The organism is Methylobacillus sp. DLP286 (assembly GCF_056636515.1).
Genome location: NZ_CM153145.1, coordinates 2729921 through 2786359, shown reverse-complemented (window position 1 = coordinate 2786359; position 56439 = coordinate 2729921). Strand labels below are relative to the sequence as shown.

The following is a 56439-nucleotide window of genomic DNA, read 5'->3' as shown; positions in this document are numbered from 1 at the left end:
CCGATGTCGGGCTGGCTGCTGGATGGCGTCAACAGGATTACCGCCATCCGGGATTTTGTGGACAACAAGATCAGCATCTTCAATGGCGTTTTCCATGACGACCTGGACGAACTGACGCGCGAGAGAAGGTTCTATCATCAGCCTTTCCCTTGCTTTGAACTGCAATACTCGAATGACCTGCAGCATTTGCGGGCCATATACGAGCATCTCAACTATGGAAAGCTGGAGCATGCTTCAAGGACATATAGCCATTCGCGGTTACAATGACTTGATCACCTCGGCATGAGAAGGCCGCCAAGCAACGGCGCTGGGGAACGCCTTGCATGTCCAAATTGAAGCCCGACTGAAAGCTGTGGCAGAATCTACTATAATCAACAAGAAAAAATTCATGCTATCCGACGAAACCATAGCGCTTGCCAAATCCAGGGCCAATTATGCAGGCTTTGTGCCCGTTCACCAGAGCAACGACTGCATCAGGATCGCCTACGCCTGGCTGGACGCACAGATCAAGACCTCCGCACCATCCGAGGTGCCTGTAAGCCAGCGCGGGCTGATCCGCTCCTGGGGAGGCGCCTTGGTGATGTACGGCGACATTATCGTGGCGGCTGAGTTACATCCAGACATTCATGGCATTTATCCCAGACTCAACCTTTCCAGGGAGCTGACATTGCCTGATCCCGCCCGGCTAGCCAACGTTGCGGGCGCCAACGAACACCCCGCCCTCAAACAATTCGACGTGGCACGTTTTTATACGCATATAGAAAAACAGCACGTGCAGATTTAAGTCCTGACCGCTTTCACTGTTGACGGACGCGAAAAAGAGGACTACATTTTCATCCAAGGACTATCCACGCCAACATCGGCGTACTGAACATTTTTCCATACCAGCAACAGCGCTGGTAATGGTCAGAGCAAAAAAGCTCGCCAACCGTTTCGAAACGGTTGGCGAGCTTTTTTTTCGCCTGTCGCAGGCGTGGGTATCCTGGATTTTTGCAGACAACTTAACCTAGGAGCAAGAAAATGATACATGGTGATATTTCCAGCAGTCACGATACCGTCGGCGTCGCAGTGGTCAATTACAAGATGCCGCGCCTGCATACGAAGGCCGAGATTATCGACAACTGCAAGAAGATCGCGGACATGGTGGTCAACATGAAAGCCGGCCTGCCGGGCATGGACCTGGTGATCTTTCCCGAATACAGCACGCACGGCATCATGTACGACGGCCAGGAGATGTACGACAACGCCACCACGGTACCCGGCCCGGAAACCGCGATCTTCGCCGAAGCCTGCCGCAAGGCCAAGGTCTGGGGAGTGTTCTCCATCACGGGAGAACAGCACGAGGAACACCCGAACAAGGCGCCCTACAACACGCTGATCCTCATGAACGACCAGGGAGAGATCGTGCAGAAATACCGCAAGATCATGCCGTGGGTGCCGATCGAGGGCTGGTATCCCGGCAAGGAAACCTTCGTCAGCGAAGGCCCCAAAGGCCTGAAGGTCAGCCTGATCATCTGCGACGACGGCAACTACCCGGAAATCTGGCGCGACTGCGCCATGAAGGGCGCGGAACTCATCATCCGCTGCCAAGGCTATATGTACCCGGCCAAGGAACAGCAAATCCTCATCAGCAAGGCCATGGCGTTCGCCAACAATACCTATGTCGCCGTCGCCAATGCCGCGGGTTTTGACGGCGTATATTCCTATTTCGGGCACTCCGCCATCGTCGGCTTCGACGGCCGTACGCTGGGCGAATGCGGCGAAGAGGAAAACGGCGTGCAATATGCGGCGCTGAGCAAGCACCTGATCCGCGATTTCCGCCAGCACGGCCAGTCCGAGAACCACTTGTTCAAGCTGCTGCACCGCGGCTACACCGGGGTATACAACTCCAAGGATGGGGAGCACGGCGTTGCCGAATGCCCTTACAGCTTCTACGGCAAATGGGTGCAAGACCCACAAGGCGCGCGGGAAATGGTAGAGTCATTCACGCGCACGACCCTGGGCACCAAGGAGGCCCCGATCGAGGGACTGCCTAACTAGGCAATGTCCAGCAACCTGCCCCGGCTGAGCCGGGGCACAACCTGAAAGCAAGCCATGGCAAATTCCGACCCTATTCATGTTGGCGTCCTGTTCTCGACCAGCGGCGCAACCGCCACCATCGAGCGCTCGCAAGCATTCGCCACATTTTTCGCCATTTCCGAGATCAATGCCGCAGGCGGCATCCATGGCCGCGAGCTGGTGCCAATCTATTACGATCCGCAAGGCATTCCCCGGCAATACCAGGCATTTGCCGAGCGCATGATCCGAGACGACAAGGTCAACGTCATCTTCGGCTGCTACATGTCGAGCTCGCGCAAGGCGGTAATTCCCGTGGTGGAGAAATGGCGCAAGCTGCTGTTCTACCCCACGCCCTATGAAGGCTTCGAGTTCTCTCCCCACGTGATCTACACCGGCGCGGCGCCCAACCAGAACAGCGCCCAACTTGCTGATTACATGACGCGGCATTTCGGCGCACGCATCTACCTGGTGGGCAGCGACTATATCTACCCTTATGAGTCCAACCGCATCATGAGCGACTTCATCCTCGAAGTGCCCGGCGGCAAGAAGCTCGCCGAGCGCTACCTGCCGCTCGATGCAACCGAGAAGGACTTCATCTCCATCGTGCGCGACATCAAGGCCAAGGCGCCGGATTTCGTGTTTTCCACCGTAGTGGGCAAGGCCACGCGCATGCTTTACCAGGCTTATGCCGATATCGGCATGGACGCCGCCAAGATACCGATTGCCAGCCTCACCACCTGCGAGGCGGAGGTCGCCGAAATGGGCCGCCGGATTGCGGCAGGGCACATCACCTCCGCGCCCTATTTCCAGTCGATCGGGAGCGAGCGCAACCAGGCCTGCCTGCGGAATTTCCGCCAGCAGTTCGGCGACGAGATCGAGCCGAACATGTGCTGGGAAGCTGCTTATTTCCAGGCGCAGCTATTCGCCGAAGCGATGCGGGAAGCCGGCGATGACAGTTATGAGGCGCTGCTGCCGCGCCTTCTGGGTCGCGAATACCAGGCGCTTCAAGGCCGGGTCGCCATCAACCCGGCCAACCACCACACCCGGCTCAACCCGCGCCTGGGAAGGGTCAACGAGCAAGGCATGTTCGACATCATCGCCGAATCCGTGGCGGGCGGCGTCACGCCGGACCCTTACCTGGTGACCCATACCGGCGAGGAATGGAATACCCTGCAATACCTGCCGGAGGCCATGCATGGCTAGCAACGGCAAAAGCAGCTCGCGCCAGCGCTCCACGCTGGACCTGTTCCGCAGCCTGCGCAATGCGCGCATCGCCATATTCCATCCCAAGGACGAAAACCGCGACATCCTGGTGCAGCAATTGCTGCGCATCGGCTGCCAGACCGTCACCCTGTGGCCGCCATTGGCAGAGCTGCCGGAAAATACCGACATCGTATTTTTCCTGCTCAACGCCGAGGCCAGCGCCAAGAAAAAACTGCCCTGGCTCAACCCAGCCTCTGCCATCCCCTTGATCGGCATTGTCGAATACGAAAATCCCACTATCCTCGATACCGCCACCAGCCTGGGCTGCCACGGCATCCTCGTGAGCCCGGTGCATGCCAACGGTATCCTCTCCACCTTGATCATGGCCATTCACCATTGCCAGGAAATCAAGGCGCTCAACAAGCGCAACCAACGCCTGGAACAAAAACTGCAAGCTGCCAACCAGATCAGTGCGGCGCAAACTATCCTGGCTCGCACCCGTAACATCAGTGCCATTGAGGCATACAAAGCCATGCGCGAGCAGGCCATGCTCAAGCGCGTGACCATCGAGGAAATAGCACGCGCCATCCTGCATGCGGACGGGATTCTCCACAGCTGAAAAAAAGGAGTCATGCACCTCGGTGATGACTCCCTCAAGAAGGCTCCATGATTGCAAAAGGAGCAGGCATCGCTCATAAAAAGCCGGTGTATTGTCGCAAACCTGCAAAAAGACGCCATTCTCCTGAAGCACTACTCCTTTATGGGTACTTCAAGCAACATGGGCAAAAAAACGCCAGGGAACTGCCGGATGGCAGTTGGCCTGGCTTAGGGCCTGTTAACGCTATTGAAGAAGATCGCGTTAACAGGCCCTAGGGGACTACGTCAGTACAACGCGGGGTGGGTTAAAACTGCGAAACGCCCGGAATCCAGTTTGTGCCGGCCAACGGCACTTTCGCCATCGCCGATGCTTCCAGCGTCAATGCGACCAGGTCCTCCGGCTCCAAGTTGTGCAGGTGCGACTTGCCGCAGGCGCGCGCGATCACCTGGGCTTCCATGGTCATCACCGAGAGATAGTTCGCCAGCCTGCGGCCTGCCTTCACCGGGTCGAGGCGCTTCATGAGCTCGGGGTCCTGCGTGGTGATGCCTGCGGGGTCCTTGCCCTCATGCCAGTCGTCATAAGCGCCGGCGGTGGTGCCAAGCTTGTTGTACTCTTCTTCCAGGTGCGGGTCGTTGTCGCCCAGCGCGATCAATGCGGCGGTGCCGATAGCCACCGCGTCCGCGCCCAGCGCCAATGCCTTGGCGACATCGGCGCCGTTACGGATGCCGCCGGAGACAATCAATTGCACCTTGCGGTGCATGCCCAAGTCCTGCAGGGCTTGCACGGCGGGACGGATCGCCGCGAGGATGGGGATGCCCACATGCTCGATGAACACTTCCTGCGTCGCGGCGGTGCCGCCCTGCATGCCGTCCAGCACCACGACATCGGCGCCCGCCTTCACGGCCAAAGCCACGTCGAAGTAAGGACGGGTCGCGCCGACCTTGACGTAGATGGGCTTTTCCCAGTCGGTGATCTCGCGGATTTCCGCGATCTTGATCTCGAGGTCGTCCGGGCCGGTCCAGTCAGGATGGCGGCAGGCGGAGCGCTGGTCCACGCCCTTGGGCAGGCAGCGCATCTTGGCGACGCGGTCGCTGATCTTCTGCCCGAGCAGCATGCCCCCGCCGCCCGGCTTGGCGCCCTGGCCGATCACGACTTCGATCGCATCGGCCTTGCGCAAGTCGTCCGGGTTCATGCCGTAGCGCGACGGCAGGTATTGGTAGACCAGGATGGAGGACTGGCCGCGCTCTTCCGGCGTCATGCCGCCGTCGCCGGTGGTGGTGCTGGTGCCCACGGCGCTCGCGCCGCGGCCCAGGGCTTCCTTGGCCGGGCCGGACAATGCGCCGAAGCTCATGCCGGCGATCGTGACCGGGGTCTTGAGGTGGATGGGCTTCTTGGCAAAGCGGTTGCCGAGGATGACATCGGTGCCGCATTTCTCACGGTAGCCTTCCAGCGGATAACGGCTGACGGAGGCGCCGAGGAACAGCAGATCGTCGAAGTGCGGCAGCTTGCGCTTGGCGCCCGCGCCTCGGATGTCGTAGATGCCGGTCGCCGCGGCGCGGCGGATTTCAGACATGGTGTGCTTGTCGAAGGTCGCAGAAAAACGCGGCTCGGTTTGCGGGATTTTTGGCGTATCGCTCATGATTAATAGGCTCCTGCGTTATCTACGTGGAAGTTGTACAGCGTGCGGGCAGAGCCCAGCAGCGTGAAGCTGTCGGGGTCGACATCGGCGTAGCCGGACTCTTTCAACAGCTTGACCAGTATCTGGCGCGCCTCGTCATCCATGGGCTTGACCTCGCAGTCGGCTCCCAGGCTCTGGATAGTGCCGCGCACGAAAATACGGGCCTCGTAGAGGGAATCGCCCAGCGCTTCGCCGGCATCGCCCAGGATCACCAGGTTGCCAGCCTGCGCCATGAAGGCGGAGAAGCTGCCGACCGAGCCGCCGACTACGATATCGACGCCCTTCATGGAGATACCGCAACGCAAACCTGCATCGCCGTCGATCACCAGCAAGCCGCCCTGTGCAGTGGCGCCTGCCGCATTGGAGGCGAAGCCCTTCACGTGCACGCGGCCGGACATCATGTTCTCGGCTACGCCGGTGCCGGCGCTGCCCTCGATCACCACGTTGGCAAACTGGTTCATTCCTGCAGCGTAATAGCCCGCATGCCCCTCGATCACAACATCGACGTCAGCCTTGAGGCCGACGGCGATGTTGTGCGCGCCGCCCGGGTTGGTGATGGTAACCTTCTTGCCATCAAGCTCCGTCGCATCGCTGTGCAGGTACTGGTTCACCTCGCGCAGCGCGGTTTTTTCCAGGTCGAATGTTACAGTTTCCATACGTACATCTCCTTTGGTGCAGGCTCGAACACCTTGGCGTTCTTGATATCGGGCAAGTGGGCCAGCGAGCGGAACTCGGACGCGATCGCGACATAATCGTCATGCTCGGCCACAATGGCGGGCTTGCAGGCGAACGGGTCGCGCACCAGCGCCAGTTGGTCCTTGGTGCCCATCAGCAGGGTATAGAAGCCGTCCAGCTCGTCGAAGCCGTGCTCGAGCGCGGTCTTGAGGTCGTCGCCCTCGCGCATGCGCCATTGCAGGAAGCGGCAAGCGGCTTCGGTATCGTTGTCGGTCTCGAAGGAGATGCCTTCGTGCTCCAGCTTGCGGCGGATGCTGTGCGCATTGGAGAGCGAACCGTTGTGCACCAGGCACCAGTCTTCGCCCGCGGTGAACGGGTGGGCGTGCGACGGGGTGATCGCGGACTCGGTCGCCATGCGGGTATGGCCCACGAGGTGGCTGCCGGACAGCTTGGAGAAGTCATAGCGGCTCGCTACTTGGGCCGGCGTACCGGTGTCCTTGTAGATGTCCATGAGCTGGCCGACGGACAGCAGGTGCACCTGCGGGTAATGTTCCTTGAGCCAGGCCTTGACGCTTTCCGGGCTGGTGATCGTCGTCACCACGGCATGGTTGACCTTCACTTCCACCTTGGCATCGGCCTTGAGGCCGTTGTTGAGGTCGACGCTGAGCTTGGCCCAGTCGAACTCGGGGGAGGCGCAATACAGGCTGAACTTGCGCTCAGTGTTATCCACGGGCGCGCCGAAAATCGCCAGGCCGGCAGAATCCGGGCCGCGCTCGGTCATGCCGATCAGCATGGGCAGCATGAGTTCTCCGATATTGGCGCGCAACTTCTGGTTCTTCACCAGCAATCCAACGATTCCACACATGATGTTCTCCTTACATAGAATCCAAAATAATTTAGAAAAACTCGATGTACCGGTTGATTTCCCAATCCGATACATGGCGTTGATAGTCGACCCACTCAGCGCGCTTGAGCTTGATGAACTCTTCCGTGAGCGAATTGCCCAGCGCATCGCGCAACACCTGGCTGGCCTCGAGCTGGGCCAGCGATTCGTTGAGGTTTTGCGGCAGGATGCCGATGCCCTGCTCCTTCATTTCCGCCAGATTCAGGTCGAACAGGTTGCTGGCATGGCCGGGGCCAGGGTGCAGCTCGCGCTTCACGCCGTCGAGGCCCGCGGCGATCACCGCCGCCGTGGTCAGATAGGGGTTGCAACTGCCGTCCGGCAAGCGCAGCTCCAGGCGGCCATAGGGTATGCGCACCATGGTCGAGCGGTTGTTGTTGCCGTAGGAAATATAGGCGGGCGCCCAGGTCGAGCCGGTGAGCGACTGGCTCACCACCAGGCGCTTGTAGGAGTTGACGGTAGGCGCAGCCAGCGCGGTCAATGCCGGGGCGTGGTGCAGGATGCCGCCGAGGAAGTGATAGGCCAGCGTCGAGAGGCCGTGGCCGGTCGTGTCGCCGTCGTCATGGAACAGGCTCTTGCTGCCGTCGCCGATCGACATATGCATGTGCATGCCGTTGCCGGGACGGTTGCCGAACGGCTTGGGCATGAAGGAACAGGTCATGCCGAGCTCGTTGGCGATATGGCTGGCCGCCATCTTGAACAAGATGTAGTCGTCCGCGCTCTTGAGGCAGTCGGCGTAGGTGTAGTTGATCTCGAACTGGCCGTTGGCGTCCTCGTGGTCGATCTGGTACACGTCCAGCCCGGCCGCGATCAGCGCTTCGGTCAGCCGTTCCAGGAACACGGCCTGCCGCGTCATGCCCTTGTAGTCGTAGCAAGGCTTTTGCAGCGTGTCGGTCTCGTCGCAGGGATGCAGCGCGCCCTTCTCGTCGCGTTTGAGCAGCGAGAATTCAGGCTCCAGCCCGGTATAGAGCGTCCAGCCTTGCGCGGCCAGGCGTTCGACCTGCTTCTTGAGCACCACGCGCGAATCGTATTCATATGGCTTCTGGTCGACATGGCCGTCGCAAATAATGCGCGCATAGCCGGGCTGCCAGGGAATCAGGCTCAGCGTGGACAAATCGCCCACCGCCATGTAGTCCGGGCCGTTGGGCAGGATGCCCATGCCCCAGATCGCCCCGCCGGCGAATCCCGCGCCATCCTTGAGGATGGATTCGAGATGGGCTGCAGGCACCGATTTCACCTTGGCGACGCCGTGGATGTCCACGAACTGCGCCAGCACGTATTTCACGCCGTTGTCGGCCAGGAACTTCTTCGCGGCCGCCAATTGCTCGGCCGGCGTGCCTGGCTGATACGTGAACTTTCCATCTACTATCTTCATAACATAACTCTCCGAGTCCAATTGAGTTTTATGAATAGGCCGCGAAGTAGCGCCCTATCCCGACGGGTCCGCCCTTGTGCTCGTGAGCGATGCCTGCGATCACTTCCCACAAATATGGACCGTACGAACTATCACACCACAGCCTGTAGAGGCTCTCCTCCTCCTGCAGGTCCTGGCGTATCAGGACTACGCTGACCCCGGCGAATTGCGTCATGACGACGTCTTGTGCGCCGAGCGAAGCGCGAGTTAAATCAATGGAACAAACCTCTGAAAACAACGCCTGCACCGCGTGGCCGCCGATCACGAACGACGCTTCCACATGCGGCACCGGATACACCCCTTTGGCCCCTGCGTAGGCTTGTGCCAGCCTTTCGCAGCTTGTGCCTCCCGGCGCATCCTCGATCAGGAATTCGCTGTTGCCCAGCCGCAAGACCAGGCTGCCGTCCGCGCTGCGCGCCCAGGTGTTGGCACGCGGCGGGATGGCGACGCCCTGCCGGGCCAGCCAATCGGCAGCCTGCGCGCCCTTGACGCCGAACTTGCGCAACAAGCTCGCATCAGCGATTCCCAGATTCTTTTTCCTCTCTTCTTCCAGTTCCTTGCCGCCAAAGCGAGCAGCCACTTTCATCTGCTCTATGACGCCCCAGTCAATCTGTTCGCCATGCTCGTGATTCAATGCATGGGCGATGGGAGTAATGAGTTTTTCTGTCTGCATGTCAGGTCTCAATGTTGGCTGGCAAGAAAATGGAAAGGCACTACGGTCGCGGGCGCCATTGCGCCGCCATCGGTGCGGATCTCGAAAGCGGAACCCACGGCGCTGTGCTGCGGCGCGACATAGGCGAAGCCGATCACGCGGCCCACGGTCCTCGAATAGGCGATGCTGGTGACGCGGCCCTCGATCTCGCCGTTGCGGATCACCAGGTTGCACTCGAACGGCATCTCTCCCGCATAGCCGGGGTTGAGCGCGAACGCCACCAGGGTCTTCTTGAGCGGCCGCTTGGCGATGATCTGCAGGCTGCGCTTGCCGATGAAATCCGGCTTGTTCATGTCGATGGCATGCTCCGCGCCGATTTCCAGCGGGTTTGTCAGGCCGTCGGTATCAATGCCGGGCATGGCATGGCCCATCTCCAGGCGCAGGATGCGCTGCGCATCGGTGCCGAACGGCTTGAGGCCCAGGCTGGAACCTGCGCGCATCACCTGTTCCCAGACGAAAGCGGCTTGCGGGGTGGGCACGTGCAACTCATAAGTGCTGTCGGCGACGAAAGCCACGCGCAGCAGCCGTACCGGCACCCCGGCAATTTCGGCCTCACGCGCGCTATGCGGCTGTTGCTCGCCGAGGTTGAAATTCACGAGGCCGGATAAGACCTGCCTTGCGAGTGGCCCGGCGACATTGATCGCGGCATAGGAGCCGGTGACGTTGACCAGGCCGATATCGAGCTGCCAGAGTTGCTGCCAGCGCTGCATCTCGCGGTAGACCGCGGCGGCATTCGAGGTGCCCGAGGTCAGGTAGAACAATTCCTCCTCCAGGCGGTGCGCCAGGCCGTCGTCCACCACCACGCCTGTTTCGTCCAGCAGCATGGTGTAGCGCGACTCGCCAACGCCTTGGTCGGCATAACGGCCGGTGAAGAAACGCTCGAGGAACAAGGCGGCCTCCGGCCCATGCACCTCGATCTTGCCGAAGGAACTGCTGTCGATGATACCGGCCTTGCCGCGCACGGCTTCCACTTCGGCGAGTATGGTGTCCTGCACGCTCTGACCAGGCACGGCATAGTAGGCGGCGCGCTTCCAGGGGCCGACATCGGTGAACACCGCGCCCAGCGCCGCATTGCCGTCATGCAGCGGCGTGGTGCGGTGCGGATGGAAGCCGCGCCCGCCCAGGTGCCCGATCGGCGTGGGGTGGAAGAACGGGCGCGAGGTCGTGGTGCCGATCTGCTCCACCGGCACGCCGCGCAGCCGGGCGAGGATGCGGATCGCGTTCATGTTCGAATGCTTGCCCTGGCTGGGGCCCATACCGACGGTGGTGAAGCGCTTCATCAGCTCGATGTTGTCGAAGCCTTCCTTGGCGGCGTTGATGAAATCCTTGACCTGGATGTCCTCGTCGAAATCGACGAAGTTCTTGCCCTTGGCATGCATGACGATGGGGTAAGGGTGGCTTTGCGCGCTTACGCTGACTGGCACACCGGCAGCCTCCGCCAGGTCTTTACCGATATGGCGCATCGCGGCAATCGCGGCACGCTGGCCATCGGCCAGCTTGTCGGCTAATGCATAGACGCCATTGACGCGTCCAGCGGCGAAGATGCCCGCAGGCAGCTTGTTGGGGACGAACTGGTGCACGCCATAGTCGTAGCGCATGGCGCCGCCAGCCTGGTACAACAGGTTGGCGGCGGGCGCCCAGCCCGCGCACATCGCCACGCCGTCGCATTCGATGCGGGTCTTGCTGCCGGTGTCCGCCTCGGCGCTGTCGGCGTTGTAGGGCGCGACCACCACGGCCTTGACGCTGAACTTGTCGGAAGCAGGTTCGACTTCATACACAGCACTACCCTGCAGGGTTTTCACGCCACGCCGCGCCAGCCCGGCAGGCAAGGCCGCGTCCACTTCGGTGCGCAGGTCGATCAATGCCGCCACCTTGACGCCTGCTTCCAGCAGGTCGTGGGCGACGCGGTAGCCGTAGTCGTTGGCAGTGAACACCACCCCATGCTCGAACGGCTTGACGCCGTAGCGGTGCAGCAGGCGCTGCGCCGCAGAGCCGAGCATGACGCCGGGAATATCGTTGTTGCGGAACACCGGCGGCTGCTCGAAAGCGCCGCTCGCCATCACCACCGCCCCGGCGCGCACCTTGACCATGCCGTCCTTGGTCACCACGGGAATCAGGTGGTCGGGATAGTAGCCGGCGGCATATGCGCTGGCAATTACCTGGATATTCGCCAATGCCTGCACTTCGGCGACCAGCTCGCCCAGCAGCTTGCCGGATTCCTGGCTGCCGCCCCAGTCGAAGCCCAGGCTGCCGCCGAGCTGGGCGTTCTCGTCCACCAGCACCACGCGCAGGCCCTGTTTGCCAGCCTCGATAGCGGCGGACAGGCCGGAAGCGCCCGCGCCGACCACCAGCACGTCGCAATGGATATGCTGCTTGGGCTTGATGATGCGCGGATAGTTGAAGTTGACCACGCCCAGGCCCGCCGCCTTGCGGATGACGTTTTCCCAGAACGGGAACATCTTCTTGGGCGTATGGAACGCCTTGTAGTAGAAGCCCACGGGCAGCAGCGGCGCGATGCTGTCGATGATGCGGCTCTTGTCCTTGCGCACGCCGCCGTCGGTATTCACCGCCTCCAACACAGCGCCGTTGCTCACGGGCGCCACGTCGCCGCGGATATTGGTGTCCAGCCCGTCGGTCAGCATCACGTTGACGTCATGGTTGGCCAGGCTGAGGATGCCGCGCGGACGGTGATACTTGAAACTGCGCCCCAACACTTTTTCGCCGTTGGCCCAGAGCGCGCTGGTGATGGTATCGCCCTCGAAGCCGCTGAACTCCCTGCCCTCGAAGCTGAACTTGACGACAGCGGCACGGTTGATCCACTCGCCTTGTTGCTTGGTCAAACGCGCGCTCATTTGCTGCCCTCCTGCCCTTTCAGATATGTACGAATCACTTGGTCGGTCAATGTGTTGCGCTCGGCGATGAACCAGGTGCCGCTTGGCGCGTGGTGCCACCACTCCTGCTTGAGGCCAGGTGCTCCGTGGCGGTTGTGCACGTAGTCGGCCCACTCCTTGTCGCTGCAACCGGCAGCGGGCGGGATGCGCAATTCGCCGCCATAGACGAATTCGCTCAGCGGTCTGGTTCCATTCACGGGACAGGTCAGTAATTTCATCGTGTATTCCTTATCTATGCCCTGGCTTAGTGGCCTACCGAGGCCGCGCCTTTTTCGCCGGTCAGCTCGTAATCCTCAAAGCGCGACAGGCGGAAGGAATGGATCAGATCGGGCGCCTGGTCGCGCGCGATGGTCTCGGCCATGGTCTTGCCGCTGATCGGTGTCGCCTTGAAGCCCCAGGTGCCCCAGCCCGCGTCGAGGTAGAAACCCTTGACCGGCGTCTTGCCCATCACCGGCGCGAAATCCGGCGTCATGTCGGCCATGCCCGCCCATTGACGCACCACTTTGATATTGGAAAGGAAGGGGAACATGTCCAGCATGTGCGAGGTCAGCCCCTCGACGAAATCCAGCGTCGAACGCGTGGAATGCACTTCGTAAGGATCGAGCGAGGACCCCATCACCAGCTCGCCGCGCGAGGATTGGCTCACATACACATGCAGGCTGCCGGAGACGAGGATGGTGTCGAGCCAAGGCTTCATCGGTTCGGTGACGCAGGCTTGCAGCGGATGGATCACGATAGGCGTTTCCACGCCCACCATTTCGCAGATTCTCGGCGTAAAGCCCGCCACCGCGGACAACACATTGTTGGTGGCGATATAACCCTTGTTGGTGTTCACGCCCACTACCTGGCCGCCCTGCACGTCGATGCCGGTGACTTCGGTATTCTGAAAAATCTCCACGCCCAGCCGGTCCGCGCCGCGGGCATAGCCCCAGGCCACGGCATCGTGGCGCGCCACCGAGCCCGGCGCATGGTAGAGCGCGCCGACGATGGGCGCCTTGCCGCTACAGCTCAAGTCAAGCTGCGGACAGGCCTTGGCAATTTCGTCCGGGCCGACGACATAGCTTTCCACGCCCACGTGCTTGTTGACCTCGGCGCGCCAGCGCATGGTGCGCATCGCGGATTCGGTATGCGCGAGCGTGAAGTGGCCGCGCGTGGAATAGAACAGGTTGAGGTCCAGCTCCTCGGAAAGGTCTTCGTAGATCTTGACGCTGGCATCGTAGAACTTCACGCCTTCGGGCGTGAGATAGTTGGAACGCACGATGGTGGTATTGCGGCCGGTATTGCCGCCGCCGATATAGCCTTTCTCCAGCACCGCGACATTGGTAATGCCATGGTGCTTGGCCAGGTAATACGCCGCTGCCAGGCCGTGGCCGCCGCCGCCGATGATCACCACGTCATAGGATTTCTTCGGCGTGGTATGCGCCTGGAAAAACCGCGTTCCCGGGTACTCCTTGCTCAACGCGTATTTAAGCAATCTCAACGGCATTTATCGTGGCTCCAAAAAACTTTAGTCATCAATACTGCATACACTTGAAGTAAACTTTTTTTCTCTAAAAGAAACTTTAGTGCATTTATACCGAGGTCAAAAAACAGCGTCAACACATTTATGAAACTTTTTTTCATAAAAAGAAACTTTGCACCAAGAACAAGCAAATTCAAGGTGATAGGCACCACATTTGTGCATGTTTTTGTTCATTTCACGACATAGCAAAGGTCATGCAACCTGGATGCCAGATATCACTTCCTAGCCTGGAAAAATGAAAAACCCGGGAAAAGAAAAGCGCCTTTCGAGCGAGGACGCATTCAAAAAAGGCCATCGAAGAAACCGAGAGTCAAGGGTCAGCGCACCATCCCGTATTAGAATCCTATCCAGACACATTCTTCAGCCCAGGAAAGGACCGAGCCTTGAGCATATTGGAAGCCCTCAAATACGTTTCTATCGTCGTGATCGGCCTGCTGCCCATCATGAACCCGCTCACCACGATCCCGCTGTATATGGCGCTGACGCGCCAAATGACAGTCGAGACCAGAAAGCGGCAAGCCAAGAAAGCCTGCATCTACGCGTTCTGCATCCTCACGACGTTCCTGTTGCTGGGCAACGGCATCATCAACCTGTTCGGCATTTCCATGCCGGGGATTCGCGTCGCGGGCGGCATCATCATCCTGATCCTGGCCCTGCGCATGATCTTCTCAGGACTGGATTCGTCCTCCAGCGTGGATTCGGAGCCTGACGAAATCAAGCATGCCAATCTGGATTATTCGTTCTCGCCATTGGCGATGCCCAGCATGGCCGGGCCGGGCTCGATCGCGGTCATCATGAGTTTCGGCTCGCAGATTCCCGAAGGCTCCCACCTCATCGGCGACCCCATCGTCATCACCGGGATTGCCATCACCACCGGCATCGCCTACCTGGCGCTGTCCTCGGCCACCTATATCGAGAAAATGCTGGGCGAGCACGGCATGCAGGCCGTCACCAAGATCATGGGCTTCCTGCTCACCTGCGTGGCGGTACAGTTCCTGGCGTCGGGCATACGCGACTTCTATATCGAGTTCGCCAAGATGTAGAGATGTAGAAACGATCAAGGCCTCTCGCGAGGCCTTGATGTCCTTGGCTAGCTGAAACTTATAGCTGCTGCATGTAGATCACGATCAGCACCGCCACGCCGATGGCGACGAACGGCATGACGCCCGCGCGTTTCTTCACGCCCGCCTCGTCGCCCATGTGCATGTCCTCGAGCATGGCCCTGGGGAACACGCCCTTGTCCTGCACGTAGTGGCGGTAGAGGAACACCGGCACGATCAGCGCAGCGCATACCACGCCGGACCACAAGGTGCCCTCGCCCCAGATATTGGCGCCCAAGCCCATCAGGGCGACATTGACAAAGCTCAAGATGGTGCCCAGGACGATCAGGATCAACGGCGCCTTGTAGGGGCGCTCCCATTTCGGCCGGTCCAGGCGATGGATCCAGCCTGCGTTGAGATTGAGGAAGTTGAACATGATGTAGCAGACGTTCGACACCGCCAGCACGAACACGTAATCGGACATCAGCAGCAACACCAGGTTGAAGCAGAGGTCGGTCCACATGGCGCGCGTCGGCGCACCATGCTCGTTGGCATGGGAAAGGTATTTGGGCAGCCAGCCATCCACCGCGCCCTGGAACAAGGTACGGGAAGAGCCCGCCATGGAGGTCATGATGGAAAGCAGCAGGGCCAGCACCAGCATGATGACGATGATGTTCCCCAGCTGCTGGCTGCCGCCCAGCATGGACGCCAGTGCGCTAGCGACGCCCATGCCGCTGTAAATGTCGGGGGCCAGCATGCCGTCGTAGACCGCGGCGCTGATTTCATTGCCCGCGGCATCCAGCACGGCGGGCGTCACCAGGTGGCCGAGGCCGAGATCGGCCTGGAACGCGATAGGCACCAGGGTGAAGACGGCGAGGCAGAGCAAGCCCGAGTAGAAGATCGCCTTGAAAGTGTCGGTCTTGGGATTGCGGAACTCGCGCGTATAGCAGACTGAGGTCTCGAACGCATAGGTGGACCAGGCCGCGATGAACATGCCGCCCGCCATGAGCTTCCAGCCCTCGATATCCCAGGCGCCGTTCACCACGTTGCCGGCCTCGTCGTAAGCCAGCGGGGCGACGGGAAGGAAATTGGCGGCGGAAATGTCGCCGGTGAGGATGGGCACGATGCCGATCAGCATGAGCGGGATCAAGGCCGCCAGGCCCAGGATCATGGTCACGCGCGAAGAGCGCAGGATGCCGCCGTGCTGGATGCCGAAAACGCCGAGCAGCACCGCCGCGCCGAGAATGAAGGTGGCGTCGATGCGCAGGCTGAGGCCGGACTTGATGAAGCCGAGGTCCATCAAGGTGATCTGCCAGGTATTGATCACCGCGTCCGCCGGGAACATCGCGAGCAGGATATAGCCCGCCGCCAGGCCGGAGCCGATCGCCAGCACCGGCGTCCACGCCAGCCAGTTGCACCACACCGAGATCGGCGCGATGAACTTGCTGTAGCGCACCCAGGCGATGGCGCCGTATACAGAGGCGCCGCCAGACTTGTGCGGGAACATGCCCGCGATCTCGGCATAGGTGAACGCCTGGATGAAGCCGAAAGTGATCGACAGCATCCATGCCAGCCAGGCGGGCTTGCCCACGGTCGAGGCAATCGCGCCAATCGAAAACAGCACCAATGCCGGCACGCCGCTGGCGACCCAGAACGCGCCCTGCCAGCCTATCTTGCGGTGCAGGCTGCCGGACCTGGGCGGCTGACCGATGGTCGACGCCGTGACATCTAAGGATGGGGTAGCACTCAATTTGCAGTCTCCTGAACATGAACATTAAGATGCGGGAATGCATCTTCTCCAGGATTGCATTGGATAACGGATGGGCTGGCTGCCACAATTCCCACTACGGATTACTCCTTAGGAGGTATAGGGGCCCAGAATAAAGTTACCACTTACTTCCTTTCTAGTTCAATCCGGGACCAGGGCGACGACGCAGACAATGCAGTTGCGCGGCAAGGAGGAGCAACAAGGTATCGGATTGAAGGGATTACTTCTGGCGGTGCGCCCAGACAGCGGCTTCGAGGCGGCTGGTCAAGCGCAGCTTGCTCAACAGATGTTTCACATGCACCTTCACCGTGGTATCGGAAATGCCGAGCTTGCGCGCAATCGCCTTGTTGCTCAGGCCGTCGGCAAGGCATTGCAGGATTTCCTGCTCGCGCTCGGTCAGGGAAACCTGGTCTGGCGTCGCAGGCGCCGGCTTGTTACCTAGCTCCTGCAACGCTTGCCTGAGCACCTCGGTCAAGCGGTCCTGGATCACGGTCACGCCGTCCGCAATTTTCTTCAGGCTGGCGCAAAGCTGCTCCGGCTCCATATCCTTGAGCAGGTAGCCGTCCGCGCCAGAGCGCAGGGCCTCCAGCAGATCGTCCTCGGCATCGGACACGGTCAGCACGACAAAACGTGCCCGGAGGCCGTCGGCCTTGAACCTGCGCAAGGTCTCCAGCCCGTCCACCCCTTTCATGTTGAGGTCGATCAGCACGATATCCGGCGCAAGCGCAGGCGCCTGCTCCAAGCCCTCCAGCCCCGACGAGGCCTCGCCGACCACCTCGAACAGCGGGTCGGCGCCTATCATCTGGCTCACGCCCTTACGGAACAGGGCATGGTCATCTATCAGGAATACCTTCAGCATAGTGTCCACTTACTTTCGTGCAATAGGTTGAAATAACTTCACTTGGATTACTGGTTGAGCTTGGGCGTAAAAATCAGCCTGACGCGCGTGCCGCCCTGGCGCCGCGCGCTGACCGTGATGTCCCCGCCCAGGCTGTATGCCCGGTCGCGCATGATGCTCTGCCCGTAATGGCCTGGCTCGTCCGTTGCATTGGCCGGCATGCCCATGCCGTCGTCATCGATAGTCACCACGACGGTGCTGCCCGGGGTGTATGCCAGCGCCACCACGACATTCTGCGCGCCCGCGTGGCGGATGATGTTGGAAAGCGCCTCGCGTATCACGTGCAGGATATGGAATTCCTCATTCACTGTCAGGCGGCAATTGACCAGGCGGTTATCCAGCGTGATCGACACCGCCGAGCGGTTGGAAAACTCGTCAATCGCCGCCTGGATGGCGAATCCCAGCCCGCGCACATCCATATGCATGCGGAAAGTGGAAAGCAGCTCGCGCAATTCGCGGTAAGCGGTATCCAGGCCTTCACGCAATTCGCCCGCAATCTCGTTAGTGATCCCGCTGTTTTCCCCCGACTCGCCGGTTGTCTGCGTTTGCAGCCGCGCGATCTGGATCTTCATGTAGGAAAGCGACTGCGCCAGGGAATCATGCAGTTCGCGCGCAATCGCGGCCCGCTCCTCAAACAGGGCCAGCCGCCGGGCCTGCTCCTCCCGGCTTTGCGCGCCCAGCACCAGTGAAAGCAGTTGCGCCGTGATTTCCGCCAGCGAAATATCGGACTCGTACAACTCCTGGCCCGGCTTGGCTTCCAGGATCAGCATGCCGAAATTGTCGCCCGGGCAGGCGAATGTCGCGGCAATACACTCGTTCGCCAGCATGAACTTGGCCGAGCGCCGCGTCGCCAGGTCGCGCAACACCTCTTCCGGCAAGGCTTCCGGGGCGTATTGCGAAAACAGCAGGCGCTCCCCCCGGCTCTCCCCGCCGTCCAGCACGAAGCGCAACGATACGTTGCGCAGGTCCAGGCTGCTTTCCATCGAGTAAATCATGGTCTTGAGCACGGATTCGTTCAGCACATTGTCGTTCAGCGACAGCACCAGGCCGTGCAGGAAGGTACGCGCACGCAGCAGCCGGCGCAGCAGTTCGCTCCGCGTGCGGTTGAACCATTCGGTTTCGGACTTGAAGCCCTGCATCTGCGCAGAGAACGCCTGCACCACGCCTTCCAGCTGGGAAAGTTCGTCCATGTCCCACCGGTCCTGTGCGGGCAGCTGCTCGCCCGGCAGCATGGCGACCAAGGCCGCGACCCGGTCGATTAATATCTGCTTGACCATCAACGCTACCGCGACCAGGCTGCACAACAGCAGCAACAGGCCCATGAACTGCAGCATCACCAGCACCGTCTGCTTTTCGTCGACGTCACGGCGCAATGCATCGAGCATGGCATCATGGCCTGCCAGTATCGACTGCATCGTTCTTGATGCGTCCCGTCCGTCCGCAAGGTAAGCGGCTTCGTCCTGCTGCAGCCGGGCAATCAGCGCGGCCAGCTTGCGGGACTGGCGCTCGGCATACCATTGGCGGGCGGTATCGCCGCCGGTCAACGTCGCCGCGCTCCAGGCAGGAGGAGGCTGCCGCACTCCGGCATTGCCGGGAAGCTGGCTCCATTCGAGCTTGCGTTGCGCCAACTGCTGGATTGCGGATTGGCTGGCGGGTATGTAATCTAGGAGGAACAGCGAGCCTGCCTGCATCATGACGGCCAGTATCGCCGCGCAGGACAGCAGCATGACGAGGCGCAGGTACAGCGCATGGCGCAGCAAGCGCTCGCGCAGGATGCCGAGCGGCTTGCCCAGCCTTGTCTTGATGGTCCCGGATTGCAAATTGTTCTAGCCTTTAGCCACTGCCATGAGCCTATATCTTTTCAGCACACTGATACTGAGCATTATCTTCCTGCTGGTGTTCAACAACTGGTGGACCGCCAGCGCGCCCTTTGCCACCCACCTCACCGGCCTCCTCATCGTCAGCAGCATATTGCTGACGCTGCTGCTGACGGCGGCGCTGGCTCCCGTGCTGGCGCGCCAGAACATAGGGCGCATGCAGGCGCGCATGCGCAGCCCGAACTGGGAGCACGAAGTCTCCTCGCGCCTTTCGTCGCCCGCAGCGGTGGTGGAGAACCATACGGTGGTGTTCGCCAACCAGGCCTTCCTCAACGAGCTGGGCATGGCCGGCATGTCGGACCAGATCGTCGGCATGCCGCTCACCAACGTCATCCATCCGGGAGACCACCAGCTGCTGGCTGCATTGCTTGCCAATATCGACACCCCCGCCAGGGAGGATAGCACTTTGCGCCTGCTTTGTTTGGACGGCACCGTGCTGCCGAGCAAGCTTTCCCTCTCCCCCATGGGGCACGGCGCCACCCACCAGCGCCTGCTGCTGCAATTCTCCCCGATTTCCAGCGGACCGGCCACCGGCGTGCGCTTCAACGAACAATTCAATTACCACCTCCTCATCAACCGCCTGGAGGAAGTGGTGTTCGAGCTGCAACGCGGCAACAGGCTGAGCTTCCTCAACCCGAGCTGGGAAGCCCTGCTCGAGTACTCGATCGAAGAATCGCTGGGCAAGCCGCTGATCGACTTCATCCACCCCGAGGACAAGCCGCTCGCGATTGCGCGCCTGGACTCCATCGCCCGCGGCAAGCGCCTGCGCTGCAACGAGCAGATCCGGCTGATCAAGCGCAACGGCGAGCCGTGCTGGGTGGAAATCCGCGCCCGCAGCTCCGCCATGGCGGAAAACGAGGGCGCCAGCGTGCTCGGCACCCTCACCGACATCACCGAGGCGCGCCAGGTGGAAGCCGGCCTCAGGAGCAACCGCCACTCCCTCAGCAGCCTGATCAACAACGTGCCGTGCATGATCTACCGGCGCAAGGCCGACCACGGCCTCAATTTCGAGTTCGTCAGCGACGGCAGCCTCAACCTCACCGGCTACGGCGCGCACGAGCTGATCGCCAACCCTGCCCTCAGCTTCAGGAAACTGCTGTACCCGGGCGATTACCAGGTGTGGGAAACCGCCCGCGAACAGCTCACGCAGCGGCAGGCGTTGCAGGCGATCTACCGCCTGTATTCACGCAACGGCTCCTATCAATGGGTCTGGGAGCAGGGCAACGGCATCTACGCCAGCACCGGCGAACTGCTTGCCGTGGAAGGCTTTATCGCCGCCCTGGGCGGAGAGAATGCCGAGGCGGCCCCGATCTTCATGCAACTACAGCGCCAGATTGGCCACTGAGCGCGGCCAAAATGCTCCTGGCGTTGTTGCCTTGCCGAAGAAGAGCCTGTTCAATGTCTTTTCATCGGGACACGCATGGATCCAAACCGTGTCCGGTCAAGGCGCAGTCCGCCGGTAATGCAGATGCCTTGCCAAGGACTGCAACGCAGAGCGGGCGCGGTTTGGGGCCGTGCCCTTCGGGTTGCCCCGGCAGCGGCTTCGCTGCCGGGGCAACGTGCCTGATGAAAAGACATTGAACAGGCTATAAGGCAAGACGGCACATTCACTGCGTTTTAAAACACAACCATATCATTCCGGCTGCGTGCCGGGCGGCAACGCCTCGCCATCGTCGCGTTGCGACAGCCACGCCACCACGGGTTCGTGATACGCCTTGATGCCCTTGTATTCCAACAGGTCGGGGTGCAGGTCGCGGATCACGCGATGGAAACGCTTCACCCAGCGCGGGTAGGTCGCCATCTCCTCCAGGCTCATGAGGTAGCAGCGGATGCTGAACAGGATGGCGTTGCTGCGCGGCAAGCGGAACAGGCTTTGCAGCTCCACCCGCAAGTGCGCTTTCTCGCCCGCGTTACCCGCATCCACTTTCAGCCGGTCAGGACCCCATTCCGGATAATGCTCCGGCGAGGTATCCAGGCGCGGGTTGATGGTCATGGTCCAGTTGAGGCGGCGCACCGGGCTGCCCTGCTGCAGGCTCATGAGGAACTTCAGCGCGCGGTCCATGATGCCCATTTTCTCCACCTGCGGCACAGGGCCGTGCCATTCGTGCCAAGACATGCCGACGTCGAACGCGAGCGACCAGTCCGCCTGGCTAGTGATGAAGCCCGCATCGGCGAACAATGTTCCTTCGCGCTGGTCAAGCAGCACGAAATCCCCCTGCACTTGCCGGCCCATGTACTCGAAAGGCTCCATCGGCAACGTGGAAGCATCGCCGAACACGAAGCTATCCTCTATGCCCAATACCAGGTTGTTCCAGGTCCAGCGCTCGCCATGCTTGCTCAGCTTGAATTGCGCCGGGTAATCGCGGGCCAGGCTTTCCATGGTGAGTTCCAGGAAATCCCATTGCGCGTCCATCATGTGCGGCAATGCCGCATAGCGCCCCCGGTCCTGGTCCAGGGTCGCCCATTTGTCCACGCACTCGTCGGCATAGTGCTCGTCGATGTCGAACGGGTGCTCATAGACGGAGCCTGGCGCGCCGGGCTTGTGCGGCTCGATGTTGACCGAGTACATGTAGTGGTCCTGGTCGAACGGGAAAGGAAAGCGCCGGATCGCCGCGGGAGAGTTGTGGAAAGTGTAGGCGCCACGGAAGGTTTCCGCGTCGAGTTTGTAGGCAAGGTTGTTCATGGTGCACCTCAGAGGTTGAGTTCAATAAACGAGCATTTGGCGCGCGAAACGCAAGGCATGATCTTGCCGCCCGAGCGCCTTTCGTCTTCGGACAGGTAATGGTCGTGATGCTCGATCACGCCGTCCGTCGCCAGCACTTCGAGCTCGCAGCGGCCGCATGCGCCGCCGCGGCACAGGTAGGGCACATCGACGCCGGCAGCCTCCATGGCCTCCAGCATGCTTTCCTCGGCACCCACTTCCACCACCCGCGCCGATTGCCTGAGGCGGATGGCGAACGGCTCGCCCACGGGCGGCGCGAGGAACTCCTCATGGTGGACATGCGCCTCGGGCCATCCCAGCCTGCTGGCGGTATTCCGCACGGCCTCGACCATGCCGCCGGGACCGCAGACATACACATGCGTCCCCAGCGGCTGGCACGAAAGCAATGTGGCGGTATCGAGCATCTGCCCCTGGCTCTGGTCGTAGCAAACCAGCCTGCCGCCCAGCAAGCCTTGCAACTCGCCGACAAACCCGGCGTGGCGCTGGGAGCGGAAGGCGTAATGCAGCTCGAAATCCGCCCCGCTGCGCAGCAAGTCATGCACCTGCGACATGAACGGCGTGATGCCGATGCCGCCCGCCACCAGGATATGCTTGCGGCCGACGCGCGAAATGGCGAACAAGTTGACCGGCCAGGAGATTTCCAGCGCTGTGCCTACCTCGACCTGCTCATGCATGAAGCGCGAACCGCCGCGCGAGTTTTCCTGCAGGCGCACGGCAATCTGGTAATTGCGGCGGTCCGAAGGCGGGCTCAGCAGCGAATAGGCGTTGCGGTAAGTACGCGGCCCTGCAGGCATGGACACCACCACATGGCTGCCGCCTGAAAACCCGGGCAATTCGCCGCCGTCGGCGGCCTCGAGCGTGAAACGCCGTATGCCTTCCGCCGCCTCGGCAATATTGGAGACGATCACTTTCAAGCTGCTCATGGGTAAATCTCCTCGGCCGCAGGTATCTCGCCGGGCGCTTCGGCATCGACCATCAGCCCCATATAGGCGCCGAGCCGGCGCGAGAAATGGTCGCGCACGAAAAGATGGCGCCGGCAGCCGCTGCATACCGCGATATTGGTCGTGACATGCTGCGTTATCGTCTTGCAGTGCACGCAGTACACCGGGCGCGCCAGCGACACATGCTGCTCGCGCATGATGTCGGCATTGAGCACGCCATGCTTGGCGGCCAGCGTCGAGACCTGCCAGAGGAAATCCTCATCGCCGGCTGCATACAGCCGCGTACCCATGTACGCAGTGGAGAGCAAGGCGTCGAACGCAGCCCATAACGCCTCCTGGCTGGCGAATACCTGCACGCCGTCGCCTGCCACGGATTTCAGCGCGGCGGTGTAATCCGCCTCTTGGCCGGCCAGGTACAGGATGACGACAGGCTGCTCGGGCAGGCGTTGCTGGTAAAGGCGCAGCACGGCGCGCCCGGCCTCGCCCTGCGCCAGCACCACGTGAGCCTGCGCCTGGTGCTGCCAGGCCAGGCTGGCATACACCGGCTTGCTCCTGATCCAGTATCCGCGTTCCATGGCTCAGCCCTCGCTGCGTGGATGGGTGCGCAAGCGCAGCGGGTCGTAGAACGGGATCGGGGCGATATAGGCCTTGCAATTGGTCGTCTTGCCCTGGATCTCGACCTCGGTGCCGTTGGCGGCAAACTCCGGCGCAATATGCGCCAGCGCGAGCGACTGCATGAGATAGCGGCTATAGGAAGCGCTGGTGACCACGCCCACCTGCTTGCCGCCGATATGAATAGATGCGCCGGCTTCCACGGCAATCGCCGCCTGGCAGACCAGCCCTATCTGGCGCACGCGCTCCTTGCCCTTGGACGCCAGCACGGCGGCCTTGCCGATATAGTCGCCCGGCTTGTCGAGATCGACGCCCCATCCCATGTTGACCTCCCATGGCGTGGTATCGCCTTCTATCATCTCGAACGGGAAGAACAGCAACGCCGCCTCTATGCGCGTGAGCTCCAGAGAATTCCATGAGGCGGGAATCACGCCGAACGGCTCACCGGCTTTCAGCAATTCGTCCCACAGCAGCACCGCGTCTTCCGCGCGGCAGTAGATTTCATAGCCGAGCTCGCCGGAGTATCCGCCGCGGGCGATATAGACATCCTTGCCGAACAGCTTGGCCGGCTTGTGCTGGAAATAGGCCAGCTCCTTTAGGTCGAACGCCAGCAAGGGGCTCAGCACCGCCAGCGACTTGGGGCCTTGCAGCGAGAGGATATGCGCGCCGAGGTCTGGCTCGACCTGGACGTCGAGGCCTTGCGCGATCTTCGCCAGCTGTTGCTTGGTCGCGCCGCTGCCGTGGGATAAGCGGAATGCGGTGGCGGAATCGCGGATCACCATGATGTCGTCGCAAATCGCCCCCGCTTCGTTCACCTTCGCCGCCAGCAGCGAATGGCCGGGCTTGAGCCTGGTAATGTCCCGCGCCACCAGCCGGTCCACCGCTTTTTCGGCATCCGGGCCGGCGACATTGACGATATTCAGCGCCGATACATCATAGAGCCCGGCCCTGGAACGTACCGCGACGACTTCGTCGTGGACATCGGTGTCATAGCTCCAGGGAATGGACATATCGTTCCAGGTCTCGCCGTCCAGTTTGGAGCCGAGGGCGCGATGGCGTTCGTTGAGAATCGAATTCCTTGACATGCTTTATCCTTAGAAGTGGTCATTTCAAGGTCAACAATAGTCAAAACGCCAGTCGCGGAAAATTCTCTCGAAGATGTACTTCAAAGGTGGTATCTATGCCCGCCTCGGCTTTACCGCCGCCTCAATCCCGCTTCAGGTTCTCAGAACCTGTTCAAAGTCTTTTTATAGATACGCATGACTTGAAAACGCGTCCGATCAAGACGCAGTCCGCAGGTAATGCTCATTGCCTTGCCAAGGACTGCAACGCAGAACGGGCGCGTTTTCAAGTCATGCCCTGCGGGTTGAACCGTCAAGGCAGCCGAAGCAAGGCGCAAACCACAGACGTGCTTATTGCCCGGCGAGGATTTGCAACGCAGCAGCGGCTGCCTTGACGGTTCAACGTATTCTATAAAAAGACTTTGAACAGGCTCTTAGCCCAGCGCGCATATACATGCCCCGCCCATTGGTTGAGCGTGGCGATCCTCGCGTCGAGGTCATGCATTATCTCGGCGGCAGACTGGATCATGGGCTGTGCGGGGTCGGCATCACTCCCTCCCTTGAGCTCTTCCGGCGATATCCCGCACCACTCGCGCACCATCTCCGCCTTCATCTCGATATGGCACTGGAAGCCGATATGCAAGTCATCGAGCACATAGGCCTGGTTGGCGCAGTGCTCGCTGCGCAGGATACGCACCGCGCCCGGCGGGATGGAGAATGTCTGGTAATGCCACTGGAACAAGTCCAGCGCGGCATGGCCGCCCAGCCACTCCACCGCTTGCGGCACAGCCTCGGGCCAGGCACGCACCCAGCCGATCTCGGTAAAACGGCTATCCGTCACTTCCCCGCCCATCGCCTTGGCGAGCATCTGGCCTCCCAGGCAATGCCCGATCACAGGGATGCGCTGCACCACAGCCTCCCTGACCAGGGCCAACAAGGGCGGTATCCAGGGCAAATCGTCATTGACGCTCATGGGCCCGCCCATCATGGCAAGGCCGCTATATGCATGGATATCTGCCGGCAATGCCTCGCCCCGGTCTATCCTCAATACCTGGAACGGAATATGCTCGTTTACGAGATAATCCCCAAGGTGCCCCGGCCCTTCGGAAGCGCTAAACTGCACGATCATCACGGGTTTCATGTCATGGTTCCTGTTGTGTTGGGTTGGCCGCCTTGCCGTATGTGGTGCCATGGAATATTATTAATAAACTTTTTTTAATTTCAAGAAACTTTTCCTGCCATACAGTGCCAAGAAAAGCAAGAATCAGGCGAGCAGCCATCAAGCTGTTTTCCAGTAATTAAGAAGTGAGAAAGAAGACGAGAAATGGCGGAACATGTGAAAAAAGCGCTGCCGGCAAATACCGACAATGAAAGCAAACCGCTGGGCAAGCACCTGGGCAATGTCATCAAGGATATCCGCCAGCAACATGGGCTCACCATTGCTGAAGTGGCCGAACGCGCCAACATCAGCCGCGGCATGCTCAGCAAGATCGAGAACGGCCTGGTTTCCACCAGCCTGGACACGCTGGAGCAGCTTGCCAACAGCCTGGGCGTGACGATTTCGAGACTGTTCCAGGGCTATAACCAGCCAACGGGAGGCGCCCAGCTCGTAAAAAAAGGCCAGGGCATGGAAGTGGTGCGCCGGGGCACCCGCAACGGGCATACCTACCACCTGCTGGCCTACGACCAGGGCCCGAAGAAACTGTTCGAGCCGTTCCTCATCACCCTGGAAGACCCGGGCGAGGAATTCCCCTCCTTCGAGCACAGCGGCACCGAGTTCCTCTATATGCTGGAAGGCGAGCTGGGATATCGCGTGGGCGAAGAAGTCTACATGCTGGAGCCGGGCGACGCCCTCACCTTCCGCGGCGAGATTCCCCATCGTCCGGAATACCATGCCAAGCTGCCGATCCGCTTTCTCGCCATCATCCATTACGACACGGAAGAACCGGTCGAACATGAGTGAGCCAGCCACAGTAATCCGTCCCGCCGAACCAGCAGACATCCCGGCGTTGTGCGGCCTGCTGCAGCAGCTCTTCAGCATAGAGCAGGACTTCACCCCCGACCTGGCGAAGCAAACCGCAGGATTGCGCCTGCTGCTGGAGCGGCCCGACCGGGGCACCATCCTGGTGGCGCAACTGGCCGGCGGCCAGGTGGTCGGCATGGTCAGCGCGCAACTGGTCGTCTCCACAGCACAGGGCAGCCCTGCCGCCTGGATCGAGGACATGGTCATCGATGCGCAATGGCGGGGAACCGGCTTAGGCAAACAGCTGCTGAACTATGCCCTCGCCTGGGCCAAGACGCAGGGCGCCACCCGCGCCCAGCTATTGGTGGACATGGACAACCAGCCCGCCGTCGCTTATTACGACCACCTGGGCTGGAACGCCACGCGCTTGCAGGCACGCAATATCTTCATATAGAAGTTGGATCAGCCAAGCCCGCCCCGAGCTGAATTTCATGCTGCGCTCATTGTCACACCTTGCAACAAGAGCAAGAGTGGATCGAAAGGAGCGGTTTGAAATACAGGCGGGAGATAGACGGTTTACGTGCAGTTGCAGTGCTGGCAGTGGTGTTCTTCCATGCCGGTTTTTCTGGTTTCAGCGGTGGTTATGTCGGCGTTGACGTCTTCTTCGTCATCAGCGGATACCTCATCACCTCCATTCTGCTCGGCGAGCTCGAGCAGCAACGCTTTTCCATCATCAACTTCTACGAACGCCGCGCGCGCCGCATCTTGCCCGCCTTGGCAGTCGTATTGCTCGCCACCAGCGTAGTGGCATTTTTCCTCATGCCGCCCTCGCTGCTGCACGACTATGCGCGCAGCCTGATATCGGTAGCCGCATTCGGCTCCAATGTGTTTTTCTACCTCAGCAGCGGCTACTTCTCCACGGCCTCGGAAGAAAAGCCCCTGCTCCACACCTGGAGCCTGGCGGTGGAAGAGCAGTACTACTTGCTGTTCCCGCTGCTGCTTGCCGGGCTCTGGCTCGTGCGCCGCATCAGTATCACTTGGGTAATGCTGATCCTGGCCATGGCCTCCTTGGCCTTGTCGGAATACCTGCTGCGCCGGAACGCGGTCGATGCCAACTTCTACCTCATTTTCAGCCGTGCCTGGGAATTGCTGGCAGGCTCCCTGCTCGCCTTGCTCAGGCCGGAGCAATGGAACAGCCTCAAGCAAGGCATGCGCAACGGCCTGGCCTGGACCGGGCTCGCCATGATTGCCGGCGCGGTCTTTCTGCTGGACCAGCAAACGCCGTTCCCCGGCCTGTACGCCCTTATCCCCGTGCTGGGCGCCTGCCTCATCATCACGTTTTGCGATCCGTCCGGTGCGATAGGCAAGCTCCTTTGCAGCCGGGCCATGGTCGGCATCGGCCTGATCTCCTATTCGCTATACCTCTGGCACCAGCCGCTGTTTGCCTTCATGCGCATGAAAAGCGCGTCCGACCCTGGCGTCATCATGTTCACCGTCGCAATTGCGCTCGCCTTCTTGCTCGCCATCCTCAGCTATTTCTATGTGGAGCAGCCCTTCCGTAACAAGAAGCGCTATTCCCGCGCTTGCATCTTCCAGTTTTCCGGCGTGGCGCTAGGCGTGATGCTGGCCGCGGGATTGGCTGGGATGCAGGGCAAGGGCTTTCCCGATCGCTTCGAGCAGCCGGAACTCATGACCAGTACCATCGGCAGTCCGTTGCGGGAGGAATGCCACACCAGCGGCACCGATTACCTGAAACCGGCGCAATCTTGCGAATACTTTGGCAAGCACATTACCTGGGCCACATTGGGCGACAGCCACACCGTGGAATTGGCCTATGCCTTGGGAGAAAAGCTCAAGCCACGGGACGAAGGCCTGCTGCACCTGAGCTTCAGCGGCTGCCCGCCCGCCTTGCTGTTCAAGGCCAAGGAGCCTGGGTGCAGCGCCTGGATGCGCGAAGCCGTTGCCCACCTTGAACAACGGCAGGACATCAAGCACGTATTGATCGGCTTCAGCTATACCCGCGCCCTGTTCGGCAACCTGGAGCACTATCCGTCATTGCCGGATAAAAGCCCGGTCAATAAGTTCACGGCCGAATATGCGGGCATGAGCCGCGAGGAACTCCGGGAGGAGTATTGGCAAAGCCTGAAAGCCACCATAGACCGCCTGCTCGCCGCTGGCAAGGACGTATATGTCGTGTACCCCATCCCGGAACTGCCCATGGATATCACCAAGGCAGTCACACCAATGTCCATTCTGCACAAGGCACCGCCGCAAGACCTTGGGCACATGACCAGCCGCGATTTCTACCTTGCCCGCCATGCCTTCATCCTGGAAAAGCTGGATAGCCTGCACTATGGCCAGCGCCTTCATGCCATCAAGCCAGTGGAACAACTTTGTACCGATGGCTGCGCAGCTGCAATTGATGGTGAAGCCTTATATTACGACGACAATCATCTTAGTTTGGCCGGTGCACGGAGAATGTTGACAGACATGACTTTTAACTAAGAGCTACCCGACTCCCAACATACACCGCAAATTTCCTGGACGAAGCAAAGGCAAAAAAGTCGGCTAGATAAGATGACTCAGCATCGGTTAAGTAGCTTTCTGAATAAGCCACTGCGTAAGACCAGAATCAACAGCCAGAGAGGCTACTTCCCCCAGCCCCATAAATGTGACCCCTTGCTTTTTCGCATACTCACGGAGCGACGGATCTGCTGTATGGACGATGAACAGCATTTCTTCATACTGATCCATGGCTTTGTACTGTTCTGTGTAGTATTCCAACTCCTGCAATGAGGAGGACGACTTGACCTGAACAAAAGCACGACGACCGGTAACCGGCAGAAGCATCTCAAGGTCTATAGACTTTTCTGTTTTTCCGAGTGGAGACAAGCGTTGCCATCCAGCCCTAGTAAGAATCAAGTCAACCAGCAACTCGAAATCCTTCCAGTGAAGTCGCTGAATAATCGGCGCAACGGAACTCTTCAATAACTCCAGCCTTGTTGCTGCTTCCTGCACATCTTCCATTACGGCGCCGTTTAGACGTGCAAGCAGGTATTCACGCTCACGCACATTGCAGATGGTTCCACGGAATCCTTGCACTTTCGTAAGCCGACCGCTAAGGCTATCCACGTAGAGAGGGTTTCCAGTTGCGTCGTCGCAGCGCCAGCCACCGATCGCCTTCCGACTCCGAGAACCGTGCGGCTCCACTTCAGTAACCTGGGTATCAGCGAAACACCAATATAGTTTTCGGTTGTAGAAAGTAATCCAAAGCGCATCTGCACCTAACGTGTAGAAATCCTTGGTCTGGTTGACGATCTTAGTTACCTCGGCCTGCCTCTTAAAGGTACACCAGTATTGTTCAAGTACCTTCCAATCCCCTCGCAGACAGTCCTCGTGGTGAGGATTGCCAAATCCAAACCTCACCGATGGTATGGTTCCTTCGATGCAGTCCTTCTCCCACACGCCGCCTAGGCCAAGTTTGATGAAACGCACTTCGGATGGATTTATAGTCATAATTTCTACCTAAAGTTTAAATTGAGGAGCGTGGAACGGACGCCAAAACCAAATATTCCGCATCCCCCGAAACGACATTGGATATCATGACACCACGAACCAAATCCTCCCAATTGATAACGCGCTTGCCCCCAATGAATTGATATTTATCTATCAATGCAGACTGGCTCATACATGACCCCCAAGCGTTGTGCTAAAGCGGACAAGCGCTTATCCAGCGTCCACAACTCCACCCCGGGCGATAGCAGCGCAGACGTCAATAACGTCATATCTATCAGGCCGCAACCAAGACCATAAAGCTTTTTCTGTTCCACAAAAGCCATGACCTCCCGCAAACTTGCCTGCTGGGACTGCTGCAACGTGGCCAAATCGGCAAGCGTTTGTGCTCTGCTGGGCGGTGTACCGCATGCCAGCTCACCCAACACCATGGGATGCATCAGCACCGAATCCAGCATGAGCAATCTCACCAGCGCATCATTGCGCTGCCGGAAGTGCTCCACCCATACCGAGGTATCAACCAGCACAACTTTCACTGGGCATGCTCATGGCGACGCGGAACATTGGCCATTTCGGGAGCCGCGGCTCCCAAGGATGCCAGCCGCTTCGCCGCCTGAACCCTGACGAAAGTCTTGACGGCCTCCCGGAACAAATCCGCCTTGTCCATCATCGGGTCCGCTACTTCGAGCGCCCGTTCATACAAAGCGTCGTCAATGGTCACTGTGGTTCTCATATACACTCCTCATCATTTTAGATGACAATATGCATCATATATTATCATCACGACTTAACCATGACTAGAGAAACCAATGACTGCCCGATTTAACAAATAAAAAAGCCCGGCATTCGCCGGGCTTTCCTCAGGCCTGTAACTTCCAAGCTGTTTTAGGAGTGATAGGCACGCTCGCCATGAGAGGCAGTATCCAGGCCTTCGCGTTCGTCTTCTTCGGAGACACGCAGGCCAACCACCAGGTCCACGATCTTGAAGAGGATATAGCTGACCACGCCGACATAGACCACGGTAAAGCCGACTGATATAGCTTGGATATAGAACTGCTCACCCATGGTCACGCCTTCTTCGTAGCCCACGCCGCCCAGGGATGGCGCCATGAAGATGCCAGTGCCCAGCGCGCCGACGATACCGGCGATACCGTGGACGCCGAACACGTCCATGGTGTCGTCGTAGCCGAGTGCGTTCTTGAGCTTGGTGACGGACCAGAAGCTGATGAGGCTGGCGATGAAGCCGAGTACGATCGCACCCATCGGGCCGACGAAGCCGCAAGCGGGAGTGATCGCAACCAGGCCGGCAATCGCGCCGGAAATCGCGCCCAGCATGGAAGGCTTGCCTTTGCTCAGCCATTCGGCAATCACCCAGCCGACGACAGCGGCAGCGGTTGCCAGTTGGGTATTGACTACCGCCAGGCCAGCCATGCCGTCAGCAGCCAGTTCGCTGCCGACATTGAAGCCGAACCAGCCAGCCCACAGCAGGGAACCGCCGACCATGGTCAGGACCATGTTGTGCGGAGGCATGGCTTCCTTGCCGTAACCGATGCGCTTGCCCAGTACCAAGGCACCCACCAGGGCTGCGATACCCGCGTTCATGTGCACCACGGTGCCGCCAGCGAAGTCGGCTGCGCCCATTTCGCCGATCCAGCCGCCGCCCCAGACCATATGAGCCATGGGCAGGTAGGAGAACGTCATCCACAGCACCATGAACAACAGGACCGCGGAGAACTTGATGCGCTCGGCAAAGCCGCCGACGATCAGGGCCGGGGTAATGGCCGCGAACGTCATCTGGAAGGTGACGAACAGCAGTTCAGGAATGGTGCCTTCCAGGCTGTCCGGCGTAATGCCCGCCAGGAACGCCTTGCTCAGGCCGCCGATGAAGGCGTTGCCTTCGGTGAAGACCAGGCTGTAGCCATACACCGCCCACAATACGGACAGCAGGGAGAATGTCACCAGCACTTGCATCAATACCGACAACATATTTTTGGAACGTGCCATGCCGCCGTAGAAGATCGCGAGGCCGGGCACGGCCATGATGATGACGAGCACGGTGGCCACGATCATCCAGGCGGTATCGCCGCTGTTCAAGACTGCTGGTGCTTCCGCGGCTACTTCTTCTGCCATACAGGAACCTGCCGCCAGCATGCCGCCCAGCAAGGTGGAAATGGATAAGAATCGCTTCATGACGCCCTCCCTCAAAGCGCATCGCCGCCGGTTTCACCGGTGCGGATGCGATAAGCCTGTTCAAGATCAAAGACAAAAATCTTGCCATCCCCGATCTTCCCGGTGCTGGCAGATTGCTCGATTGCGTCAATCACCTGATCCAGCAAGCTGTCTTCAATGGCGACCTCCAGTTTCACTTTAGGAAGAAAATCCACCACATATTCAGCGCCGCGGTAAAGCTCGGTATGCCCCTTTTGGCGTCCGAATCCCTTCACCTCGGTGACGGTAATCCCTTGTACGCCAATAGCGGAAAGAGCTTCCCGCACTTCGTCAAGCTTGAAAGGCTTGATGATAGCGGATATGAATTTCATACATGCTCCTTGCATCAAAGATTGTTGATAATCACCAGAGTCCTGGCATATTCATTTGTTTCGTTAGAACAGCCGATGTTCAGCAACTCTTGTGCCAGCATTAATTTCTTTTTATTTTCAAAAGCATACAAAAAGATGATACGCACATGCCATTCCACAGCCGGTTTTCGATGCACAACAATTGCGCAATGCACCAATAATGTGCGCCCCATGCAAGCCGAGCGGTTGACATTTGTTGACAATCTCCCTGAAGGGCGGCGGTATAAGATTGGCTATGGTGGTGCGTGATATTGCCGCAATGGCTTGGCATGTTTCCGTCATGCGCGCCTATAATGCAAAAAAAGGAAAGAAAAGAAATGCGTTTTGCTGCCTTGGATGACAACAACTCGGAACTGGAGCTCATAGAGAAAACGGTAGTGTCGCTGGGACATGACTGTCACACCTTCAATGATGGCAAATCCTTGCTACGCACACTGCAGCACGAAACCTTCGACTTCCTCATCCTCGACTGGGAGCTGCCCGACACTTCCGGCCCGGAAATTGTGCAATGGGTACGCGCCAATCTCAAGGAAGCCATTCCCATCCTCATGATCACCAACCGCAGCGACGAGCGCGACGTAGTGCATGGCCTCACCTCCGGCGCCGACGACTTCATGAGCAAACCGGTCCGCGTGCGCGAACTGCACGCCCGCATCAACGCGCTCCTGCGCCGGCTCTACCCGCAGCAAACGCAGCAGGAATTCGTCTGGGGCAACTATAAATGCAATGTGGCGCAGCAACGCTTCGAGCATAACGGCATACCGGTCACCCTCAAGAACAAGGAGTTCGAACTGGCGTTGTTCCTGTTCCAGAACCAGGGGCGTCTGCTGTCGCGCCAGCATATCCAGGAACAGATCTGGGGCATGCAATCGGTGGACCTGCAAACCCGCACATTGGACACGCATATTTCAGCAATACGCTCCAAGCTGAAACTGCACCCCAACAACGGCTACAAGCTGGCCGCGGTCTACGGCATGGGCTACCGGCTCGAGAGCGATACGCTGGTACCGTTACTGGAAGAGAATTCTTAATATTATTACCGGGGATCACATGAACGCAGTGCGCAATCACGAACATTCGCCATGGCGGCCTAACTGGCGGCCGGTCTTCCTGGCCGGGCTCGTATTGGCGGCCCACGCGTCGGCTCAGGCCGATACGGTCAGCCACACCGTAGAGCCCGGGGACAACCTTTACAACCTTGCCACCCGCTATATGGGCGACCCGCTTGCCTGGCCGGACATCCAAAAGCTCAACCGCCTGCCCAACCCGCACCGCCTGCAGCCAGGCACCAGCCTGCTCATTCCCCAAGTCAGCAGCACCGTCACTGCCAGCTTTGTCCATGGCGAAGTATTGCTGGTCGACGATGCAGGCAACACGATCAAAAGCATCTCGCATGGCGATCAATTGACCGAAGGCAACATCGTGCGCACCGGCCAGAATAGCTACCTGTCGCTGGAATTTGCCGACCACAGCGTTGCCCGCATCCTGTCCAATACCCGGGTGCGCCTGGACCGCATCAAGGAAGGCGGCCTGGTGCCGCAAGGTCAGAGGATCATCTACCTGGAACAGGGCGACGTGGACGTCTCGGTGACGCCTGCACCCAAGCGCAATCCGCAGCATTTCAAGGTCATCACGCCGCAGGCAGTGGCCGCAGTACGCGGCACGCGCTTTACCGTGGGAGCGGGCGACACTTCCACCACCAGCGTGACCCAGGGCCAGGTGGAAATGCAGCCGGCGAAGCCAGGCAAGCCCAAGTCCGGAAAAATGCTGCAAGCCGGGCAAGGCATCGCGGCCACCGACAACAGTCTCGGAGAGGTGCAAACATTGCTGGCAGCGCCGGACTTGAGCCAGTTGCCGTCTACGCTCAACGAACCAGAACTACTGCAGTTCAATTGGCCAGCCCTGGATGGCAGCAGCGAATACCAGTACCGGATCGCCCAGGACGAAGCCATGGAGCAAGTGCTGTGGAACGCGGCATCGGACTCGGCCAGTGCGGAGCTTCCCAGCCTGCAGGATGGAGAATACCTGCTAGCAGTCCGCGCGCTGGATATCCATGGCATTGCAGGCTATGAAGCCCAGCACCGTTTCACCATCCACAGCCATCCTTCCAGCCCCTGGCTGTTGGCGCCGCAGCAGGGACAAATCGTTGCCGGCAACAGCATCCTGCGTTGCTCGCCAGTGGAAGGCGCACAAGGCTACCGCCTGCAAATTGCCAGCGACCGCGAGTTCCAGCAGCTTGTCGTGGACGCCGACAACCTCGACCATTGCCAATACCAGCTCGAATCTCTCGCGGAAGGCCGGTACTACTGGCGCGTCGCCGCCCTAGCCTCTCGGGATGGAGGTCCCCTGGGACCATACAGTTTGCCAATCGACATCATCATCAGCGAGGATGCCGGCACCCCGGCCGCCATACCGGGGCAAGCCTATTGGATTAGTAAGCTGGAGGATGTTCGCTATATCGCCCAGGTCAGCCGCACGCCCCAGTTTGAATCCCTGGTGGCCGAACAGGTACTCGATAGCCCAAGCATCAATCTCCAGTCACTGCCGACTGGGCGCTATTACGTCAGGCTCGCCACCAAGCTGGAGAACCATACCGGACCGTTCTCCGATGCGCGCATCATCGAGGTGAAGCACGAAGAAGATGGCGTCGACCGCACCTGGTTTGACAAACCCAAGTCCTGAGCGCCGTTACGCACTGCATGCCCTCGACGACGCTATCTTCGGCTCCCTCATACAGTAAACGGCTCTGGCTGCTGATCTCGGGGATCATCCTGGTCCTGATAGCGGTATTGTCCCACCAGCGCACACTCATCATTGCCGATGACCTGATCCAGGACGCCATCATTGCCAGCCAGCAGCATCCGCTGACTGGCAAGGTAGTGATCGTGGCGATTGACGACGACAGCGTCGCCACGTTCGGCCGTTGGCCCTGGCGCCGCAGCCTGCATGCAGAGCTGGTCAACCGCATCAGCGAACAACGGCCGGCCGCCATCGGCCTCGACATCCTGTTCAGCGAAGCCGACCTGCAGCATCCTGAGGACGACCAACTGCTGGCCCGGGCCATCAGGCAAAGCGGCGTGGTTACGCTGCCTGTCGTCTTCAGGGAGGCAGGGCAAACCCGTCATGTGCAAACCCCTGCCCCCATATTCTCGCAAGCAGCAGCCGGTCTCGGGCATGTCCACATCAAGGTGGATTACGACGGAGTGGTACGCTCGGCGCTCATGCAACAATCGGCAGGCCAAGTACGATACCCCCACTTCAGCAAGGCCATACTGGGAGGCGCAGAACGCCCACACCAGCATAGCGGCGCGAAGCAATCCATTGCCCAGCTGATCCCTTATGCAGGGAAGGAGGGATATTTTCCCCGCATCTCCTATCGCGATGTAATCGAAGGGAAAATTCCTGGCGATATATTCAAAGACAAGCTGGTGCTGGTGGGCGCCACCGCCACCGGCATCGGCGACCAATACGCCACCCCGGTTTCAAGCGATGGCCTATTGATGCCTGGCGTTGAAATCCTCGCCAACATCCTCGAGAGCCAGTTGAGCGGCCGCATGCTCGCGTCCGCTACTGCCTGGCAGAACATCGCGCTCAACCTTGCTTTCGTCAGCCTGGCCCTGCTCGGCTTCATGCTGCTGAGCCCGCTCTCTGCCTTGCTGCTCAGCTTTTCGCTGCTCGTCCTGCTGCTCTTGGTCACCTATGGGGTAGCTATCACATTCGGCCTCTTGCTGGCGCCATCGGCAGGAGCGCTCGGCCTGATCCTGATCTACCCGCTCTGGAGCTGGCACCGCCTGGACACCGCTGCCCGCTTCCTGGCGGCGGAGTTCGAATCCTTCAAGCGCGACTTCCCGATGCTGTCGATACCGCAGGCTCCCGCTGCGTTCCATGATTTCCTCGACAAGCGTATCAACGCCCTGCATGAAGCCACCCATCAATTACAAGGCATGCACCGCTTCATCAGCGATAGCGTCAACGGGCTGCTGGACCCCACCTTGATCTGCGATCCCGACGGCATCATCCGCATTGCCAACCAGGCGGCGGCCGGATATTTCGGCGTCGATACCTCCGCCATGCTGCAGCAGCAACCATTGCTGCCATTGTTGCAGCATATCCAGGACAAGCAGAGCAACCAGCCCGTCATCAACACGGATATCCTGCAAGCCCAGCTCGAAATCGAGGTGGAGGCGCAGGACGACAAACAGCGCGAATTGCTCGTCAAGCTCGCGCCATGCAGGGATGCCGCTGAACAGCATATCGGCTGGATATTCAGCATCATCGACGTTTCCAAGCTCTGGCAGGCGGAAAAGGACCGCGACGAGGCCTTCCGCTTCATCACGCACGACATACGCGCGCCTTTGTCTTCCATCATCTCCCTGGTCGAGCTGCAGAAACTGAGCCCGGAAAAGATCGAGGAGCGCTGGCTAGGCATGATAGAAAAACATGCCGACAATGCCCTGACGCTGGCAGACGACTTTGTGCAGCTGACGCGGGCCAAATCCGGCCATTACCAGCTAAACGACATCAACCTGGCGGACCTGCTGCATGAGGCGATCGACGATGCCTGGATACTCGCTTATGCGCGCGACATCACCATCACACTGAGCGACACGCCATCCGAAGCGCATGCCTGCGTCGACGTCACCCTGTTCAAGCGTGCCATCGCCAATCTGCTCAGTAATGCCATCAAGTTCAGCCCGGACCACTCCACCATCTCGTGCAGCATTCGCACCGCAGGCAGGTACTGGAGCATCGCGGTGCAGGACGCCGGCATCGGCATCAGCCCGGAAGCGCAGTCGCAACTATTCCAGTCATTCAGCCGCGTGCACCAGCAAAGCCATCCTCATATCGAGGGCACTGGCCTGGGCCTGGCCTTTGTCCAGGCCGTCGCCACCCGGCACCAGGGCGAAGTACGCCTCACTAGCGTGCCTGGCGCAGGCAGCACCTTCCGCATCCTCGTTCCAAAGCATCCCTAAGCATCTTTCCACAGGCGTTTCCCCGGCCCGTGCGCCAGCAAATGTCAACAATTGTCAGATCCCTATGACAAGGCATTTGGCTACTGCAAGATAGCGTCAAACCAAAAGTAAATTAAGCAGAAGGGGAGGCGATGGACGCCATCCTGCACCAAACAGTTTCATCCCGTTTACGCTGGACAACACGCTTTCTCATGTTGTTGCTGATCACGGCCAGCCTGCTCGCCATGCTGCACGCCACGCGTCCATGGCCGCAACTGGCGGCATTCGCCCCTGTCGTCGCCACCCTGGTCGTGCTCAGCACCACGACCACTGCCCTGCTCCTGTTGTTGCAGTTCAAAATCCAGAAACAATTCTTCCTGGTGCCGCTGGCCGGCGCCTACGCCATCTATGCCTTGGCTGCCATCACCAGCCTGATCTCGATGCATGGGTCGCCTGTCGCGCCTGTCAACACCGCGCCCATCTCATCCAACATCATGTCGAACTGGGGCGCATACTGGCAGTTCGGCTTCTGCGGCTTCATCATCATTGCCATGGTATTCCGCAAGGCGGCCGACTCCTTTCCGCAACTGAACCGCATCAGCCTTGGCAAAAATACTGTGCCGTTCATGCTCACCCCGCTGCTCGGCATCATCCTCTACATGCTGGCGCTCAATTCTGGCAATCTGTTTTCCGCCATCATGAGCAGCGTGCCTATCGTCACCGCGCCGCTGGGCTGGGGCAGCTGGATCATGGCGGCCGCCACCTTCGCCCTGGTGCGCACCTTTTGCAGCGACAACAAGCTAGTCACGATTTTCCTGTCCGTCGCGGCGCTGTCCCACTTATGCCATGTCTCGCACCTGCTGATAGACAGCACCCCGTTCAGCGCAAACTGGTACATGGCGCAGCTGCTCAGCCTGTTTTCCTCTACCACTTTGCTCGCCGTATTGATCCTGCAGCTCAGCCAGTTCTCCCGCGACCTAGCTGACTCGCATTCCGCGCTCCTGGAAAAAGCCCACAAGGACAGCCTCACCGGCATCTACAACCGCGGCTACTTCGACGACACCGCTGCGCTCGAATGGCGCCGTGCGCAGCGCAATAACAGCTCGCTATCCATCCTCATGGTGGATATCGACCACTTCAAGGAATACAACGATCAGTTCGGACATATCAAGGGCGACAAATGCCTGAAGAAGATTGCCCAGACCCTGCACGCCAACATGCAGCGCCCTGGGGATTTTGTCGCCCGCTTCGGCGGCGAGGAGTTCGTGGTATTGCTGCCCAACAGTACGGCGGAAGGCTGCCATGCGATCGCACGGAAACTGCACCTGGCGATCCAGAAACTCAAGATATCGGCAGGAGGCCACCGCAAGGTCGCCGTGAGCATAGGCCATGCCACTTGGGAAGATTCTTTCGAAAACCGCTCCATCAACGAGCTGCTGTCCCAGGCCGATCTCGCGCTATATACCGCCAAGCGCCTGGGCAGGAACCGCATCGTGCGCTACAAGGACCTGGCGCACAGCCTGGCCTGGAGCAAATCCCTATTTCCACCGGGAGTCATGTCGCCGCATTAGAGAGCGCTCAATGTTTCGCGCATGCCTGGCGTCCGTCCACCCCCGTTTTTTCCAGGCATGCTTTTTATACCATGGCAGGCGCAGGCATCAATACACATCCCGCCTGTACCTGCCGTCGGAGGCAAGCTGGGTCAGGGCATCTTCGCCCAGGGCGTGCAGCAAGACCGCATGCACCTCCTGCGCCATGCCGTTGGCGCTGCCGCAGACGTAAATAGCGGCGCCCTGCCCTACCCATTCCTTTACCAGGCCGGCATGTCCAGCCAGCACATGCTGCACATATCGCTTCTCCGCCTGGTCGCGCGAGAATGCGGTATCCAGCCTGGTCAAGACGCCGCTGGAGTGCCAGGCGCGTATCTCATCCATGAAATGAAAGTCATACGCCGCGTTGCGCTCGCCGAACAGCAGCCAGTTGGGTGCGTTCGAAGAAATTGCGCGAGCCTTGAGGTGAGCGCGCAATCCGGCAATGCCAGTGCCGTTGCCGATCAGGATCAATGGCCGGTCTTCTGCGGGAGGATGGAAGGCCGCATTCTCACGAATACGCAATGCCACCGTACCGCCTAGATCGACATATTGCGTGAGCCAGCCAGAACCCAGGCCCAGCCGCCCATCTGCATATGATGCCTGCCGTACCAGCAACTCCAGCTGACCGTCGCCGGGCAAGGAGGCAATCGAGTATTCACGGTGGGGCAAGGGACGCAACTGCTGCAACAGCAGATCAGGCGATAAGCCCCGGAGTGCCTTTACTTCGGATTCCGCGTGGGGCAGGAGGCGCTCCTGCAGCCAATCGTTCAGGCACCTGCCGTCCACCATAGCCGCGCCGTCCAATGCCAGCTGCGCGAGGAAATGTGCCACCTCATGCGGGGGATTGTGCGGCCCGATTTCGGCAATATCGCCGGCCTGCCATGTCGCGCTGGTCGACTCGGCACTTAAGGCCAAATGATAAACCGGCGCGCCGGAACTGCCTGGATTCAATTGCTGTCGCAGTACCAGGCGCCAAGATTGGTATTGCGGCGCCTCCCAGTCCGGCATCTCGGTGCTGCCTGCCAGCAAGCCCAGCTGATATTGCCAGTGGCGCAATGCCCCGGCATCGCCCGCATCCACCTGCGCCAGGTCGAACAAGGGCAATGCATGCACATGCTGCAGCCAGGCATCGAGTTGATGGCCGAAACCGCAGAAATTGGCGTAACTGCTGTCGCCGAGCGCCAGGATGCCGTATTGCAGATGCGCGAGCGACGGCGTTGCCGTCATGGCATCCTGCACAAAGCCGCGGGCATTGTCGGGAGGATCGCCCTCGCCCGTGGTGCTGACGACAAACAATGCGCGGCGGGCCGCTGCCAGCGCGGCGGCATCAATCGCGTCCAATGCCAGGCACTGTGCGGGCACGCCCGCCTCTTGCAAGGATGCGGCCGTTTTCAATGCCAGCTCGCGGGCGTAGCCGCCCTGGCTGGCATAGCCCACCAGCACTCTCTCGCCAGCGGCCGCCGCTACCGGCACCGGAACAGCCGACAGCCGCCGATGGCGTTTGATGATCCAAAAGCAAAACACCAGGTAGGCCACGCATATGCCGAAAGCAAGCGCATAGCGGTTGAAAGCGGGGTTGTTCACGGCGGCGTGCGCCTCGCCGCTGAGCAACAGGCTGAGCAAGAAAGCATGCGCCCGCGTCACTGCAGCATTTCCTGCAGCTTGGGCGATGCCTGCTGCACCAAGCTGGTTTTGCCAGTTTGCATCTCTATCGTGAACAAGGCGGCGATGTCATGCGTCTGCGCATACGCCAGGCCACGCTCAAGGCCCATGACGGTCAAGGCCGTGGCAAACGCGTCGGCCTCCATGCAGCTGGTTGCCAGCACGCTGACGGAAACCGGGGGCCGGGCAACCGGCCAGCCGGTCTGCGGATCGATGGTATGGGCATAGCGTCGCCCATGGTGCTCGAAATAACGGCGATAGTCGCCGGAGGTCGCAAGGCCCAAGCCATGCACGGCCACCACATAGTCATCCAGCATGGAGGCTTCCGGCGTACGCTCCAACGCTACCCACCAGGGCTGCCCGTCCGGCTTGATGCCATGCCCGTAGAACTCGCCGCCGACTTCCACCAGATAATGCTGCACGCCATGCTGGCGCAACGCCGCGGCAACCTGGTCCACGCCGAAGCCCTTGGCAATGCCGGAAAAATCCAGGGCGAGCTTTCCAGGCTGCTTCAGCGCTCGCCGGACAGGGTCGAATTGCAGCCTTTTCCAACCGCTTTCCCGCAACGCCTCATCGACGCTGGCTTGCGTCGGCGGCAACTCCTGCGCCTGCCGGGGGCCGAACCCCCACAGGTTGACCAGGTTTCCCAGGGTGGGATCGAAGCAGCCGTCGGTCTGCGCGGCCACTGCCAGCGCCTTGGACAGCACTGCGGCAAACTCCGCCGGCACCGTCATCTCCGTATCTGGCGCAGCGTGGTTGAACCGGTTGATCGCCGAATCCTCCAACCAGGTGCTCATCTGCTGCACCACCTGGTCAAGTGCGGCCTCCACCGCTTCTGCCACTATATTCTCCGTGAGCCCCGTTGCTTCGACATAGCGAACGGACCAAGTCGTCCCCATGGTCTCGCCGCTAAGCGTGACAATGCGGCCGCTGGGCAGCTCGCGCGGCAAATCCGCAAGCCGCTGCGGGATCAATACCTGCCGCATGCCTATTGCGGCAGTACTTCCAGCGTCAGCACATAGGCCAGGCTGCGCTCCTTGGCCACCTTGGTTTGCACTTTGTTGTCGCTATAGTCCGCATCCAGCCAGTAGAGGCCGGCTTCCGGCAGGTTGATCGTCACCTTGCCGTTGGCATCGGTCTTGAGCTTCTGCTCGCCCTTCTGGTTGCGGTAGCGGGTCTGGCCCTTGATGACCTCGACCTCAACCCCCGCCGTCGGCTTGCCGTCCACCAGGAATTGCAGGGTCAATGGCTCGCCCGCCACCAGGTCGTTCGGGTGCGTGCCGGCCACAACCTCCAGGCCGCGTCCGACAGTCTTGATCTTGCTCGGAGAACCCACGGTCACATAGGTTTCGAGCCGGTTGGAGATTTCCGACACCTTGAGGTCCTTGGCATCGGCGGGCACGCGCTGCTGGAACTCTTCCGCAGAACCCATGAAACGCTTGGGCTGGTCGCCTTCCTTCCAGAAGGCGCGCACTCCTTCTCGATATAAGGACAAGCGGTAAGTACCGTTCTTCTCGAAATAGGCATCAAAGGTCGTGCGCAGCTCGCCTTTGCTGACATTGGCAGGCTGCAGCAGGCTTTCGTCCGGCGCGACGATCTTCAGTTCGTCGATCTGTAATGGACGATGGTTGAAGTGAAAAGGGTCATTGGAAACTGCAGCGTCGAAAGTAACGAATTGCGGCGCCGACAACACGGTGCTCGATGGCAACAGCCAATAGCCATGGGCGTGAACGGCGCTTGCACTCAAGGCCGCGAGAGCAGCCAATACATATGTTATAGGTTTCATATCAATCAGGATTCCATTGTCATTAAGGGAAGTTAAGGCTTCAGTTCCAGGCTGATCGCGCCCAGCTCCGATTCGCCGCTGGCCTTCAGGCTTTCCGCCTTTTGCACCGGCCACTTGAACGGGACGCGCACCAGTTCGCGGTCACCCTTCTCGCGCGAGGCTTCGACCACAAGGTTGTATTCCCCGGCAGCCAACTTCTCCAAGGGGGCCTTGCCTTCGGTATAGGAAAGCGTATGTTCGCCTACCGGCTTGGTTGCCCCTGAAACGCCGTCCAGCGGCATATTCAGGTCGCGCCCGCCCTTGCGCCACCATTGGCGCAAATCCTTGAGCCACTTGGTGCCCTTGTTGTCCGCCTTGTCCTTCGCATACCAGACGGACAAGGTAGTCGCGATCTCCTGGTTGGGGGTTTCCACCCAGACCGCCACATAGGGACGGTGATACTCGGCAGCATTGATCCTGGGGATCGTCACCTTGACGTCCAGCCCGGCCGCATGGCTGGCACCGGCAAACATGGCCGCGATCAAGGCCGGAATCACTGCGTATCGCATCAAGCTCTCCTTAATGAATGAATAATATTGCCAGAATGAGGGGCAGCACCAGGCCAATGCCTACCAACGGCCAAGTGAACGGGCGGTTGCCCGCATGCATGTGCAGCAGGCACAGGCCCGTGATTGAAAACACCAACGCCGTCACGGAAAACACATCAAGGAACCAGCTCCACGCCAGCCCGGCGTTACGTCCCTTGTGCAAATCATTGAAATAGGAAACCCAGCCGCGCTCGGTCAACTCGTAATTCAACTCGCCGTTGCCACGGTCGATGACTACCCAGGCATCCCCGCCCGGGCGTGGCAGGGAGACATACACTTCGTCATCCGACCATTCGGCGGCACGCTCGCCCGCCTCAATGCCAAGCGCTCCCGCCATCCAGTCTGCGATCACCTTCGGCAGAGGGGCATTGTCCGCATATTCTTGTTGCAGTCTTGGTAACAATGGCGCGGGCAATCGCCCATTCTTCTTGGTGACTACCGGCTCGGACTCGATACTGCCGGCATTGTTGAGCGTCAGTCCAGTCGCGGCGAACAGCAGCATCCCGACCAGGCAGATGGCGGAACTGATCCAGTGCCAGCGATATAAATGCTTAAGCCAGAATGAGCGTGCTTTTTGAGCTTGGTTACTTTGCATGTCAACGTACGAACACTGGCGAACCCGATAAATGAGAATTTATCTCATTATATCAAAGACTATCGCCTCGGCCGTATCAAGCATGGCGCCTGCACGCAAAAGAATGTCGGATAAATGTAAAGAAGTGTAATGAAGGCAGGGCAAGTTGCCGCAAGCTCCGGTATAATCCGGCCTCCGCCAGACGGCAGCATGCCGACGCGGAAAAGAACAAGCAACTTACGGAAACAACAAGGGACTTTTTAGGAGAATATTGCCTGACTGGTGCCGGGGGGGGGACTCGAACCCCCACACCTTGCGGCGGCGGATTTTGAGTCCGCTGCGTCTACCAATTCCGCCACCCCGGCAACAAGGCGTGCATTATAGCAACCCTTATGACAATGCGCACTACTGATTTCGATTTTTTCTTGCCCGACGACCTCATTGCCCAATTTCCCGCCAAGGAACGCAGGGGGAGCCGCCTGCTTCAGCTGGACGGCAATACGGGCAGGCTGGACGACCGGCTGTTCCTCGACTTGCCGGACTTGGTCAAACCGGGAGACCTGTTTATCTTCAACGACACCCGCGTCATCAAGGCCAGGCTGCATGGCGAAAAGCTCAGCGGCGGCAAGGTGGAGGTTCTCGTCGAGCGCGTGACCGGGCCGTTCGAGGCGTTGGCCCATGTCCGCGCATCCCGTGCGCCCAAGCCCGGCAACATCTTGCGCATTGCGGATGCGTTTGAGGCCGAGATGGTGGGGCGGCATGACGATCTTTTCCATTTGAGAATCCTGGGCGACATACCCCTGCTGGACTTGCTGGAGCGGCACGGTAGCCTGCCCTTGCCGCCCTACATCACGCACGATGCCGAAAGCGCCGACGAGGAGCGCTACCAAACCGTGTACGCACGCGAACCGGGCGCCGTAGCCGCTCCTACGGCCGGCCTGCATTTCGACGATGCCATGCTGGAAGGGTTGAGAAGCCTGGGCGTCAACATCGCCTACGTCACCTTGCATGTGGGTGCCGGCACCTTCCAGCCGGTGCGCGTGGACAATATCAGCGAGCATAAAATGCACAGCGAACTCTATTCCGTGCCGCAAAGCACCGTGGACCTGATACGACAGACGCAGGCCGGCGGCGGCAAGGTCACGGCAGTGGGCACAACGGCATTGCGCGCGCTGGAAAGCGCGGCGCGGCCGGGAACCCTGCATGCCGGGCAGGGGGAAACCGACATCTTCATTACGCCGGGCTACCGCTTCAAGGTGGTGGAGCGCCTGCTCACCAATTTCCACCTGCCCAAGAGCACCCTGTTGATGCTGGTTTCCGCTTTTGCCGGCGTGGAGCACATCCGCAGCGCTTATACCCATGCGGTGGCAGCACGCTACCGCTTCTTCAGTTACGGTGATGCGATGCTGATCGAACGGCAAGACCAGGAAGATGCAACAAGCAGCAGCATGCAATGACACATGAATGTCATGAATATGTCATAATGCGCCAGCACAATGCTGGCTCTTCCAGCGAAAACCAAATTCTTGATGAATACCAAAGCGTTACACTCAAGCAAATCCTTTAGTAGTCGCCCGGAGCTGAGCAAGAAGCACAGCCTCATTACCCAAATCCTGTTTTTTGGCACCCTGTTTGCCGGATTGCTGTTTACCGTTGCCAGCCTGAACCACGACGTCAGCAACACCGACACCTCTCCCACCACCTGGCTGCCTTTCATCCTGCTGGGCGTGGCCCTGCTGATTGCGCTGGGCTTCGAGTTCGTCAATGGCTTCCACGACACCGCCAATGCTGTCGCCACCGTCATCTATACCCACTCCCTGCCTGCCAATGTGGCCGTGGTCTGGTCCGGGCTTTTCAACTTCCTCGGCGTCATGGCTTCCAGCGGTGCCGTGGCGTTCGGCATCATCTCACTGCTGCCGGTGGAGCTCATCCTGCAAGTCGGCTCTGCCGCCGGCTTCGCCATGGTGTTTTCATTGCTCATCGCCGCCATCCTCTGGAACCTGAGCACCTGGTTCCTGGGCCTGCCTGCCTCCTCGTCGCATACCCTGATCGGCTCCATCATCGGCGTCGGCGTCGCCAATGCCCTGATGCATGGCCGCGACGGCACCAGCGGCGTGGACTGGGCCCAGGCAAGCAAGGTGGGATATTCCCTGCTGCTTTCTCCCTTGGTCGGCTTCATTGCCGCGGCGCTCGTACTGCTGGCATTGCGCACCATCGTCAAGAACCGTGAGCTTTTCCGCGAACCCAAGGGCAACAAGCCGCCGCCAGCCTGGATCAGGGGCATCCTGATCCTGACCTGTACCGGGGTTTCGTTCGCGCACGGCTCCAATGACGGGCAGAAAGGCATGGGCCTCATCATGCTGATCCTGGTGGGTACCGTTCCGATGGCGTATGCGCTGAACCGCGCCATGCCTGCCGACCAGGCGGTCCAGTTTGCCGCGGTGGCGCAGGTCACCCAGGCATCCTTGCAGCATACCGCTCCCGACGCCGCGCCAGACAAGCCGCTGCAGACCCTTTCCGTCTACATCCGCACCAAGGAAGCGACGCCTGAACTCCTGCCCGCGCTGGCCGCAGTCACCGGCAGCATCGGGGAGCAAGTGAAAGGCTACGGCAGCTTGGCGAAAGTGCCTGCGGATGCGGTCGCCAACGTGCGTAACGACATGTACCTGACTTCGGAAGCCATCCGCCTGATCGACAAGAACCCCGAGGCGGTGCACCTGGATGCCGACACCAAGGCCAACCTCATGGCCTTCAAGAAGGAAATCGACAAGGCCACCAAGTTCATCCCGCTTTGGGTGAAGATCGCGGTTGCGATCGCGCTCGGGCTGGGCACCATGGTGGGCTGGAAGCGTATCGTGGTCACCGTGGGCGAGCGAATCGGCAAGACCCACCTGACCTACGCACAAGGCGCCTCGGCGGAAACCGTCGCCATGCTGACCATTGGCGCAGCCGACCTCTACGGCCTGCCGGTATCGACTACGCAGGTCCTGTCGTCCGGCGTAGCGGGCACCATGGCCGCGAACCGCTCCGGCCTGCAAATGGGCACCATCCGCAACCTGCTGATGGCCTGGGTGCTGACCCTGCCCATGGCGATGCTGCTTTCCGGATCGCTTTATTGGCTGTTCTCGCAGTTTATTTAATCAACTTTATTCCATCAGGACGCAAGGCCAAGCCGCCTAGCAATCCAGCCAGCGGCTTCGCGATTGCCGCGCGGCGCTACCCGTTGCGGCTTTTGTGCATTGAGCATTTCCAGCAGGCTGCCGGCAAAATCCCCGCTCGCCAGTCGGCCTGCATCCACATGCAGGCAAAGGCCGTTCACCCGCAGCCAGGAAATGAGGCAATCCTGTTCCGGCCAGCCGTCGCGCGGCACATACAGCACGGGAACGCCATGGCAGGCCGCCTCGACGAATGTGCCATAGCCAGGCTTGGTCAGCACGAGATCGCTGCTTGCCAGCAAGGTGGAGAAGTGCATCTGCAACGGCTCCTGCGCATGGAAATCCGCCCGCTCCGCACCCTGCATCCAGGCTTGCGGCAACAACCAATGCACGCCTGGCAATGCCGGGAAGCTGGCCGGGTTCACCTGCGTGCTGATGCCGCCCATGCCGACCAATACCAGCTTGTGCTCACTGCCGTGCTGCAGCCCGATTGCTTGCAAGATGACGGCGCGGTTTTCCTGTGCCATATCCGCGACCGGCCTCACTGCATGGCAATCCAGCCACGGCATTTCCATGGAAGGCTCGATGCGCAGGAAACCGCGCGCGCTGGCATAAGCATGGCGCATTTGCTGCTGCACATGATCTAGGGAGGGGTCGGCTGCGTAATGGCGGAGGATGTCCGCCCAGTTCAGCGAGCACATGGACAAGGCAGGCAGGCCAAGCGCCGAGGCCGCCGCCAACGGCAGGTAGGCCACGTTGCTGAGCACGGCATCCGCATGCTGCGCGGCGATCCATGCGGCCTCGGCCTCGACCTTTGCGTCCCAGTCTGCATGGAAGTCCAGGTAGGCGGCGACGCTGGCCGCCACATCCACTTCCAGCGCGGATTGCATCAGCATGCCGAAATCGGCGCGACGGGGCTCATATATAAATGGGACATGAATGCGCGAGCGCAGGAAACCTTCGCCGACCGCACTGCAAACCACCAGCGCAAGGTGCGGCTGGTCCTGCGCCAATTGGTTGAGTACGGGCGCAATCTGCGCCACATGCCCATAACCATGGCCGGAAACATAGACAAGCAGGCGGCGCTTGTTGCGATCGGAACCAGCTGCCACTATGGCTGCCTAGTTGAATGCCGTTGCCGTGACCGGCGCGGCGGGCGGTTGGTAAGTCCAGGACTTGCGCCAGGCATTGACGACGAGATTGGGGTATTCCGGCCTGCCCAGGCTGCCGTTGTAGCGGCCCAGGGCACGGTAGAGGTCGCCTTTCTCGATATCGAGGTAATGCCGCAGGATGGTGCAGCCGTAGCGCAGGTTCAGGCGCATGTGGAACAGGTTGTGGTCATTCGCGCCGATGGCCTTGACCCAGAACGGCATCACCTGCATATAGCCGCGCGCGCCGACCGACGACACCGCATATTTGTTGAATGCGCTTTCCACATGGATTAATGCCAAGACCAATTGCGGATCCAGCCCGGCCCGCGTCGCCTCGTAATGCACGGTACGCAGGAAATCCTCGCGCATCCGCATGTCTGGAATAGGCTTCTGCAAGCGGTTGGACATGGCTTGCAACCAAGCCAGCCCTTCCTCCTGGCTGGAAACGACCAAGCGAGGCGCGGCGCTATCGCTGATCGAGCGCTGCATCATTGCCCGTACGCTGTTGGACAGGGGCTCTTCCTTCTGCGCGCCGGCATAAGCCGATATGCTGGCGCACCACAGGCTGGCGAACAACAGTAAGCCAGCCCGCTGCATCAGAGCGCCTGCCTGATCACGGACACGATATCCGCCAGTGGCACTGTCTCGGCACTGGAAGCGGTACGTGGCTGGTATTCGACCTGGCCTTCCTTCAGGCCGCGATCGCCGATGACGATACGATGCGGGATGCCGATCAGTTCCAGGTCGGCAAACATGACGCCCGGACGCTCGCCGCGGTCGTCCAGCAGCACGTCGATGCCCGCAGCGGACAGCTCGTCATACAGCGTATGGGCCGCAGATTGCACGGCCTCGCTCTTGTCATAGCCGATCGGCGCAATCGCCACCGAGAACGGCGCCATGGCTGCGGGGAAGATGATGCCGCGCTCGTCGTTGCCCTGCTCGATCGCAGCGCCGACGATGCGCGATACGCCGATGCCGTAGCAGCCCATCTCCATGAATTGCTTCTGGCCGTTCTCATCGAGGTAGGTCGCTTCCATGGCTTCCGTATACTTGGTGCGCAACTGGAAAATGTGCCCGACCTCGACGCCGCGGCACAGGCTGATGGAGCCCTTGCCGTCCGGGCTGGGATCGCCTTCCACCACGTTGCGGATGTCGGCCACCGCCACTGGCTCCGGCAGGTCGCGGCCGAAATTGACGCCGGCCAGGTGGAATTTGGGCTTGTTCGCGCCGCAGACGAAATCGCTCATCACAGCCACGCTGCGGTCCGCGACCACCTTGACCTGCTCAGAAACGCCTACCGGACCGATAAAGCCGGGCGGGCAATTGAGGTGGTCGCGGATTTCCTGTTCGGAGGCGAAACGGAAACTGGACAGCCCGGGCACCTTGGCGGCCTTGATTTCATTCAGCGCATGGTCGCCGCGAAGCAGCAGCAGGTAGAACTGGGTCTTGCCGGCCTCGTCGGTTGACACCACGGCGATCGACTTCACGGTCTGCTGCAGCGTTACGCCCAGCAATGCCGCCACGTCCTCGCAGGTGGTCTGCTTGGGGGTGTCCACCTCGCGCAGGGCTTCTTTCGCCTCGGCTCTTGGGTGCGCGGGAGCCAGCGCTTCCGCCAATTCCACATTTGCCGCGAAGTCCGAGCTCTCGCAATAGGCCAGCGCATCCTCTCCTGAATCCGCCAATACATGGAACTCATGCGAGCCGTCGCCGCCGATGGCGCCGGTATCCGCGCGCACGGCGCGGAACTTCAGGCCCAGGCGGTTGAATACGTTGCTGTAGGCCTGGTACATGGCGTCGTAGGTCTGTTGCAGCGATTCCAGGTTGGTATGGAAGGAATATGCGTCCTTCATGACGAATTCGCGCGCGCGCATCACGCCGAACCTCGGACGGATCTCGTCGCGGAACTTGGTCTGGATCTGGTAGAAGTTCAGCGGCAATTGCTTGTAGGAGCGGATCTCGCGGCGCGCGATATCGGTGATCACCTCTTCGTGCGTGGGGCCGAAACAGAAATCACGCTCGTGACGGTCGCGGATTTTCAGCATCTGCGGACCGAATACCGCCCAACGGCCGGTTTCCTCCCACAGCTCCTTGGGCTGCACGGCCGGCATAAGCAATTCCATCGCGCCCGCACGGTTCATTTCCTCGCGCACGATGGTCTCCACCTTGCGCAACACGCGCAGGCCCAGCGGCATCCAGCTATACAGGCCCGAGCCCAGGCGCTTGATCATGCCGGCACGCAGCATGAGCTTGTGGCTGGGAAGCTCCGCCTCTTGGGGCGCTTCTTTTTGTGTTGCTATGAAAAACTGTGACGCACGCATGTTATCGCTTCTTGGAAATTTCGGATGCTGCGAATTCTATCGGGAAACGTGCGCGGCGTCAGCCTAAGCAACAGCGGCAGTCTTTTCAACCAGGCTGTACAGCTTGTCCCGCAATGGTACGAACTCGGGCTCCTGGTCGACGACATAGTAATTCGCCGTCTGGCCGAAACTCAGGTTCACCGCGTACCCTAGCGCGATCGAGCGCGCCGGGAACGGGCCCCGCGCCACGATACCACGCGTCAGGCTACCTGATACCAGGATCACGCGGGACTGCGGGGGAATATCGCCATATTGCGTTGATTGGGAAGACGGGACGAGGTCGACGAACTGGTGGAACAGCTTTTCCCCGTTGTCGGTGACAGGACCGTCCAGCTGGTCCAGGTACTGCTCGATGACGGCCTGGTCTTCGTCTTCGTATACGCCGACCAGCCTCATTCCCTTGATGACACTACCTCTAAATAAGGCTTTCATTTTATTGCCTTTCCATGGATGGTATCCATTTAATATAACGGCATGCCGCGACAAAAGCTGAGACGGCACGCTGGCGGTCTCGGCTTTTGGCCCCGACCCGCCTGTTTCCCACCAAACGACAGCATTGTTGCTCTTGCTGTTTTTTTATGGGCACTCACCACAATACCAAAAAACTGTTATAACCTTATTACCGCATGGCATATTGCATGCAAGCATGTACAACACAGAAAGATTGACGCCGTACCGCTATGACAACACTCACTTCATCTGAATGGGCCGCCTGGGTCCAGGCCATCGGCTCCGTCGTTGCCATTTTCGCCGCCATCGGCATTTCTGCCTGGCAAAACTATATAGACACCCGTCGCCGCAGCATGGAACAGCGCGGCTATTCCAAGCGGCTGATGTCGGTCACCCACAAGATCGCCTACGACATCTATCTGACACTGCACAATATTGAACAGTTGCGCAGCAATCCGTTAAAAAACGAAACCCGGCAAATGCGCGACTTCAACCGCAGCAAGCTGGGCCGCCTCGAACAGGCTTTGCACGCCATTCCCCTGCACAACCTCGGCACCATTACCGCCGTCGAGCAGGTCATGATCATCTTCTCGCAAATCGAGGCGGCGAACAACCTGCTTGCGCCGGAACCTGCAGATATGAAGCACCATATCGACCATGTGCCGTGCAGCGAGATCTACGGCCGCGCCTGGCGACCAATTGTCGAAGCCTGCCGCGTCGCCAGCTACACATTGCGCGGAGAGGTGCTCAACTACACTTAGCCAGGCGAACAAAGCCTTTCACTACTTTTGTATATGGCTTTTTTTACAGTTCTTAGGCGGGCCTAACCAGGCCTCTACAATACAACGGGCTTGTTGGATAGCTCGTTCTTGTCATCCGTCGTTGCGGGGAAATGCTGCTGCAAGGATTTGCCGATTTCCGTAATGGCATAGACCACGCCTTCCTCGAACCGCCCCTGGCGGAATTTCTCCTGCATCACCTTGATGATGCATTCCCAGCCATGCTGGCCCAGGTGGCGGCTGATGCCGCGGTCGGCCAGTATCTCGACGTCATGGTCCGCCATCAGCAGGTAGATCAGCACGCCGTTGTTCTGCTCGGTATCCCAGATGCCCAGCTGCGAGAACAGCTGAATCGCCCGCTGGCGCGGCGTGACGCCGCGCAGCACGGCCAGGGGATGCAGGTCGCCCTCGACGACGAAGCGGATTTCGCCGTTATGCGTTTTCTCGCTGGCGGCAATCGCCTGCTCGATGCGCTGCAATGCAGCCGCCGGGAAATGCCGTCGTACATGCCACGGGGTGTTGAATATATGCGCAAGCAGCCGCAGGAGTGTATGTCGCTTTTTCATGCCTTACCAATCGCCCGAGGCGCCTCCTCCTCCAAAACCACCGCCGCCGCCAGAGAAACCGCCTCCGCCCCAGCCGCCACGGCCGCCGCCAAAACCACCGCCGCCGATCGGCACGCCGCCCATGGCGGAGCCGACCATGGTAATGAAGAATGCGACAAAGCCCAGCGCCGCGGCAAACAGCAGCCCGCCGCCGAACAACATCACAGCCCCGCCCACCAGGCTGCCATTGATCGCGCTGCCGAGGAAATTGCCGAATATGGCGCGCAATACGCCGCCGAGGATCAGGCCGCCGAACAGCAGCAAGGGCAGCATTTCACCAAACCCGCCATCGCCTTGGCCGCCCTGAGCACGCGGTTTGGGCGGCGCAGGCAGCCCTTCGCCGGCAATCAGGCGCGTGATGTAGCCCAGCGCCGCATCGATGCCGCCATAGAAATTGCCTTGGCGGAATGCCGGCGCCATCACGTCGGACACGATGCGCTTGGCAATCACGTCGGGAATCGCCCCCTCGAGGCCGTAACCCACCTCGATGCGCATCTTGCGGTCGTCTTTGGCGACCAGCACCAGGACGCCGTCGTCGACTTTGCCGCGCCCGAGCTTCCAGGCTTCCACCACGCGCATGGAGTATTGCTCTATCGCTTCCGGCGCCGTGGTCGGCACCAGCAGCACGGCAATCTGGCTGCCCTTCTCTTGCTCGAATTGCGCCAGCCTGCTTTCTAGCGCAGCCTGCTCCTGCTGGCTCAGCGTGCCTGTGAGATCCGTCACCCTGGCCGTCAACGCCGGCACCGCCACCTCATCCGCATGGACGCAGCCGGCAATCGCCAGCCATAACCACAATAGCGGCGCCAACAGCCTGGCGTATGAATGCTTGTTCAACAAAACCGACACGCTGCCCTATTACTTATCGAAGCTGACAGCAGGCGCCTTGGAGATTTCGCTTTCGTTCTCCACCGAGAAGTTTGGCTTAGGCTGGTAGTCGAACATCTTGGCGGTCAGGTTGTTGGGGAACTGGCGCACGGCGGTGTTGTAAGCCTGCACGGACTTGATGTAGCGGTTACGCGCCACCGTCACGCGGTTCTCGGTGCCCTCCAACTGCGCCTGCAAGTCGCGGAAGTTGGCGTCCGCCTTGAGCTGGGGGTAATTCTCGGCCACGGCCATCAGGCGCGAGAGCGCAGAGGTCATCTGGCTTTGCGCAGCCTGGAAGCGCGCAAAGGCCTGCTCGTCGTTCAGCAGTTCCGGCGTTGCCTGGATGCTGCCCACCCTGGAACGTGCATCCGCCACCTGAGTCAACACTTCCTGCTCGTGGGAGGCATAGCCCTTGACGGTGTTCACCAGGTTGGGCACCAGGTCGGCACGGCGCTGGTATTGGTTCAGCACCTCGGACCAGTCCGCCTTGACCTGTTCATCGAGGCTCTGGAAAGTGTTGTAGCCACAACCGCTCAAGGTCAGCACCATCAATAGCGCCGCCAACTTCAACCAGATTTTTTGCATGTTCTATCCCTTCGTTCCAAGAATCAATTCAATCCACTGATGAAGCGCCTGGCAAAACTTAACGAAGCGATTTCGCCGGACGCTCTAGACACGGGCTCATGCCCATCCTTAAACTAAGCTACAGATGGGGGCGATGCCGCCGATTGCAAGCCCCGCATGGTTTCCCGCGCGAAGCACAAGTCATCCCAGGCCTTGGCCTTGTCCGGCAGGTTGCGCAACAGGTAGGCCGGATGGTAAGTGATGATCACCGGCACCCCGTGAAAATCATGCAGCCTGCCGCGCAAGCCGGCAATGCTCTTGTCGCTGGCAAGCAGCGACTGCGCCGCGAACTTGCCCAGCGCGACAATCAATTTCGGCTTGATCAGTTCCACCTGGCGCTTGAGGTAAGGGTCGCATTTCACCACTTCCTCGCCATGCGGATCGCGGTTGGCGGGCGGGCGGCACTTGAGCACGTTGGCGATATAGACATTCTCGCCGCGCTTCAGTGCGATGGCGGCCAGCATATTGTCGAGCAATTGGCCAGCCGAGCCGACGAATGGTTCGCCGCGCCTGTCCTCCTCTGCTCCGGGCGCCTCGCCGACGAACAGCCACTCCGCATTCGGGTCGCCGACGCCGAACACGGTTTGCGTGCGTTTCTGTGCCAGGTCGCAAGCCTCGCATTCCGATACGCTCTGCTGCAAGGCTTGCCAATCCATGGCCATGATGGCGGTCCGCCTGTCGCCCTGCGGAGCGGGATCCTCTTCTTCAAACAATGGCGGTACGCCGCTTTCACTGAACTCCGGCCATGACTGCATGGCTTCGAAATATTCCGGATCGGGCTGCATATCGCCAGCCTCATAATTGCCTGTCTCGGGCATGGGCTCCGCTTGAGCCGCTATCGGGGCCGGCGAGGTTTCAACCGGGCTTGGCGCCTGGGTTTGTAACGGCTCACTGGCGACCTCGCTGGCAAGAGCGTCTGTCCTAGCCTCTACCGGATCAGGTTCAATTGCTGCAACCTCGCGCCGCTCATCCTGCGACTGACCTGCAGCCGGCAATACTGCCGGGTTCCGCAAGCGCCAGACTGGCAATAACTCCAGCTCGCGCAACATATCGTCGCGGCTCAGGCCCATGTCGCCTCCTTCACAATGCCGCTCCCATCAGCACGGCATCCTCGCGCCCCTCAGGCGCGGGGTAATAGCCGCGGCGGACCGCCATCTCATTGAAGCCCATGCTTTCGTACAGGCTCAGCGCCGCCTGGTTGGAAGGACGCACTTCCAGGAACATATTCAGCGCGCCATGTTGACGGCCGATATCCATCATATGGGCCAGCAGATTGCGTCCATAGCCCTTGCCCTGCCAGGGCGCCGCGATGCTGATATTGAGCAGGTGCGCTTCGTCCAGCACCAGCATCATGACGGCATAACCGAACAGCTCGCCGTCGCGCTCATATACCCAGCAGCTATGGCCCGCGCTCAGCGAGTCGCTGAAGTTGCCGCGCGTCCAGGGGTACGGGAAAATCGTCGGCTCTATCCTGGACACGGTATCCAGGTCTGCCGCCTGCATGGGCCGCAGCCTGACCTCGGGCTTCAGCACGGCATTCATGCGCCGGCCGCCCTGGCTTCGCGCTCGCGCGTGGTCAGCGCAACCTTGTTGCGGATATAGATGGGGGCAGCTTCGCTGGCCGGACGCCCCAGGCCAGCTTCAAACCCGGGCAATGCCAATCGTGCAATCGCCGCGGCACGCGGATAAGCCTGGGGAAGACACTGTGCCAGTTGCCTGGCATAGCGCTCCTCCAGCGCTTGCGCGTAAGCCTTCCAGCCGCTGCCTATCCCGGTCCAGCCCTCGCCCTCGATTTCCGGCACCGCATCCGGCGCATACAGTCCGGGGGCAACGACTTCCTGCCAGCCTGCCGCTGTTTTCTCAGCCGTCGTTTTCTCATAGGCAGCGTGGTACACCTCGCCCATGCGCGCATCCAGGCAGGCGATCACCCTGCCGGCGCCCTGTGCGTCCTCGGCCAGCGCCAGCAATGTGCTCACGCCGATGACGGGCAGCCCGGCTCCAAAGGCCAGCCCCTGGGCGACGCCGCAACCTATGCGCAAGCCTGTGAACGAACCGGGGCCCGCGCCGAAGGCAATGCCGTCCAGGTCGCGCAGCCCTACGCCCGCTTCGTTCAAAAGCTCGCGCAGCAAAGGCAGGATACGCTGGGAATGGGACTGGCCCGCCAGCAGCTCGCGCTCGGCAAACCTGCCATCGAGCAGCAGGGCCAGCGACAGGTATTCCGTAGAGGTATCTAGGGCGAGGAGCTTCATGCCGGATATATCACGCCGGATCAAGTGGGGAAGAAGCGAAGAATTCTACTACATCTTCCACATTGCGCGTCCGGCGCATCGGCGGCAGGCTCTGCCAGATTCTGCGCCCGTAGGGCTTGCTGATCAGCCGTGGGTCGCAGATCATCAGCACCCCGCGGTCGCGTTCGTCGCGGATCAGGCGTCCCGCCCCCTGCTTGAGGGTGATGACGGCATACGGCAACTGGTACTCCATGAAGGCGTTCTTGCCCTCGGCGTTCATCTTGTCGATGCGTGCCGCCAGCACCGGGTCGTCGGGCGGCGCGAACGGCAGCTTGTCGATGATCACGGCAGACAGCGCCTCGCCGCGCACGTCCACGCCCTCCCAGAAGCTTTGCGAGCCCACCAGCACGGCATTGCCGAGCTGGCGGAAGCGCTCCAGCAGCTCGC

The 56439-nt window shown here is 60.2% G+C and carries 56 protein-coding genes and 1 tRNA gene (2 of these 57 only partly in view); 17 read left to right on the top strand and 40 right to left on the bottom strand.

Annotated elements, in window-relative coordinates:
• From ACWXTG_RS13410 to ACWXTG_RS13390, 5 genes are all read left to right on the top strand, one after another.
• Positions 1-267, top strand: the final stretch of a protein-coding gene (locus tag ACWXTG_RS13410; protein ID WP_309564377.1) for a DUF262 domain-containing protein. 279 nt of this gene lie to the left of the window's left edge; the window shows 267 of its 546 coding nt (coding positions 280-546); the start codon falls outside the window, past its left edge; its stop codon occupies positions 265-267.
• Between the two features lie 121 nt (positions 268-388).
• Positions 389-784 (top strand): hypothetical protein, encoded by a 396-nt coding sequence (locus ACWXTG_RS13405; protein WP_407995641.1) that lies wholly within the window; start codon positions 389-391, stop codon positions 782-784.
• Positions 785-1020: 236 nt separating this feature from the next.
• Positions 1021-2040 (top strand): aliphatic amidase, encoded by a 1020-nt coding sequence (locus tag ACWXTG_RS13400; RefSeq protein ID WP_407994730.1) that lies wholly within the window; start codon positions 1021-1023, stop codon positions 2038-2040.
• Between the two features lie 54 nt (positions 2041-2094).
• Positions 2095-3261 (top strand): transporter substrate-binding domain-containing protein, encoded by a 1167-nt coding sequence (locus ACWXTG_RS13395; RefSeq protein ID WP_480220182.1) that lies wholly within the window; start codon positions 2095-2097, stop codon positions 3259-3261.
• Positions 3254-3880 carry an ANTAR domain-containing response regulator gene (locus ACWXTG_RS13390; protein WP_480220181.1) on the top strand — a complete coding sequence of 209 codons (627 nt, stop codon included), beginning with the start codon at positions 3254-3256 and terminating at the stop codon, positions 3878-3880. The genes ACWXTG_RS13395 and ACWXTG_RS13390 overlap by 8 nt, the downstream gene beginning before the upstream one ends.
• A gap of 283 nt (positions 3881-4163) precedes the next feature.
• Here the strand turns inward: ACWXTG_RS13390 and ACWXTG_RS13385 are convergent, their stop codons facing one another.
• The 8 genes from ACWXTG_RS13385 to ACWXTG_RS13350 are packed head-to-tail and all read right to left on the bottom strand — an operon-like array spanning position 4164 to position 13616.
• The gene (locus tag ACWXTG_RS13385) at positions 4164-5498 is read right to left on the bottom strand and encodes an FMN-binding glutamate synthase family protein (RefSeq protein WP_407995638.1); all 1335 of its coding nucleotides are present in this window, start codon (positions 5496-5498) and stop codon (positions 4164-4166) included.
• A gap of 2 nt (positions 5499-5500) precedes the next feature.
• Complete coding sequence (locus tag ACWXTG_RS13380; protein ID WP_480220180.1) at positions 5501-6193, bottom strand: protein glxC; 693 nt, start codon at positions 6191-6193, stop codon at positions 5501-5503.
• Positions 6181-7077 carry a class II glutamine amidotransferase gene (locus ACWXTG_RS13375; protein ID WP_480220179.1) on the bottom strand — a complete coding sequence of 299 codons (897 nt, stop codon included), beginning with the start codon at positions 7075-7077 and terminating at the stop codon, positions 6181-6183. The genes ACWXTG_RS13380 and ACWXTG_RS13375 overlap by 13 nt, the downstream gene beginning before the upstream one ends.
• Before the next feature lie 31 nt (positions 7078-7108).
• On the bottom strand, positions 7109-8488 hold the full coding sequence (gene glnT, locus ACWXTG_RS13370; protein ID WP_480220178.1) for a type III glutamate--ammonia ligase: 1380 nt from the start codon (positions 8486-8488) through the stop codon (positions 7109-7111).
• A 28-nt stretch (positions 8489-8516) separates the two neighbouring features.
• Complete coding sequence (locus ACWXTG_RS13365) at positions 8517-9200, bottom strand: sarcosine oxidase subunit gamma (protein ID WP_480220177.1); 684 nt, start codon at positions 9198-9200, stop codon at positions 8517-8519.
• Between the two features lie 8 nt (positions 9201-9208).
• Positions 9209-12091 carry a 2Fe-2S iron-sulfur cluster-binding protein gene (locus tag ACWXTG_RS13360; RefSeq protein ID WP_480220176.1) on the bottom strand — a complete coding sequence of 961 codons (2883 nt, stop codon included), beginning with the start codon at positions 12089-12091 and terminating at the stop codon, positions 9209-9211.
• Positions 12088-12348: a sarcosine oxidase subunit delta gene (locus ACWXTG_RS13355; protein WP_480220175.1), complete on the bottom strand. Its 261-nt coding sequence runs from the start codon at positions 12346-12348 to the stop codon at positions 12088-12090. The genes ACWXTG_RS13360 and ACWXTG_RS13355 overlap by 4 nt, the downstream gene beginning before the upstream one ends.
• Positions 12349-12374: 26 nt before the next feature.
• On the bottom strand, positions 12375-13616 hold the full coding sequence (locus ACWXTG_RS13350; protein ID WP_480220174.1) for an FAD-dependent oxidoreductase: 1242 nt from the start codon (positions 13614-13616) through the stop codon (positions 12375-12377).
• Positions 13617-14035: 419 nt separating this feature from the next.
• Here ACWXTG_RS13350 and ACWXTG_RS13345 point away from each other — a divergent pair, with 419 nt between their 5' ends.
• Positions 14036-14695 (top strand): MarC family NAAT transporter, encoded by a 660-nt coding sequence (locus tag ACWXTG_RS13345; RefSeq protein ID WP_309564364.1) that lies wholly within the window; start codon positions 14036-14038, stop codon positions 14693-14695.
• 58 nt (positions 14696-14753) lie between these two features.
• Here ACWXTG_RS13345 and ACWXTG_RS13340 read toward each other — a convergent pair whose 3' ends face one another.
• The 3 genes from ACWXTG_RS13340 to ACWXTG_RS13330 all read right to left on the bottom strand — a co-directional run bounded on the left by ACWXTG_RS13340 (position 14754) and on the right by ACWXTG_RS13330 (position 19178).
• Positions 14754-16442, bottom strand: coding sequence for an APC family permease (locus tag ACWXTG_RS13340; RefSeq protein WP_480220173.1), 1689 nt, complete (start codon positions 16440-16442; stop codon positions 14754-14756).
• 238 nt (positions 16443-16680) lie between these two features.
• The gene (narL, locus tag ACWXTG_RS13335) at positions 16681-17319 is read right to left on the bottom strand and encodes a two-component system response regulator NarL (protein ID WP_480220172.1); all 639 of its coding nucleotides are present in this window, start codon (positions 17317-17319) and stop codon (positions 16681-16683) included.
• 47 nt (positions 17320-17366) lie between these two features.
• Complete coding sequence (locus ACWXTG_RS13330) at positions 17367-19178, bottom strand: histidine kinase (RefSeq protein ID WP_480220171.1); 1812 nt, start codon at positions 19176-19178, stop codon at positions 17367-17369.
• 25 nt (positions 19179-19203) lie between these two features.
• Here ACWXTG_RS13330 and ACWXTG_RS13325 point away from each other — a divergent pair, with 25 nt between their 5' ends.
• The gene (locus ACWXTG_RS13325; RefSeq protein ID WP_480220170.1) at positions 19204-20580 is read left to right on the top strand and encodes a PAS domain-containing protein; all 1377 of its coding nucleotides are present in this window, start codon (positions 19204-19206) and stop codon (positions 20578-20580) included.
• A 288-nt stretch (positions 20581-20868) separates the two neighbouring features.
• Here ACWXTG_RS13325 and ACWXTG_RS13320 read toward each other — a convergent pair whose 3' ends face one another.
• From ACWXTG_RS13320 to ACWXTG_RS13295, 6 genes are all read right to left on the bottom strand, one after another.
• Complete coding sequence (locus ACWXTG_RS13320; protein ID WP_480220169.1) at positions 20869-21918, bottom strand: heme-dependent oxidative N-demethylase family protein; 1050 nt, start codon at positions 21916-21918, stop codon at positions 20869-20871.
• Positions 21919-21926: 8 nt separating this feature from the next.
• Positions 21927-22880: a PDR/VanB family oxidoreductase gene (locus ACWXTG_RS13315; protein WP_480220168.1), complete on the bottom strand. Its 954-nt coding sequence runs from the start codon at positions 22878-22880 to the stop codon at positions 21927-21929.
• Entirely contained in the window at positions 22877-23473 is a 597-nt protein-coding gene (locus tag ACWXTG_RS13310) for a dimethylamine monooxygenase subunit DmmA family protein (protein ID WP_480220167.1), read from the bottom strand. Before ACWXTG_RS13310 ends, ACWXTG_RS13315 begins: the two co-directional genes overlap by 4 nt.
• 3 nt (positions 23474-23476) lie before the next feature.
• Positions 23477-24595 carry an aminomethyl transferase family protein gene (locus ACWXTG_RS13305; protein ID WP_480220166.1) on the bottom strand — a complete coding sequence of 373 codons (1119 nt, stop codon included), beginning with the start codon at positions 24593-24595 and terminating at the stop codon, positions 23477-23479.
• Positions 24596-24980: 385 nt separating this feature from the next.
• Positions 24981-25712, bottom strand: a complete 732-nt coding sequence (locus ACWXTG_RS13300) for a type 1 glutamine amidotransferase (protein ID WP_480220165.1) — start codon at positions 25710-25712, stop codon at positions 24981-24983.
• 1 nt (position 25713) lies between these two features.
• Positions 25714-25851: a hypothetical protein gene (locus ACWXTG_RS13295; RefSeq protein ID WP_309564355.1), complete on the bottom strand. Its 138-nt coding sequence runs from the start codon at positions 25849-25851 to the stop codon at positions 25714-25716.
• A 44-nt stretch (positions 25852-25895) separates the two neighbouring features.
• On the opposite strand from ACWXTG_RS13295, the gene ACWXTG_RS13290 reads away from it, so the two are divergent.
• The 3 genes from ACWXTG_RS13290 to ACWXTG_RS13280 all read left to right on the top strand — a co-directional run bounded on the left by ACWXTG_RS13290 (position 25896) and on the right by ACWXTG_RS13280 (position 29039).
• On the top strand, positions 25896-26534 hold the full coding sequence (locus tag ACWXTG_RS13290) for a helix-turn-helix domain-containing protein (protein ID WP_309564354.1): 639 nt from the start codon (positions 25896-25898) through the stop codon (positions 26532-26534).
• A complete protein-coding gene (locus ACWXTG_RS13285) occupies positions 26527-26988 on the top strand; it encodes a GNAT family N-acetyltransferase (RefSeq protein WP_480220164.1) in 462 nt (153 codons plus the stop codon). The genes ACWXTG_RS13290 and ACWXTG_RS13285 overlap by 8 nt, the downstream gene beginning before the upstream one ends.
• A 95-nt stretch (positions 26989-27083) precedes the next feature.
• Positions 27084-29039 carry an acyltransferase family protein gene (locus tag ACWXTG_RS13280; protein WP_480220163.1) on the top strand — a complete coding sequence of 652 codons (1956 nt, stop codon included), beginning with the start codon at positions 27084-27086 and terminating at the stop codon, positions 29037-29039.
• 87 nt (positions 29040-29126) lie between these two features.
• On the opposite strand, the gene ACWXTG_RS13275 is transcribed toward ACWXTG_RS13280, so the two are convergent.
• The 6 genes from ACWXTG_RS13275 to ACWXTG_RS13250 all read right to left on the bottom strand — a co-directional run bounded on the left by ACWXTG_RS13275 (position 29127) and on the right by ACWXTG_RS13250 (position 32829).
• A complete protein-coding gene (locus ACWXTG_RS13275) occupies positions 29127-30050 on the bottom strand; it encodes a hypothetical protein (protein WP_480220162.1) in 924 nt (307 codons plus the stop codon).
• 146 nt (positions 30051-30196) lie between these two features.
• Entirely contained in the window at positions 30197-30583 is a 387-nt protein-coding gene (locus ACWXTG_RS13270; protein WP_480220161.1) for a type II toxin-antitoxin system VapC family toxin, read from the bottom strand.
• Entirely contained in the window at positions 30580-30780 is a 201-nt protein-coding gene (locus ACWXTG_RS13265) for a type II toxin-antitoxin system VapB family antitoxin (protein WP_480220160.1), read from the bottom strand. The genes ACWXTG_RS13270 and ACWXTG_RS13265 overlap by 4 nt, the downstream gene beginning before the upstream one ends.
• 152 nt (positions 30781-30932) lie before the next feature.
• Positions 30933-32237, bottom strand: coding sequence for an ammonium transporter (locus ACWXTG_RS13260; protein WP_480220159.1), 1305 nt, complete (start codon positions 32235-32237; stop codon positions 30933-30935).
• 11 nt (positions 32238-32248) lie between these two features.
• Positions 32249-32587 (bottom strand): P-II family nitrogen regulator, encoded by a 339-nt coding sequence (gene glnK / locus ACWXTG_RS13255; protein WP_011478800.1) that lies wholly within the window; start codon positions 32585-32587, stop codon positions 32249-32251.
• Between the two features lie 14 nt (positions 32588-32601).
• A complete protein-coding gene (locus ACWXTG_RS13250) occupies positions 32602-32829 on the bottom strand; it encodes a hypothetical protein (RefSeq protein ID WP_407995623.1) in 228 nt (75 codons plus the stop codon).
• Positions 32830-32943: 114 nt separating this feature from the next.
• On the opposite strand from ACWXTG_RS13250, the gene ACWXTG_RS13245 reads away from it, so the two are divergent.
• The 4 genes from ACWXTG_RS13245 to ACWXTG_RS13230 all read left to right on the top strand — a co-directional run bounded on the left by ACWXTG_RS13245 (position 32944) and on the right by ACWXTG_RS13230 (position 39149).
• Positions 32944-33657, top strand: a complete 714-nt coding sequence (locus ACWXTG_RS13245) for a response regulator transcription factor (RefSeq protein ID WP_407995622.1) — start codon at positions 32944-32946, stop codon at positions 33655-33657.
• Positions 33658-33676: 19 nt separating this feature from the next.
• Positions 33677-35308, top strand: a complete 1632-nt coding sequence (locus tag ACWXTG_RS13240; RefSeq protein WP_407995621.1) for a FecR family protein — start codon at positions 33677-33679, stop codon at positions 35306-35308.
• A gap of 17 nt (positions 35309-35325) precedes the next feature.
• Positions 35326-37599: a CHASE2 domain-containing protein gene (locus ACWXTG_RS13235; protein WP_480220158.1), complete on the top strand. Its 2274-nt coding sequence runs from the start codon at positions 35326-35328 to the stop codon at positions 37597-37599.
• A gap of 191 nt (positions 37600-37790) precedes the next feature.
• Positions 37791-39149: a GGDEF domain-containing protein gene (locus ACWXTG_RS13230; protein WP_480220157.1), complete on the top strand. Its 1359-nt coding sequence runs from the start codon at positions 37791-37793 to the stop codon at positions 39147-39149.
• Positions 39150-39236: 87 nt separating this feature from the next.
• On the opposite strand, the gene ACWXTG_RS13225 is transcribed toward ACWXTG_RS13230, so the two are convergent.
• The 6 genes from ACWXTG_RS13225 to ACWXTG_RS13200 form a co-directional block, all read right to left on the bottom strand.
• Positions 39237-40814 (bottom strand): flavodoxin domain-containing protein, encoded by a 1578-nt coding sequence (locus ACWXTG_RS13225; protein WP_480220156.1) that lies wholly within the window; start codon positions 40812-40814, stop codon positions 39237-39239.
• The gene (locus ACWXTG_RS13220; RefSeq protein ID WP_480220155.1) at positions 40811-41818 is read right to left on the bottom strand and encodes an FAD:protein FMN transferase; all 1008 of its coding nucleotides are present in this window, start codon (positions 41816-41818) and stop codon (positions 40811-40813) included. The genes ACWXTG_RS13225 and ACWXTG_RS13220 overlap by 4 nt, the downstream gene beginning before the upstream one ends.
• 2 nt (positions 41819-41820) lie before the next feature.
• On the bottom strand, positions 41821-42618 hold the full coding sequence (locus tag ACWXTG_RS13215; RefSeq protein WP_407995617.1) for a DUF4198 domain-containing protein: 798 nt from the start codon (positions 42616-42618) through the stop codon (positions 41821-41823).
• A 32-nt stretch (positions 42619-42650) separates the two neighbouring features.
• Positions 42651-43166, bottom strand: coding sequence for a DUF2271 domain-containing protein (locus tag ACWXTG_RS13210; protein ID WP_309564343.1), 516 nt, complete (start codon positions 43164-43166; stop codon positions 42651-42653).
• A 10-nt stretch (positions 43167-43176) separates the two neighbouring features.
• Positions 43177-43800, bottom strand: coding sequence for a PepSY-associated TM helix domain-containing protein (locus ACWXTG_RS13205; protein WP_407995616.1), 624 nt, complete (start codon positions 43798-43800; stop codon positions 43177-43179).
• Positions 43801-44059: 259 nt separating this feature from the next.
• Positions 44060-44144: transfer RNA gene (locus ACWXTG_RS13200), tRNA-Leu, on the bottom strand.
• Positions 44145-44177: 33 nt separating this feature from the next.
• On the opposite strand from ACWXTG_RS13200, the gene queA reads away from it, so the two are divergent.
• Positions 44178-45236, top strand: coding sequence for a tRNA preQ1(34) S-adenosylmethionine ribosyltransferase-isomerase QueA (gene queA / locus ACWXTG_RS13195; RefSeq protein ID WP_480221244.1), 1059 nt, complete (start codon positions 44178-44180; stop codon positions 45234-45236).
• A gap of 72 nt (positions 45237-45308) precedes the next feature.
• Positions 45309-46919, top strand: coding sequence for an inorganic phosphate transporter (locus tag ACWXTG_RS13190; RefSeq protein WP_480220154.1), 1611 nt, complete (start codon positions 45309-45311; stop codon positions 46917-46919).
• A gap of 14 nt (positions 46920-46933) precedes the next feature.
• Here ACWXTG_RS13190 and ACWXTG_RS13185 read toward each other — a convergent pair whose 3' ends face one another.
• The 4 genes from ACWXTG_RS13185 to ACWXTG_RS13170 all read right to left on the bottom strand — a co-directional run bounded on the left by ACWXTG_RS13185 (position 46934) and on the right by ACWXTG_RS13170 (position 50874).
• Complete coding sequence (locus ACWXTG_RS13185; RefSeq protein WP_480220153.1) at positions 46934-48046, bottom strand: hypothetical protein; 1113 nt, start codon at positions 48044-48046, stop codon at positions 46934-46936.
• 9 nt (positions 48047-48055) lie between these two features.
• Positions 48056-48682: a lytic transglycosylase domain-containing protein gene (locus ACWXTG_RS13180; protein ID WP_480220152.1), complete on the bottom strand. Its 627-nt coding sequence runs from the start codon at positions 48680-48682 to the stop codon at positions 48056-48058.
• Positions 48682-50403: a proline--tRNA ligase gene (locus ACWXTG_RS13175; RefSeq protein ID WP_480220151.1), complete on the bottom strand. Its 1722-nt coding sequence runs from the start codon at positions 50401-50403 to the stop codon at positions 48682-48684. Before ACWXTG_RS13175 ends, ACWXTG_RS13180 begins: the two co-directional genes overlap by 1 nt.
• A gap of 63 nt (positions 50404-50466) precedes the next feature.
• Positions 50467-50874, bottom strand: a complete 408-nt coding sequence (locus tag ACWXTG_RS13170) for a hypothetical protein (RefSeq protein ID WP_309564337.1) — start codon at positions 50872-50874, stop codon at positions 50467-50469.
• A gap of 248 nt (positions 50875-51122) precedes the next feature.
• On the opposite strand from ACWXTG_RS13170, the gene ACWXTG_RS13165 reads away from it, so the two are divergent.
• Positions 51123-51653 (top strand): hypothetical protein, encoded by a 531-nt coding sequence (locus ACWXTG_RS13165; protein WP_309564336.1) that lies wholly within the window; start codon positions 51123-51125, stop codon positions 51651-51653.
• Positions 51654-51727: 74 nt separating this feature from the next.
• Here the strand turns inward: ACWXTG_RS13165 and ACWXTG_RS13160 are convergent, their stop codons facing one another.
• The 7 genes from ACWXTG_RS13160 to yoaA form a co-directional block, all read right to left on the bottom strand.
• The gene (locus ACWXTG_RS13160; protein ID WP_480220150.1) at positions 51728-52237 is read right to left on the bottom strand and encodes a TPM domain-containing protein; all 510 of its coding nucleotides are present in this window, start codon (positions 52235-52237) and stop codon (positions 51728-51730) included.
• Positions 52238-52240: 3 nt separating this feature from the next.
• Positions 52241-53113, bottom strand: coding sequence for a TPM domain-containing protein (locus ACWXTG_RS13155; RefSeq protein ID WP_480221243.1), 873 nt, complete (start codon positions 53111-53113; stop codon positions 52241-52243).
• Between the two features lie 18 nt (positions 53114-53131).
• Positions 53132-53725 carry a LemA family protein gene (locus tag ACWXTG_RS13150; protein ID WP_309564334.1) on the bottom strand — a complete coding sequence of 198 codons (594 nt, stop codon included), beginning with the start codon at positions 53723-53725 and terminating at the stop codon, positions 53132-53134.
• A gap of 113 nt (positions 53726-53838) precedes the next feature.
• Positions 53839-54834 (bottom strand): uracil-DNA glycosylase, encoded by a 996-nt coding sequence (locus ACWXTG_RS13145; RefSeq protein WP_480220149.1) that lies wholly within the window; start codon positions 54832-54834, stop codon positions 53839-53841.
• Positions 54835-54844: 10 nt separating this feature from the next.
• Positions 54845-55306, bottom strand: coding sequence for a ribosomal protein S18-alanine N-acetyltransferase (gene rimI, locus ACWXTG_RS13140; protein WP_480220148.1), 462 nt, complete (start codon positions 55304-55306; stop codon positions 54845-54847).
• Positions 55303-56013 carry a tRNA (adenosine(37)-N6)-threonylcarbamoyltransferase complex dimerization subunit type 1 TsaB gene (tsaB, locus tag ACWXTG_RS13135; protein ID WP_480220147.1) on the bottom strand — a complete coding sequence of 237 codons (711 nt, stop codon included), beginning with the start codon at positions 56011-56013 and terminating at the stop codon, positions 55303-55305. Before tsaB ends, rimI begins: the two co-directional genes overlap by 4 nt.
• A gap of 10 nt (positions 56014-56023) precedes the next feature.
• Positions 56024-56439 carry the 3' portion of a DNA repair helicase YoaA gene (gene yoaA / locus ACWXTG_RS13130; RefSeq protein ID WP_480220146.1) on the bottom strand. Its footprint extends 1525 nt past the window's final position, so only the last 416 of its 1941 coding nucleotides appear in the window; the start codon falls outside the window, past its right edge — the gene reads right to left on this strand; it ends in the stop codon at positions 56024-56026.

What these genes read in the sequence shown, in the direction of transcription:
- ACWXTG_RS13405 (WP_407995641.1), top strand. Translation starts at nt 389, where the DNA reads ATGCTATCCGACGAAACCATAGCGCTTGCCAAATCCAGGGCCAATTAT.
- ACWXTG_RS13400 (WP_407994730.1), top strand. Translation starts at nt 1,021, where the DNA reads ATGATACATGGTGATATTTCCAGCAGTCACGATACCGTCGGCGTCGCA.
- ACWXTG_RS13395 (WP_480220182.1), top strand. Translation starts at nt 2,095, where the DNA reads ATGGCAAATTCCGACCCTATTCATGTTGGCGTCCTGTTCTCGACCAGC.
- ACWXTG_RS13390 (WP_480220181.1), top strand. Translation starts at nt 3,254, where the DNA reads ATGGCTAGCAACGGCAAAAGCAGCTCGCGCCAGCGCTCCACGCTGGAC.
- ACWXTG_RS13385 (WP_407995638.1), bottom strand. Translation starts at nt 5,498, where the DNA reads ATGAGCGATACGCCAAAAATCCCGCAAACCGAGCCGCGTTTTTCTGCG.
- ACWXTG_RS13380 (WP_480220180.1), bottom strand. Translation starts at nt 6,193, where the DNA reads ATGGAAACTGTAACATTCGACCTGGAAAAAACCGCGCTGCGCGAGGTG.
- ACWXTG_RS13375 (WP_480220179.1), bottom strand. Translation starts at nt 7,077, where the DNA reads ATGTGTGGAATCGTTGGATTGCTGGTGAAGAACCAGAAGTTGCGCGCC.
- glnT (WP_480220178.1), bottom strand. Translation starts at nt 8,488, where the DNA reads ATGAAGATAGTAGATGGAAAGTTCACGTATCAGCCAGGCACGCCGGCC.
- ACWXTG_RS13365 (WP_480220177.1), bottom strand. Translation starts at nt 9,200, where the DNA reads ATGCAGACAGAAAAACTCATTACTCCCATCGCCCATGCATTGAATCAC.
- ACWXTG_RS13360 (WP_480220176.1), bottom strand. Translation starts at nt 12,091, where the DNA reads ATGAGCGCGCGTTTGACCAAGCAACAAGGCGAGTGGATCAACCGTGCC.
- ACWXTG_RS13355 (WP_480220175.1), bottom strand. Translation starts at nt 12,348, where the DNA reads ATGAAATTACTGACCTGTCCCGTGAATGGAACCAGACCGCTGAGCGAA.
- ACWXTG_RS13350 (WP_480220174.1), bottom strand. Translation starts at nt 13,616, where the DNA reads ATGCCGTTGAGATTGCTTAAATACGCGTTGAGCAAGGAGTACCCGGGA.
- narL (WP_480220172.1), bottom strand. Translation starts at nt 17,319, where the DNA reads ATGCTGAAGGTATTCCTGATAGATGACCATGCCCTGTTCCGTAAGGGC.
- ACWXTG_RS13325 (WP_480220170.1), top strand. Translation starts at nt 19,204, where the DNA reads ATGAGCCTATATCTTTTCAGCACACTGATACTGAGCATTATCTTCCTG.
- ACWXTG_RS13320 (WP_480220169.1), bottom strand. Translation starts at nt 21,918, where the DNA reads ATGAACAACCTTGCCTACAAACTCGACGCGGAAACCTTCCGTGGCGCC.
- ACWXTG_RS13315 (WP_480220168.1), bottom strand. Translation starts at nt 22,880, where the DNA reads ATGAGCAGCTTGAAAGTGATCGTCTCCAATATTGCCGAGGCGGCGGAA.
- ACWXTG_RS13310 (WP_480220167.1), bottom strand. Translation starts at nt 23,473, where the DNA reads ATGGAACGCGGATACTGGATCAGGAGCAAGCCGGTGTATGCCAGCCTG.
- ACWXTG_RS13305 (WP_480220166.1), bottom strand. Translation starts at nt 24,595, where the DNA reads ATGTCAAGGAATTCGATTCTCAACGAACGCCATCGCGCCCTCGGCTCC.
- ACWXTG_RS13300 (WP_480220165.1), bottom strand. Translation starts at nt 25,712, where the DNA reads ATGAAACCCGTGATGATCGTGCAGTTTAGCGCTTCCGAAGGGCCGGGG.
- ACWXTG_RS13295 (WP_309564355.1), bottom strand. Translation starts at nt 25,851, where the DNA reads ATGGCTGCTCGCCTGATTCTTGCTTTTCTTGGCACTGTATGGCAGGAA.
- ACWXTG_RS13290 (WP_309564354.1), top strand. Translation starts at nt 25,896, where the DNA reads ATGGCGGAACATGTGAAAAAAGCGCTGCCGGCAAATACCGACAATGAA.
- ACWXTG_RS13285 (WP_480220164.1), top strand. Translation starts at nt 26,527, where the DNA reads ATGAGTGAGCCAGCCACAGTAATCCGTCCCGCCGAACCAGCAGACATC.
- ACWXTG_RS13275 (WP_480220162.1), bottom strand. Translation starts at nt 30,050, where the DNA reads ATGACTATAAATCCATCCGAAGTGCGTTTCATCAAACTTGGCCTAGGC.
- ACWXTG_RS13265 (WP_480220160.1), bottom strand. Translation starts at nt 30,780, where the DNA reads ATGAGAACCACAGTGACCATTGACGACGCTTTGTATGAACGGGCGCTC.
- ACWXTG_RS13260 (WP_480220159.1), bottom strand. Translation starts at nt 32,237, where the DNA reads ATGAAGCGATTCTTATCCATTTCCACCTTGCTGGGCGGCATGCTGGCG.
- glnK (WP_011478800.1), bottom strand. Translation starts at nt 32,587, where the DNA reads ATGAAATTCATATCCGCTATCATCAAGCCTTTCAAGCTTGACGAAGTG.
- ACWXTG_RS13245 (WP_407995622.1), top strand. Translation starts at nt 32,944, where the DNA reads ATGCGTTTTGCTGCCTTGGATGACAACAACTCGGAACTGGAGCTCATA.
- ACWXTG_RS13240 (WP_407995621.1), top strand. Translation starts at nt 33,677, where the DNA reads ATGAACGCAGTGCGCAATCACGAACATTCGCCATGGCGGCCTAACTGG.
- ACWXTG_RS13235 (WP_480220158.1), top strand. Translation starts at nt 35,326, where the DNA reads ATGCCCTCGACGACGCTATCTTCGGCTCCCTCATACAGTAAACGGCTC.
- ACWXTG_RS13230 (WP_480220157.1), top strand. Translation starts at nt 37,791, where the DNA reads ATGTTGTTGCTGATCACGGCCAGCCTGCTCGCCATGCTGCACGCCACG.
- ACWXTG_RS13220 (WP_480220155.1), bottom strand. Translation starts at nt 41,818, where the DNA reads ATGCGGCAGGTATTGATCCCGCAGCGGCTTGCGGATTTGCCGCGCGAG.
- ACWXTG_RS13215 (WP_407995617.1), bottom strand. Translation starts at nt 42,618, where the DNA reads ATGAAACCTATAACATATGTATTGGCTGCTCTCGCGGCCTTGAGTGCA.
- ACWXTG_RS13210 (WP_309564343.1), bottom strand. Translation starts at nt 43,166, where the DNA reads ATGCGATACGCAGTGATTCCGGCCTTGATCGCGGCCATGTTTGCCGGT.
- ACWXTG_RS13205 (WP_407995616.1), bottom strand. Translation starts at nt 43,800, where the DNA reads ATGCAAAGTAACCAAGCTCAAAAAGCACGCTCATTCTGGCTTAAGCAT.
- queA (WP_480221244.1), top strand. Translation starts at nt 44,178, where the DNA reads ATGCGCACTACTGATTTCGATTTTTTCTTGCCCGACGACCTCATTGCC.
- ACWXTG_RS13190 (WP_480220154.1), top strand. Translation starts at nt 45,309, where the DNA reads ATGAATACCAAAGCGTTACACTCAAGCAAATCCTTTAGTAGTCGCCCG.
- ACWXTG_RS13180 (WP_480220152.1), bottom strand. Translation starts at nt 48,682, where the DNA reads ATGCAGCGGGCTGGCTTACTGTTGTTCGCCAGCCTGTGGTGCGCCAGC.
- ACWXTG_RS13175 (WP_480220151.1), bottom strand. Translation starts at nt 50,403, where the DNA reads ATGCGTGCGTCACAGTTTTTCATAGCAACACAAAAAGAAGCGCCCCAA.
- ACWXTG_RS13170 (WP_309564337.1), bottom strand. Translation starts at nt 50,874, where the DNA reads ATGAAAGCCTTATTTAGAGGTAGTGTCATCAAGGGAATGAGGCTGGTC.
- ACWXTG_RS13165 (WP_309564336.1), top strand. Translation starts at nt 51,123, where the DNA reads ATGACAACACTCACTTCATCTGAATGGGCCGCCTGGGTCCAGGCCATC.
- ACWXTG_RS13160 (WP_480220150.1), bottom strand. Translation starts at nt 52,237, where the DNA reads ATGAAAAAGCGACATACACTCCTGCGGCTGCTTGCGCATATATTCAAC.
- ACWXTG_RS13150 (WP_309564334.1), bottom strand. Translation starts at nt 53,725, where the DNA reads ATGCAAAAAATCTGGTTGAAGTTGGCGGCGCTATTGATGGTGCTGACC.
- ACWXTG_RS13145 (WP_480220149.1), bottom strand. Translation starts at nt 54,834, where the DNA reads ATGGGCCTGAGCCGCGACGATATGTTGCGCGAGCTGGAGTTATTGCCA.
- rimI (WP_480220148.1), bottom strand. Translation starts at nt 55,306, where the DNA reads ATGAATGCCGTGCTGAAGCCCGAGGTCAGGCTGCGGCCCATGCAGGCG.
- tsaB (WP_480220147.1), bottom strand. Translation starts at nt 56,013, where the DNA reads ATGAAGCTCCTCGCCCTAGATACCTCTACGGAATACCTGTCGCTGGCC.